The sequence below is a fragment of the Pseudomonas sp. PA-1-3F genome (genome assembly GCF_021609665.1).
GTDB lineage: Bacteria > Pseudomonadota > Gammaproteobacteria > Pseudomonadales > Pseudomonadaceae > Aquipseudomonas > Aquipseudomonas paracarnis.
Genome location: NZ_WJZD01000014.1, coordinates 1 through 56,416, shown reverse-complemented (window position 1 = coordinate 56,416; position 56,416 = coordinate 1). Strand labels below are relative to the sequence as shown.

51 protein-coding genes and 8 tRNA genes (1 of these 59 cut by a window edge) are annotated in these 56,416 nt (G+C 60.6%); 45 read left to right on the top strand and 14 right to left on the bottom strand.

Features of this window, described 5'->3' with window-relative positions; translation table 11 throughout:
- Nucleotides 1-347, top strand: partial view of a M4 family metallopeptidase gene (locus GIV26_RS12030; protein WP_236280659.1) — the end only. Its footprint begins 715 nt before the window's first position; the window shows 347 of its 1,062 coding nt (coding positions 716-1,062); its start codon lies off the left edge, out of view; its stop codon occupies nt 345-347.
- 29 nt (nt 348-376) lie between these two features.
- Entirely contained in the window at nt 377-682 is a 306-nt protein-coding gene (locus tag GIV26_RS12025) for a protealysin inhibitor emfourin (RefSeq protein WP_102666994.1), read from the top strand.
- Between the two features lie 18 nt (nt 683-700).
- Here the strand turns inward: GIV26_RS12025 and GIV26_RS12020 are convergent, their stop codons facing one another.
- On the bottom strand, nt 701-2,095 hold the full coding sequence (locus tag GIV26_RS12020) for an aldehyde dehydrogenase family protein (protein ID WP_236280657.1): 1,395 nt from the start codon (nt 2,093-2,095) through the stop codon (nt 701-703).
- A gap of 237 nt (nt 2,096-2,332) precedes the next feature.
- On the opposite strand from GIV26_RS12020, the gene ptrR reads away from it, so the two are divergent.
- Nucleotides 2,333-3,226, top strand: a complete 894-nt coding sequence (gene ptrR, locus GIV26_RS12015) for a putrescine utilization regulator PtrR (RefSeq protein WP_236280648.1) — start codon at nt 2,333-2,335, stop codon at nt 3,224-3,226.
- A 77-nt stretch (nt 3,227-3,303) separates the two neighbouring features.
- Here ptrR and GIV26_RS12010 read toward each other — a convergent pair whose 3' ends face one another.
- Together GIV26_RS12010 and GIV26_RS12005 are read right to left on the bottom strand one after the other, a co-directional pair.
- Nucleotides 3,304-3,513, bottom strand: coding sequence for a hypothetical protein (locus GIV26_RS12010; RefSeq protein WP_005789784.1), 210 nt, complete (start codon nt 3,511-3,513; stop codon nt 3,304-3,306).
- A 101-nt stretch (nt 3,514-3,614) separates the two neighbouring features.
- On the bottom strand, nt 3,615-4,811 hold the full coding sequence (locus tag GIV26_RS12005) for an amino acid aminotransferase (RefSeq protein ID WP_034116881.1): 1,197 nt from the start codon (nt 4,809-4,811) through the stop codon (nt 3,615-3,617).
- 343 nt (nt 4,812-5,154) lie between these two features.
- On the opposite strand from GIV26_RS12005, the gene uvrB reads away from it, so the two are divergent.
- The 12 genes from uvrB to GIV26_RS11945 all read left to right on the top strand — a co-directional run bounded on the left by uvrB (nt 5,155) and on the right by GIV26_RS11945 (nt 15,571).
- Nucleotides 5,155-7,170, top strand: a complete 2,016-nt coding sequence (gene uvrB, locus GIV26_RS12000; RefSeq protein ID WP_003192575.1) for an excinuclease ABC subunit UvrB — start codon at nt 5,155-5,157, stop codon at nt 7,168-7,170.
- A gap of 186 nt (nt 7,171-7,356) precedes the next feature.
- On the top strand, nt 7,357-8,838 hold the full coding sequence (gene gltX, locus GIV26_RS11995; protein ID WP_032896132.1) for a glutamate--tRNA ligase: 1,482 nt from the start codon (nt 7,357-7,359) through the stop codon (nt 8,836-8,838).
- A gap of 147 nt (nt 8,839-8,985) precedes the next feature.
- Nucleotides 8,986-9,061: transfer RNA gene (locus GIV26_RS11990), tRNA-Ala, on the top strand.
- Between the two features lie 79 nt (nt 9,062-9,140).
- A tRNA-Glu gene (locus tag GIV26_RS11985) sits at nt 9,141-9,216 on the top strand.
- A 50-nt stretch (nt 9,217-9,266) separates the two neighbouring features.
- A tRNA-Ala gene (locus tag GIV26_RS11980) sits at nt 9,267-9,342 on the top strand.
- A gap of 81 nt (nt 9,343-9,423) precedes the next feature.
- Nucleotides 9,424-9,499: transfer RNA gene (locus GIV26_RS11975), tRNA-Glu, on the top strand.
- A gap of 184 nt (nt 9,500-9,683) precedes the next feature.
- Nucleotides 9,684-10,223, top strand: a complete 540-nt coding sequence (locus GIV26_RS11970) for a TetR/AcrR family transcriptional regulator (RefSeq protein ID WP_054898574.1) — start codon at nt 9,684-9,686, stop codon at nt 10,221-10,223.
- Between the two features lie 15 nt (nt 10,224-10,238).
- On the top strand, nt 10,239-11,072 hold the full coding sequence (locus GIV26_RS11965) for an alpha/beta hydrolase (protein ID WP_054921654.1): 834 nt from the start codon (nt 10,239-10,241) through the stop codon (nt 11,070-11,072).
- A 38-nt stretch (nt 11,073-11,110) separates the two neighbouring features.
- Nucleotides 11,111-11,545: an acyl-CoA thioesterase gene (locus tag GIV26_RS11960; protein WP_054921656.1), complete on the top strand. Its 435-nt coding sequence runs from the start codon at nt 11,111-11,113 to the stop codon at nt 11,543-11,545.
- A gap of 55 nt (nt 11,546-11,600) precedes the next feature.
- Nucleotides 11,601-12,566, top strand: a complete 966-nt coding sequence (locus GIV26_RS11955; protein ID WP_054898571.1) for a tRNA dihydrouridine synthase — start codon at nt 11,601-11,603, stop codon at nt 12,564-12,566.
- A 613-nt stretch (nt 12,567-13,179) separates the two neighbouring features.
- A complete protein-coding gene (locus tag GIV26_RS11950) occupies nt 13,180-14,550 on the top strand; it encodes a hypothetical protein (RefSeq protein ID WP_236280645.1) in 1,371 nt (456 codons plus the stop codon).
- An 88-nt stretch (nt 14,551-14,638) separates the two neighbouring features.
- Nucleotides 14,639-15,571 carry a hypothetical protein gene (locus tag GIV26_RS11945; protein ID WP_236280643.1) on the top strand — a complete coding sequence of 311 codons (933 nt, stop codon included), beginning with the start codon at nt 14,639-14,641 and terminating at the stop codon, nt 15,569-15,571.
- 85 nt (nt 15,572-15,656) lie between these two features.
- On the opposite strand, the gene GIV26_RS11940 is transcribed toward GIV26_RS11945, so the two are convergent.
- Entirely contained in the window at nt 15,657-18,935 is a 3,279-nt protein-coding gene (locus tag GIV26_RS11940) for an EAL domain-containing protein (protein ID WP_236280641.1), read from the bottom strand.
- A 66-nt stretch (nt 18,936-19,001) separates the two neighbouring features.
- A complete protein-coding gene (locus GIV26_RS11935; RefSeq protein ID WP_054899001.1) occupies nt 19,002-19,892 on the bottom strand; it encodes a LysR family transcriptional regulator in 891 nt (296 codons plus the stop codon).
- Between the two features lie 140 nt (nt 19,893-20,032).
- On the opposite strand from GIV26_RS11935, the gene leuC reads away from it, so the two are divergent.
- From leuC to GIV26_RS11820, 23 genes are all read left to right on the top strand, one after another.
- Nucleotides 20,033-21,451 carry a 3-isopropylmalate dehydratase large subunit gene (gene leuC, locus GIV26_RS11930; RefSeq protein WP_054922598.1) on the top strand — a complete coding sequence of 473 codons (1,419 nt, stop codon included), beginning with the start codon at nt 20,033-20,035 and terminating at the stop codon, nt 21,449-21,451.
- A gap of 10 nt (nt 21,452-21,461) precedes the next feature.
- Complete coding sequence (gene leuD, locus GIV26_RS11925) at nt 21,462-22,106, top strand: 3-isopropylmalate dehydratase small subunit (RefSeq protein ID WP_014719160.1); 645 nt, start codon at nt 21,462-21,464, stop codon at nt 22,104-22,106.
- A 144-nt stretch (nt 22,107-22,250) separates the two neighbouring features.
- Complete coding sequence (locus GIV26_RS11920; RefSeq protein ID WP_236280639.1) at nt 22,251-23,015, top strand: class I SAM-dependent methyltransferase; 765 nt, start codon at nt 22,251-22,253, stop codon at nt 23,013-23,015.
- Nucleotides 23,016-23,068: 53 nt separating this feature from the next.
- Nucleotides 23,069-24,151, top strand: a complete 1,083-nt coding sequence (gene leuB / locus GIV26_RS11915) for a 3-isopropylmalate dehydrogenase (RefSeq protein ID WP_003192555.1) — start codon at nt 23,069-23,071, stop codon at nt 24,149-24,151.
- Nucleotides 24,152-24,215: 64 nt separating this feature from the next.
- Nucleotides 24,216-25,328 carry an aspartate-semialdehyde dehydrogenase gene (gene asd / locus GIV26_RS11910; protein ID WP_003192554.1) on the top strand — a complete coding sequence of 371 codons (1,113 nt, stop codon included), beginning with the start codon at nt 24,216-24,218 and terminating at the stop codon, nt 25,326-25,328.
- A 249-nt stretch (nt 25,329-25,577) separates the two neighbouring features.
- Nucleotides 25,578-26,588 carry an aspartate-semialdehyde dehydrogenase gene (locus GIV26_RS11905; protein ID WP_054922592.1) on the top strand — a complete coding sequence of 337 codons (1,011 nt, stop codon included), beginning with the start codon at nt 25,578-25,580 and terminating at the stop codon, nt 26,586-26,588.
- 161 nt (nt 26,589-26,749) lie between these two features.
- The gene (locus tag GIV26_RS11900) at nt 26,750-29,269 is read left to right on the top strand and encodes a FimV/HubP family polar landmark protein (RefSeq protein ID WP_054899005.1); all 2,520 of its coding nucleotides are present in this window, start codon (nt 26,750-26,752) and stop codon (nt 29,267-29,269) included.
- 243 nt (nt 29,270-29,512) lie between these two features.
- Nucleotides 29,513-30,337, top strand: coding sequence for a tRNA pseudouridine(38-40) synthase TruA (gene truA / locus GIV26_RS11895; protein ID WP_054898765.1), 825 nt, complete (start codon nt 29,513-29,515; stop codon nt 30,335-30,337).
- Between the two features lie 63 nt (nt 30,338-30,400).
- Nucleotides 30,401-31,033 carry a phosphoribosylanthranilate isomerase gene (locus GIV26_RS11890; RefSeq protein ID WP_034126238.1) on the top strand — a complete coding sequence of 211 codons (633 nt, stop codon included), beginning with the start codon at nt 30,401-30,403 and terminating at the stop codon, nt 31,031-31,033.
- Between the two features lie 245 nt (nt 31,034-31,278).
- The gene (gene accD, locus GIV26_RS11885) at nt 31,279-32,199 is read left to right on the top strand and encodes an acetyl-CoA carboxylase, carboxyltransferase subunit beta (RefSeq protein WP_003192545.1); all 921 of its coding nucleotides are present in this window, start codon (nt 31,279-31,281) and stop codon (nt 32,197-32,199) included.
- Nucleotides 32,196-33,503, top strand: a complete 1,308-nt coding sequence (folC, locus tag GIV26_RS11880) for a bifunctional tetrahydrofolate synthase/dihydrofolate synthase (RefSeq protein ID WP_236280638.1) — start codon at nt 32,196-32,198, stop codon at nt 33,501-33,503. Before accD ends, folC begins: the two co-directional genes overlap by 4 nt.
- Complete coding sequence (locus GIV26_RS11875) at nt 33,487-34,155, top strand: SPOR domain-containing protein (RefSeq protein ID WP_054898767.1); 669 nt, start codon at nt 33,487-33,489, stop codon at nt 34,153-34,155. The genes folC and GIV26_RS11875 overlap by 17 nt, the downstream gene beginning before the upstream one ends.
- Before the next feature lie 242 nt (nt 34,156-34,397).
- On the top strand, nt 34,398-34,955 hold the full coding sequence (locus GIV26_RS11870; RefSeq protein ID WP_003192538.1) for a CvpA family protein: 558 nt from the start codon (nt 34,398-34,400) through the stop codon (nt 34,953-34,955).
- A 41-nt stretch (nt 34,956-34,996) separates the two neighbouring features.
- Nucleotides 34,997-36,502, top strand: a complete 1,506-nt coding sequence (gene purF / locus GIV26_RS11865) for an amidophosphoribosyltransferase (protein ID WP_003192537.1) — start codon at nt 34,997-34,999, stop codon at nt 36,500-36,502.
- 65 nt (nt 36,503-36,567) lie between these two features.
- A complete protein-coding gene (locus tag GIV26_RS11860; protein WP_014719150.1) occupies nt 36,568-37,779 on the top strand; it encodes an O-succinylhomoserine sulfhydrylase in 1,212 nt (403 codons plus the stop codon).
- 11 nt (nt 37,780-37,790) lie between these two features.
- Complete coding sequence (locus GIV26_RS11855; protein WP_003192533.1) at nt 37,791-38,555, top strand: SDR family oxidoreductase; 765 nt, start codon at nt 37,791-37,793, stop codon at nt 38,553-38,555.
- A 107-nt stretch (nt 38,556-38,662) separates the two neighbouring features.
- A tRNA-Val gene (locus GIV26_RS11850) sits at nt 38,663-38,738 on the top strand.
- Between the two features lie 55 nt (nt 38,739-38,793).
- Nucleotides 38,794-38,870 (top strand) — tRNA-Asp (locus tag GIV26_RS11845).
- Nucleotides 38,871-38,975: 105 nt separating this feature from the next.
- Nucleotides 38,976-39,052 (top strand) — tRNA-Asp (locus tag GIV26_RS11840).
- A gap of 387 nt (nt 39,053-39,439) precedes the next feature.
- On the top strand, nt 39,440-42,271 hold the full coding sequence (locus GIV26_RS11835) for a xanthine dehydrogenase family protein molybdopterin-binding subunit (RefSeq protein ID WP_236280635.1): 2,832 nt from the start codon (nt 39,440-39,442) through the stop codon (nt 42,269-42,271).
- The gene (locus tag GIV26_RS11830; RefSeq protein WP_034128255.1) at nt 42,264-42,803 is read left to right on the top strand and encodes a (2Fe-2S)-binding protein; all 540 of its coding nucleotides are present in this window, start codon (nt 42,264-42,266) and stop codon (nt 42,801-42,803) included. The genes GIV26_RS11835 and GIV26_RS11830 overlap by 8 nt, the downstream gene beginning before the upstream one ends.
- A 2-nt stretch (nt 42,804-42,805) precedes the next feature.
- Nucleotides 42,806-44,041 (top strand): c-type cytochrome, encoded by a 1,236-nt coding sequence (locus tag GIV26_RS11825; protein WP_236280632.1) that lies wholly within the window; start codon nt 42,806-42,808, stop codon nt 44,039-44,041.
- Nucleotide 44,042: 1 nt separating this feature from the next.
- The gene (locus tag GIV26_RS11820) at nt 44,043-45,014 is read left to right on the top strand and encodes an XdhC family protein (RefSeq protein WP_236280617.1); all 972 of its coding nucleotides are present in this window, start codon (nt 44,043-44,045) and stop codon (nt 45,012-45,014) included.
- Between the two features lie 136 nt (nt 45,015-45,150).
- Here the strand turns inward: GIV26_RS11820 and GIV26_RS11815 are convergent, their stop codons facing one another.
- On the bottom strand, nt 45,151-46,434 hold the full coding sequence (locus GIV26_RS11815; RefSeq protein ID WP_236280615.1) for an NAD(P)/FAD-dependent oxidoreductase: 1,284 nt from the start codon (nt 46,432-46,434) through the stop codon (nt 45,151-45,153).
- Between the two features lie 184 nt (nt 46,435-46,618).
- On the opposite strand from GIV26_RS11815, the gene GIV26_RS11810 reads away from it, so the two are divergent.
- From GIV26_RS11810 to GIV26_RS11790, 5 genes are all read left to right on the top strand, one after another.
- Nucleotides 46,619-46,695: transfer RNA gene (locus GIV26_RS11810), tRNA-Val, on the top strand.
- Nucleotides 46,696-47,318: 623 nt separating this feature from the next.
- Nucleotides 47,319-48,035, top strand: coding sequence for a DUF969 domain-containing protein (locus GIV26_RS11805; RefSeq protein WP_014719143.1), 717 nt, complete (start codon nt 47,319-47,321; stop codon nt 48,033-48,035).
- On the top strand, nt 48,032-48,982 hold the full coding sequence (locus tag GIV26_RS11800) for a DUF979 domain-containing protein (protein ID WP_236280612.1): 951 nt from the start codon (nt 48,032-48,034) through the stop codon (nt 48,980-48,982). The genes GIV26_RS11805 and GIV26_RS11800 overlap by 4 nt, the downstream gene beginning before the upstream one ends.
- 7 nt (nt 48,983-48,989) lie before the next feature.
- The gene (pcp, locus tag GIV26_RS11795; protein WP_236280610.1) at nt 48,990-49,619 is read left to right on the top strand and encodes a pyroglutamyl-peptidase I; all 630 of its coding nucleotides are present in this window, start codon (nt 48,990-48,992) and stop codon (nt 49,617-49,619) included.
- Between the two features lie 79 nt (nt 49,620-49,698).
- The gene (locus GIV26_RS11790) at nt 49,699-50,190 is read left to right on the top strand and encodes an anti-virulence regulator CigR family protein (RefSeq protein WP_236280608.1); all 492 of its coding nucleotides are present in this window, start codon (nt 49,699-49,701) and stop codon (nt 50,188-50,190) included.
- Nucleotides 50,191-50,202: 12 nt separating this feature from the next.
- On the opposite strand, the gene GIV26_RS11785 is transcribed toward GIV26_RS11790, so the two are convergent.
- From GIV26_RS11785 to GIV26_RS11775, 3 genes are read right to left on the bottom strand one after another with little or no spacing between them, the layout of a single operon-like run.
- Complete coding sequence (locus GIV26_RS11785; protein ID WP_236280605.1) at nt 50,203-51,603, bottom strand: heavy metal sensor histidine kinase; 1,401 nt, start codon at nt 51,601-51,603, stop codon at nt 50,203-50,205.
- Nucleotides 51,600-52,271, bottom strand: coding sequence for a heavy metal response regulator transcription factor (locus GIV26_RS11780; protein WP_003192516.1), 672 nt, complete (start codon nt 52,269-52,271; stop codon nt 51,600-51,602). Before GIV26_RS11780 ends, GIV26_RS11785 begins: the two co-directional genes overlap by 4 nt.
- A gap of 42 nt (nt 52,272-52,313) precedes the next feature.
- Complete coding sequence (locus GIV26_RS11775; protein ID WP_054898328.1) at nt 52,314-52,574, bottom strand: DUF2790 domain-containing protein; 261 nt, start codon at nt 52,572-52,574, stop codon at nt 52,314-52,316.
- Between the two features lie 183 nt (nt 52,575-52,757).
- Here GIV26_RS11775 and GIV26_RS11770 point away from each other — a divergent pair, with 183 nt between their 5' ends.
- Nucleotides 52,758-53,435, top strand: a complete 678-nt coding sequence (locus GIV26_RS11770) for an HAD family hydrolase (RefSeq protein WP_236280601.1) — start codon at nt 52,758-52,760, stop codon at nt 53,433-53,435.
- Nucleotides 53,436-53,455: 20 nt separating this feature from the next.
- Here GIV26_RS11770 and GIV26_RS11765 read toward each other — a convergent pair whose 3' ends face one another.
- The 3 genes from GIV26_RS11765 to csrA form a co-directional block, all read right to left on the bottom strand.
- On the bottom strand, nt 53,456-53,752 hold the full coding sequence (locus tag GIV26_RS11765) for a hypothetical protein (RefSeq protein WP_054898326.1): 297 nt from the start codon (nt 53,750-53,752) through the stop codon (nt 53,456-53,458).
- A 93-nt stretch (nt 53,753-53,845) separates the two neighbouring features.
- The gene (locus tag GIV26_RS11760) at nt 53,846-54,106 is read right to left on the bottom strand and encodes a hypothetical protein (protein ID WP_057978631.1); all 261 of its coding nucleotides are present in this window, start codon (nt 54,104-54,106) and stop codon (nt 53,846-53,848) included.
- A gap of 209 nt (nt 54,107-54,315) precedes the next feature.
- Nucleotides 54,316-54,510 (bottom strand): carbon storage regulator CsrA, encoded by a 195-nt coding sequence (csrA, locus tag GIV26_RS11755; protein WP_003192511.1) that lies wholly within the window; start codon nt 54,508-54,510, stop codon nt 54,316-54,318.
- Nucleotides 54,511-54,774: 264 nt separating this feature from the next.
- Between csrA and GIV26_RS11750 the strand changes: the two genes are divergently transcribed.
- Nucleotides 54,775-55,140, top strand: coding sequence for an SPOR domain-containing protein (locus tag GIV26_RS11750; protein ID WP_034128243.1), 366 nt, complete (start codon nt 54,775-54,777; stop codon nt 55,138-55,140).
- Between the two features lie 30 nt (nt 55,141-55,170).
- Here GIV26_RS11750 and GIV26_RS11745 read toward each other — a convergent pair whose 3' ends face one another.
- Together GIV26_RS11745 and GIV26_RS11740 are read right to left on the bottom strand one after the other, a co-directional pair.
- Nucleotides 55,171-55,860: an endonuclease gene (locus tag GIV26_RS11745; protein WP_052199994.1), complete on the bottom strand. Its 690-nt coding sequence runs from the start codon at nt 55,858-55,860 to the stop codon at nt 55,171-55,173.
- 2 nt (nt 55,861-55,862) lie between these two features.
- Entirely contained in the window at nt 55,863-56,114 is a 252-nt protein-coding gene (locus GIV26_RS11740) for a DUF1654 domain-containing protein (protein ID WP_034128242.1), read from the bottom strand.
- Nucleotides 56,115-56,416 lie beyond the last annotated feature (302 nt).

Genomic DNA, 56,416 nt, shown 5'->3' with positions numbered 1-56,416 from the left:
AGGCGCCAGGCACTGCGTTTGATGACAAGCTGCTGGGCAAAGACCCACAGCCTGGGCACATGGATGATTTTGTGCAAACTTACGAGGACAATGGCGGGGTGCATATCAATTCCGGCATTCCCAACCACGCGTTCTATCAGGTGGCCACCCGGATTGGCGGGTTCGCCTGGGAGCGTGCCGGGCGTATCTGGTATGACGCACTGCGCGATTCGCGGCTGCGGCCCAATTCCGGGTTTTTGCGTTTTGCGCGCATTACCCACGATATTGCCGGTCAGCTTTATGGTGTGAACAAAGCTGAGCACAAGGCAGTCAAGGAAGGCTGGAAAGCGGTAGGTATAAACGTTTGACGAAGCCGCCTGCGCGGCGAGGAACAGCCATGCGAATTTCAATCAAGGAAAGCGGCGGACCGGCGTTTTTCCCCGGGTTGGCCAAGGCGCGCACGGTAGAGCTGGACGCGCTGCCCGAGCCTGATCAGCAGGAGTTGCGGCAACTGATTGAAGCGTCGGGTTTTTTCCAGTTGCCGCAAAGCACCGATCCCGAGCCTGGCAACCCAGGCCGGGTGCATTACACCCTGACAGTTGCGGAAGGCAAGCGCGAGCACACGGTCTGTGTGCTCGCCCCGGTGAATCCCCCGGCACTGGACGGGTTGGTGCAGTGCGTGCGGCGGCATATTAATTGTTGAAGCGCCAATGCTGACAGGCTACTTACGATCCAGCCACACCGTCTGCGCATTGCAGAACTCGCGTACACCGAAGTGCGACAGCTCGCGGCCGAACCCGCTCTTCTTCACGCCGCCAAACGCCACCCGCGGGTCTGACACGCTGAACGCGTTGACAAAGACCCCGCCGGTTTCCAACTGATCGGCAATCGCCCGCGCCTTTGCCGCCTCGCGGGTGAAGATGCTCGCGGTCAGGCCAAACTCGCTGTCATTGGCCAGGGCCACGGCGTGCTCGGCGTCGCGGGCGGTGATGATCGAGGCCACGGGGCCGAACAGTTCCTGTTTGAACGACGTCATGTGGTCGGTGACGTCGGCCAGGATGGTCGGTTCATAGTAATTGCCGGCGCCCGCGACTTTATGGCCGCCCAGCAGCAGCGTGGCACCTTCTTCCAGGGTCGCCTGGACCTGGCCGTGCAGTTCGTCACGCAGATCAAAGCGCGCCATGGGGCCGATATAGGTGGCGTCCGCGGTGGGCTCGCCTATCACCAGAGCGCGGCTGGCTTCAAGGAATTTGGCGGTGAAGGCTTCAACCACGCCCGCTTCGATGATCAAGCGCTTGGCGGCGGCGCAGACTTGGCCGCTGTTCTGGAAACGGCCGATGACGGCGGCTTGCACGGCGGCGTCGAGGTCGGCGTCGTTGAGCACGATAAACGGGTCGGAGCCACCCAGTTCCAGCACGCATTTCTTCAACGCGCCCCCTGCCTGTGCGCCGATAGCGATACCGGCGCGAACGCTGCCGGTGAGCGTCACGGCGGCGATGCGTGGGTCGGCGATGGCGGTGGACACGCCATCTTGGGTCACGTTGATGACTTCAAACACGCCTTCGGCAAAACCGGCTTTGCGCAATGCTTGCTGGATCAGGTAGGCGCTGCCCATCACGTTGGGCGCATGTTTGAGCACGTAGGTGTTGCCGGCGAGCAGGGTCGGCACTGCACCACGCAGCACTTGCCACACCGGGAAATTCCACGGCATTACCGCGAGGATCGGGCCCAGTGGGCGGTATTCGATCCGGGCGCTGCCGTTGTCCACCAGGGTGGGCTCCGGGGCGAGCATGGCCGGCCCGTGGGCGGCGTACCATTCGCTCAGTTGCGCGCATTTTTCGATTTCGGCGCGGGCCTGGGCGATGGGTTTGCCCATTTCCAGGGTGATCATTTGCGCCATCTCTTCAGCTTGCTCACGCAGGGCGGCAGCCAGGGCCAGCAGGTATTCGGCGCGCTGGCTCACAGGCGTGCGGCGCCAGGTGCGGAAGGCAGTGGTCGAGCGGGCGAGGGCGGCGTTCAGTTGTTCTGCGCTTTCGTAGGGGTAGCTGCCGACTGTTTCGCCGTTGGCGGGGTTGATCGACAGGGCGTGGGTCTGGTGGGAGATAACATTGTTCATGGCACCGTCCGGCTGAATGAGTGGAATAGGGCCAGCGTACGGTGTTGTATGTTTTCTGGAAACTGAATAATAATAAGTAATATGTTCTCAATTCGAGAACGTTAGATCGTCCCCACGCTCTGCGTGGGAATGCATCCCATGACGCTCCGCGTCGCGCCAACGATCGGACGCGGAGCATCCGAGGCAGCGTTCCCACGCAGAGCGTGGGAACGATCATGTACATGATTGGAGAATGATTTGGATCTGGTGCAGCTGGAAATCTTCAAGGCCGTTGCCGAGCAAGGCAGCATCAGCGCTGCCGCCCAGTTGATTCATCGGGTGCCGTCGAACCTCACCACGCGCATCAAGCAACTGGAGCAGGATTTGGGCGTGGAGTTGTTTATCCGCGAGAAGAGCCGCTTGCGGTTGTCCCCGGCCGGGTGGAATTTCCTCGGCTATACGCGGCGTATTCTCGATCTGGTGCAGGAAGCTCGCGCCACGGTGGCGGGGGAGGAGCCCCAGGGCGCGTTTGCCTTGGGTTCGCTGGAAAGCACGGCGGCGGTGCGTATCCCGGCATTATTGGCGGCGTATAACCAGCAATACACCAAGGTCGAGCTGGACCTGAGCACGGGCCCCTCGGGCACCATGATCGAAGGCGTGCTGTCGGGTCGGTTGACGGCGGCCTTTGTCGACGGGCCGGTGCTGCATTCCACGCTGGAGGGTGTGGCGGTGTTCGAGGAAGAGATGGTGGTGATTGCGCCGCTGCATCACGCGCCGATCACCCGCGGCCAGGATGTGAATGGCGAGAACATCTATACGTTTCGTTCCAACTGTTCGTACCGGCATCACTTCGAACGCTGGTTCTCACAGGATGGCGCGGTGCCCGGCAGGATCTTCGAGATCGAGTCGTACCACGGCATGTTGGCCTGTGTCAGCGCCGGGGCCGGGCTGGCGCTGATGCCGCGCAGTATGCTGGAGAGTATGCCGGGGTGTGCGGCGGTGAGCGTGTGGCCGCTGCCCGACACGTTCCGTATCTTGAATACCTGGCTGATCTGGCGGCGGGGCACGGTGTCGCAGAGTTTAAACAGCTTTGTAAAACTGCTGGAAGAACGGGGGTTTTGTAGGAGCGAGCTTGCTCGCGCAGACCGTTAACGATAACGCGGGCATTCTGGATGAACGCGGTGTCTTTGGGTTTTTCGCGAGCAAGCTCGCTCCTACAGGAGAGCGGGTCAGCCACCAAATTGCAGAGTGCCCATGGCCAGTTTGGCCATGATTGCCGTGGCGCCCAGTTGTACCAGCCATAACGCCAACCCACCGAGGAATACTCCCAGCGCTACCTGCAGCACCAAGCTCTTCTGCCGCTTGGCTTGCGGTGCGCGTGGGGCGTAGTCGTGCAGTTCGTCGCGGTCGGCGCGCAGATCCAGGTCGTCGTTTCTCATAAAGCTCTCACAGCAAGGGGGCAGTCGGTGTTCAGTCTAGTGCGTTCGCCAATAAAAAGGGGGAAGCCATTGGCTTCCCCCTTCGTATAACGTGTGTCCGCTTACAGCACTTGGACAATCGCCTTGGTCACTGCACCAATGTTCGACTGGTTCAGCGCCGCCACGCAGATGCGACCGGTATCCAGCGCATAGATGCCGAATTCGGTGCGCAGGCGGGTGACTTGCTCAACGGTCAGGCCGGAGTAGGAGAACATCCCACGCTGGCGGCCGACGAAGCTGAAGTCATGGCCTGGAGCAGCCTTGGCCAGTTCGGCCACCATCTGCTCGCGCATGCCACGGATGCGCAGGCGCATCTCGGCCAGTTCGGCTTCCCACTGGGCGCGCAGTTCCGGGTTGTTGAGTACGGCGGCGACGATGGCTGCGCCGTGGGTCGGCGGGTTGGAGTAGTTGGTGCGGATCACACGCTTGACCTGAGACAGGATGCGCGCGCTTTCTTCCTTGGACTCGCTGACGATCGACAGCGCGCCTACGCGTTCGCCATACAGCGAGAACGACTTGGAGAACGAGCTGGATACAAAGAAGGTCAGGCCCGACTCAGCGAACAGGCGCACCGCGGCGGCGTCTTCGTGGATGCCATCGCCGAAGCCCTGGTAGGCCATGTCGAGGAACGGCACCAGGTTCTTGGCCTTGACCACGTCCAGCACGTTTTGCCAGTCGGCCGGGCTGAGGTCGACGCCGGTCGGGTTATGGCAGCAAGCGTGCAGCACCACGATGGACTGTGGCGGCAGGGCGTTGAGGTCTTCGAGCAGGCCGGCACGGTTCACATCATGGGTGGCGGCGTCGTAGTAGCGGTAGGTCTGCACCGGGAAACCGGCTTTTTCAAACAGCGCCTGGTGGTTTTCCCAGCTTGGGTCGCTGATGGCGACGACGGCGTTGGGCAGCAGTTGCTTGAGGAAGTCGGCGCCGATTTTCAGCGCGCCAGTGCCGCCCACGGCTTGGGCGGTAATCACACGGCCTGCGCTCAACAGTGGCGACTCAGCGCCAAACAGCAGCTTTTGCACAGCCTGGTCGTACGCCACGATGCCGTCGATTGGCAAGTAGCCACGGGCGGCATGTTGCGCCACACGAATGGCTTCCGCTTCGGCAACGGCACGCAAGAGTGGAATCTTCCCCTCCTCGTTGCAGTAAACGCCCACGCCAAGGTTCACCTTGGTGGTTCGTGTGTCGGCGTTGAATGCTTCGTTGAGGCCCAGGATTGGATCGCGTGGTGCCATTTCGACAGCGGAGAACAGGCTCATTTTTGCGGCAGCTCTATGGGGGGTAGGAGGGACGTGTCGCGCTCCAGCCGAATGCACTAGAGCGGTGCACAAACGGGGAGCTAGTATAGAGGCCATCACGGCTGAGAGCGACAACGGAAACGGCTTTTCGGCCAAGTTTTTCGGTTTATTTGCTGACCGTTAGTCTTATTGCAACATTGACGATAAAGGTCGTGTAGGAAGACGGCCTTGAAACCCGTCACATTCGACACCACTTCTACAGCTATCATGGTTTTTTCCTGCAACCTGCGATGACTAATCGCGGGTTGCTGAGCTATTTCGTCCCTGGCGGTGTCGAGTCTGGGGTGACTTCACGAGGTACGTTATGTCGGATTTCCAGCTCGTTACCCGTTTTGAACCCGCCGGCGATCAACCGGAAGCCATTCGTCAGATGGTCGAAGGCATTGAGGCCGGCCTGGCGCACCAGACGCTGCTTGGGGTGACCGGTTCCGGCAAGACCTTCAGCATCGCCAATGTGATCGCCCAGACCAACCGCCCGACCCTGGTGCTGGCGCCAAACAAAACCCTGGCGGCGCAGCTCTACGGCGAGTTCAAGGCGTTCTTCCCCAACAACGCGGTGGAGTACTTCGTTTCCTACTACGACTACTACCAGCCCGAAGCCTATGTGCCATCCTCCGATACCTTCATCGAGAAGGATGCGTCGATCAACGACCACATCGAGCAGATGCGGCTGTCGGCCACCAAGGCACTGCTGGAGCGCAAAGACGCGATCATCGTCACCACGGTGTCGTGCATCTACGGCTTGGGCAGCCCGGAAACCTATTTGAAGATGGTGCTGCACGTCGACCGTGGCGACAAACTCGACCAGCGCGAACTGTTGCGCCGCCTGGCGAGCCTGCAGTACACCCGTAACGACATGGATTTTGCCCGCGCCACCTTCCGGGTGCGCGGCGATGTGATCGACATCTACCCGGCCGAATCCGACCTGGAAGCGATCCGCATCGAACTGTTCGATGATGAGGTCGAAAGCCTGTCAGCCTTCGACCCATTGACCGGCGAGGTGATCCGCAAGCTGCCGCGCTTCACCTTCTACCCGAAAAGCCACTACGTGACCCCACGCGAAACCTTGATGGGCGCCATCGAGGGCATCAAGGTCGAGCTGGCCGAGCGTCTGGAATACCTGCGTTCCAACAATAAGCTGGTGGAAGCCCAGCGCCTGGAGCAGCGCACCCGCTTCGACCTGGAGATGATCCTGGAGCTGGGCTACTGCAACGGCATCGAAAACTACTCGCGCTACCTGTCGGGCCGTGACTCCGGGGCGCCGCCACCGACCCTCTATGACTACCTGCCGCCAGACGCCTTGCTGGTGATCGACGAATCCCACGTCAGCGTGCCGCAGGTGGGGGCCATGTATAAGGGCGACCGTTCGCGCAAGGAAACCCTGGTGGAATACGGTTTCCGCCTGCCATCGGCGCTGGACAACCGACCAATGCGCTTTGACGAGTGGGAAGCCATCAGCCCGCAGACCATCTTCGTCTCCGCTACGCCCGGCAACTATGAAGCCGAGCACGCGGGCCGCGTCATCGAGCAACTGGTACGTCCCACTGGCCTGGTGGACCCGGAAATCGAAATTCGCCCGGCGCTGACCCAGGTCGACGACTTGCTCTCGGAAATCAACAAGCGCGTGGCCCTGGAAGAGCGGGTGCTGGTCACCACCCTGACCAAGCGCATGTCCGAAGATTTGACTGATTACCTGGCCGACCACGGCGTGCGTGTGCGTTACCTGCACTCGGACATCGACACCGTAGAACGCGTGGAAATCATCCGCGACCTGCGCCTGGGCACCTTCGATGTGCTGGTGGGGATCAACCTGCTGCGTGAAGGCCTGGACATGCCGGAAGTGTCGCTGGTGGCGATCCTAGATGCGGACAAGGAGGGCTTCCTGCGCTCCGAACGCTCGCTGATCCAGACCATCGGCCGAGCGGCGCGTAACCTCAATGGGCGGGCGATCTTGTATGCGGACCGCATCACCGGTTCCATGGAGCGTGCGATTGGCGAGACCCAGCGTCGTCGCGACAAGCAGATCGCGTTCAACCTGGAACACGGCATTACCCCCAAAGGTGTGTTCAAGGACGTTGCCGACATCATGGAAGGCGCCACCGTGCCGGGCTCGCGCAGCAAGAAGCGCAAGGGCATGGCCAAGGCCGCCGAGGAGAGTGCCAAGTACGAGAACGAACTGCGCTCACCGAGTGAGATCACCAAGCGGATTCGACAGCTGGAAGAGAAGATGTACCAGTTGGCGCGGGATCTGGAGTTTGAAGCGGCGGCGCAGACGCGTGATGAGATTGGCAAGTTGCGTGAGCGCCTGCTGGCTGTTTGATTTGCGTTGATTGGGCTGGCCCCATCGCGTGCAAGCCCGGCTCCCACATTGATCTGTGAATGCGGTCAAAATGTGGGAGCTGGCTTGCCTGCGATGGCCGCGCCTCGGTTTTCCAGATATCCCCCAGGCTGTTACCATTCGCCCCTTGTTTCAATTTTCAGTTTTATCGCCCATTCGAGACCTGCCATGACCACCGTCCGCACGCGCATTGCGCCATCGCCTACTGGGGATCCCCACGTCGGTACTGCTTACATCGCCCTGTTCAACTACTGCTTTGCCAAGCAGCATGGTGGTGAATTCATCCTGCGGATCGAAGATACCGATCAACTGCGTTCCACCCGTGAGTCGGAACAGCAGATTTTCGATGCCTTGCGCTGGTTGGGCATTACCTGGGCTGAAGGCCCGGATGTCGGCGGCCCGCATGGCCCGTATCGCCAGAGCGAGCGCAGCGACATCTACAAGCAATACACCCAGCAGCTGGTCGATATGGGCCATGCCTTCCCGTGCTTCTGCACCGCCGAAGAACTGGACCAGATGCGCGCCGAGCAACAGGCCCGTGGCGAAACCCCGCGCTACGATGGCCGCGCGCTGCTGCTGTCCAAGGAAGAAGTAGCCGCGCGCCTGGCCGCCGGTGAGCCTCACGTTATCCGTATGAAGGTGCCAAGCGAAGGCGTGTGCGTGGTGCCGGACATGCTGCGCGGTGACGTCGAGATCCCGTGGGACCGCATGGACATGCAGGTGCTGATGAAGACCGACGGCTTGCCGACGTACTTCCTGGCGAACGTGGTCGATGACCACCTGATGGGCATCACCCATGTGCTGCGCGGCGAAGAGTGGCTGCCATCGGCGCCGAAACTGATCCTGCTGTACGAATACTTCGGCTGGGAGCAACCGCAGCTGTGCTACATGCCGCTGCTGCGTAACCCGGACAAGAGCAAGCTGTCCAAGCGCAAGAACCCCACGTCGGTGACCTTCTACGAGCGCATGGGCTTCATGCCCGAGGCGATGCTCAACTACCTGGGCCGCATGGGCTGGTCGATGCCGGACGAGCGCGAGAAGTTCTCGTTGCAGGAAATGGTCGACAACTTCGACCTGTCCCGCGTCTCCCTCGGCGGCCCGATCTTCGATATCGAGAAGCTTTCGTGGCTCAACGGCCAGTGGCTGCGTGACCTGCCGGTGCAAGAGTTCGCCAGCCGTGTGCAGCAGTGGGCGTTGAACCCCGAGTACATGATGAAGATAGCGCCACTGGTGCAGGGCAGGGTAGAGACGTTCAGCCAGGTCGCGCCCTTGGCCAGTTTCTTCTTTGCTGGCGGCGTGAATCCCGATCCCAAGCTGTTCGAGTCGAAGAAGCTCTCCGGTGACCAGGTTCGCCAGCTGATGCAGTTGATCCTGTGGAAGCTTGAAAGCCTGCGTCAGTGGGAGAAGGATGCGATCACCGCGACCATCCAGGCGGTGGTGGAATCCCTTGAGCTGAAACTGCGCGATGCCATGCCGCTGATGTTTGCCGCCATCACCGGGCAGGCCAGTTCGGTGTCGGTGCTTGATGCGATGGAAATTCTCGGCCCGGACCTGACCCGTTTCCGTCTGCGCCAAGCCCTTGATTTGCTTGGTGGTGTGTCGAAGAAAGAAAACAAGGAATGGGAAAAGCTGCTGGGCGCTATCGCCTAAGCAGGCCGCTTAAGGCACGAAACCCCGGTTTTCCGGGGTTTCGTCGGTAAGTGATTGTTATCCCGGCAAAAAATTTTGGAAATTGTTGAAAATAAATTTGACACGTTTCCAAACCACCATTAAGATTCGCCCCGTCCTCACCGATGAGGGGCTATAGCTCAGCTGGGAGAGCGCTTGCATGGCATGCAAGAGGTCAACGGTTCGATCCCGTTTAGCTCCACCAATTTACAGGTTCAAGGTTCCGGCCACACCGTCCTTGAATTGATCAGGTCTCAGCTCTGATCAGATGTACAGAAGGTTTTGTCCCCTTCGTCTAGTGGCCTAGGACACCGCCCTTTCACGGCGGTAACAGGGGTTCGAGTCCCCTAGGGGACGCCAGTTTCAACAAGCAGCTCGAAAGGTCTGCTGCGTCGCGAGACGAAAAATCCGGGGCTATAGCTCAGCTGGGAGAGCGCTTGCATGGCATGCAAGAGGTCAACGGTTCGATCCCGTTTAGCTCCACCAATTTTACAGGTTCAAGGTTCCGGCCACACCGTCCTTGAATCGATCAGTTCTCAGCGCTGATCTGTTGTATAGAAGGTTTGTGTCCCCTTCGTCTAGTGGCCTAGGACACCGCCCTTTCACGGCGGTAACAGGGGTTCGAGTCCCCTAGGGGACGCCACGATTACCCGCTCTGCGGGATTTTTAAGGGTCATTCAATTATTGAATGGCCCTTTTGTTTGTCTGGCGTTTGGCCAATTCCCTCCTTTATTACCCATTTTTCTGTTCTGACCGGCGGTCGTGCTTATCGCTTGCCAAATATTATTATGGTAATAATATTCAACCCATGAAAGACGGAGGCTTCGATGAGCGATAAAAAAGCGCAAACCCGCGAACGTATTTTGCAGGCTGCCAGCGCGGCGTTGATCCAGCGTGGCCCGGCTGAGCCCAGTGTGGGCGAAGTGATGGGGGCGGCGGGGCTGACGGTCGGCGGCTTCTATGCGCACTTTGAAAGCAAGGATGCGCTGATGCTGGAAGCGTTCAGCCAGTTGCTGGCGCAGCGTCGCGCCTCCATCGATGACTTGGACGAACAACTGACCGGCGAAGAGCGCCGCACGTTGGTCGCCGCGTTTTATCTGTCGCGCAAGCACCGCGACTCCACGACCCAAGCCTGCCCGTTGCCCGCGACGGTGGGGGAGATGGGCCGCTTGCCGGACGCTTTTCGCGAGGTTTTGAACGAGCACGTCGAGTTGATGGCCGCGCAATTGGCCGGCAGCCCCGAAGACATCGACAAGGCCCTGGCGGACATGGCCTTGATGGTAGGGGGGCTGACCCTGGCGCGGGCACTCGGGCCCGGCGAGTTATCAGATCGGGTGATACGTGCGGCCAAGTCGGCGGTACGCTGAAAAAGGGGATGCAAGATGGGCGCATTGACCTGGGTTCGTGGTTTCAATGGCACGGTGGGGCGCCTTGCGCCGCATGCGGTCGCCAGCAAGATGCGTCGCACCTTCATGACCCCGCGCGATCTGCCGCCGCGTGACTGGGAGTTGCCGCTGTTGGCCCAGTCGGAGCGCATCACTCTGCGTTTCGGCCTGTCGGCATTGCGTTGGGGGCATGGCCCGGCGGTGCTGCTGATGCATGGCTGGGAAGGCCGCCCGACTCAATTCGCCAGTTTGATCACGGCGTTGGTCGACAACGGCTATTCGGTGATAGCTCTGGACGGTCCCGCCCACGGTCGTTCGCCAGGGCGTGAAGCTCATGTACTGCTGTTTGCCCGCGCCATGCTTGAGGCGGCGGCCGAGCTGCCGCCGCTGTATGCGGTGGTCGGCCATTCCATGGGCGGCGCCAGTGCGATGTTGGCGGTGCAGTTGGGGTTGCGTACGCAGGCGTTGGTCAGCATTGCCGCACCGTCGCGCTTTCTGGATGTGCTACGCGGGTTCACCCGCATGGTCGGCTTGCCGCCACGGGCGCGCTCAGCCTTTATCCAAGAGGTGGAGTTGAGCATGGGCATGCCGCTCAAGCATCTGGACGTGGCCCACTACCAGCTGAACATTCCCGGCCTGATCGTGCACGCCGAAGACGACACCTTCGTTCCGGTCAGGGCGGCTCAAGCCATTCACGAAGCCTGGTTCGACAGCCGCCTGCTGCGCCTGGAGCAGGGTGGCCACCAGAAAGTGCTCGCCGACCCGCAGGTCATCGACGCTGTACTCGCCCTATTGGCCGGCTGCCGTCTACAGGAGCGCCAAAGCGCCTGATACACTGCCCCGCCGACATCAATCGACTGGAGCAAGGCATGGGCTGGGATTTGGCAACGCCGTTCATCATCGATCTGCAGGTTACGGCTGAGGACATCGACGGCCTGGGGCACGCCAATAATGCGGTGTACGTCTCATGGCTGGAGCGTTGCGCCTGGCGCCATTCGCAGCGCCTGGGGCTGGACCTCACCGAATACCGCCGCCTGGACCGCGCCATGGCCGTGGTGCGCCATGAGATCGACTACCTGGCGGCAGGCTATGAGGGCGATGAGTTACAACTGGCCACCTGGATCGTCGATTGGGACCAACGCCTGAAAATGACCCGTCGTTTCCAGCTTGTGCGCCCCCGTGACGGCGCGACCCTGCTGCGTGCGCAAACAACCTTCGTATGTATTGAGTTGTCGAGCGGCAAGCCCAAGCGTATGCCCGCCGAGTTTATTGAAGGTTACGGCCCCGCCCTGACAGGGGGTTAACGGTTGCCGCAGGAAACCCAGTAAACTGCGCCACGATTTTTGTTGAGTGTTTTCCATGCAAATTGCTTTGGCGCCCATGGAGGGGTTGGTCGACAACATCCTGCGGGACGTGTTGACCCACGTGGGCGGTATCGACTGGTGCGTGACCGAGTTCATCCGGGTCAACGACCGCTTGCTCACACCTGCCTATTTCCACAAGCTCGCCCCGGAACTGCTGCACGGTGCGCACACCGCTGCGGGCGTGCCGTTGCGTGTGCAATTGCTGGGCTCCGACCCGGTTTGCCTGGCGGAGAACGCCGCCTTGGCCTGCGAGCTGGGTTCGCAAGTCATCGACCTGAACTTCGGCTGCCCAGCCAAGACCGTCAACAAGTCCCGCGGCGGTGCGGTGCTGCTCAAGGAGCCGGAGCTGCTCAACCAGATCGTCGAACATGTGCGTCGTGCCGTGCCTGCCCATATCCCGGTGACCGCCAAGATGCGCCTGGGCTTCGACAGCCCGGATGGCGCGTTGGTGTGTGCAACGGCGCTGGCAGAAGGTGGTGCGGCGCATATCGTGGTACATGCGCGTACCAAAACCGATGGCTATAAGCCCCCCGCCCATTGGGAGTGGATCCCGCGTGTGCAAGACGTGGTGAAGGTGCCAGTGTTTGCCAATGGTGATATATGGAGTGTTGAAGATTGGCGGCGGTGCCGGGAAATCAGCGGCGTAGAAGACATCATGTTGGGGCGCGGCTTGGTCGCGCGGCCTGACCTGGCCCGGCAAATCGCTGCTGCGCGCGCTGGCGAAGAAGTAGTGGAGATGACCTGGGCGCAGATGCAACCCATGCTCCACGAGTTCTGGCGTCAATCGGTAGCCCAGTTGACTGAAAAGCAGGCGCCGGGCCGTTTGAAGCAATGGCTGGCGATGTTGACGCGTAATTACCCGGAGGCGGTCGAACTGTTTACGGCCCTGCGTCGTGAAACCGCATTGGAACAGGTTAGCCGCTTGCTTGGCATGCCTCACCCACAACCGGCAACGTTATGAGTTGTAACGCTTCAATGTCCGTTGATGGTGGGTGCAACATTATTTGAGTCCGCGTCCTGTTTCAAAAAATGCCCCATATTGAGAGATATGGGGCATTTTTTTGTTTGTTGGGATTATCTATGGCTGAACTTGACGCCCTTTATAGAGCGCTCGCAGTTTGTTCTCACATAGGTTGAATGTTGCTCGGTAATAAACAGGCACGTTATAGGTTTTTTAAATTCAAAAGTTTCTCTGTGTAAGTTTATTTATAAATATATGTCTTCGGTTGCGTGGTTCTGGTTGTGTCTTATATGTTCGCGCGAAATATCAAAGTGGGCGGTTACGCGGCGTTTTGAATTGTATCGACAAGTTGCGTTTCAGGTGAGTTATTAATCTGTATTTCTGCCACGCACACATTCGGGGGCGGCAAATCGAGGTGTTCTTTAAAAAGCACGAGGCAAAGTCTGAAAATTTGGTTTGGTTTCTTTATATGACGCGCGATTTTAGGAACTGGTCAGCGTTAACTCCCACAAATTAGCAGCTGTCAGGCAGTGCTGTTGCTTGCAGTTCATTAAGGCTATTGCTTCCCTGGCCATTTAACGGAGTCAGGTGGCGCCGATTAAGGAGTTTATGAATGTCTCTATCTGTCAATAATTCGCCCTTTGTCAAAGTTGATACATCACCTCTGAGCGGGCAGTTGCCGACCCCGTTGAAAGTCGACATGCAACCTAAACCTCCGACGAGCCATTTCAACCTCAACCCCGCATCTGCACGCAATGAAAACAGTGAGGTCATGGTGAGTGCGACGGCGCTCACCAGAGTATTTGACATGCTCGAGCAGTTCTTCAAATCCATGCGGGAGATGCTTTTGGGGAAAAGTGTTACGCCTGATCTGGAGGCAAAAGACCAGCCAGTGAAGCCAGCTACAACTGATCAAGCGGTGAAGCTGAATGCAAAAGACCAGCCGGTGAAACCAGGTACGACTGATCAGTCGGTGAAGCCGGATGCAAAAGACCAGCCGGTGAAGCCAGGTACGACTGATCAGTCGGTGAAGCCGGATGCAAAAGACCAGCCGGTGAAGCCAGGTACAACTGATCAAGCGGTGAAGCCGGATGCAAAAGACCAGCCCGTGAAGCCAGGTACGACTGATCAGTCGGTGAAGCCGAATGCAAAAGACCAGCCGGTGAAGCCAGGTACGACGGATCAAGCGGTGAAGCCGGATGCAAAAGACCAGCTCGTGAAGCCAGGTACGACTGATCAAGCGGTGAAGCCGAATGCAAAAGACCAGCCGGTGAAGCCAGGTACGACTGATCAACCGGTGAGGCCGGATGCAAAAGGTCCGGGGGTGTTAATAGATCACGGCGGATTGACGCCGAAACCGGGTAGAAACGATCATCCAGTGAAGCCGTCAGTGCCGATGCCTTCAGTGAGTGTCACTAATGATGCTGAAGCAAATGTGCATGTGAACATCAATGTCGCTCACTGTCACTGCCCTGATACAAAGGACGGGCCAACCCCGGACTTAAATCCCAGGCAAGGTCCGAAGCCGGAATCGAACCCCGTGCCACAGCCGGGTCCGAAGCCGGAATCGAACCCCGTGCCACAGCCGGGTCCGAAGCCGGAATCGAACCCCGTGCCACAGCCGGGTCCGAAGCCGGAATCGAACCCCGTGCCCCAGCCGGGTCCGAAGCCGGAATCGAACCCCGTGCCACAGCCGGGTCCGAAGCCTGAATCGAACCCCGTGCCTCAGCCGGGTCCGAAGCCTGAATCGAACCCCGTGCCTCAGCCGGGTCCGAAGCCTGAATCGAACCCCGTGCCACAGCCGGGGCCGAAGCCGGAATCGAACCCGATGCCACAGCCAGGCCCGAATCCGGATACCAACCCGATACCTACACCCGCGCCACAGCCCGATAAGTTTGTTCCTGATTTGACCAGCCCAGGTCCTGCTGAGAATAAATTCGACAAAAACTGGCGCTTCAATGCTCGACTTTCATCCAGATCTTGAAACCCGCTGGCTCATAAGAACGCTTGAATAAAACAGGGGGCTTCTCCGAGGCATACCACTCGGAGAAGCACTGTTTAAGGAGAAACTTGTGTCGTGCTATTCGATTAATAATATTGCGCGCGTGATAGATGTCCGTCAGGTGGCACCTGCAGATACGTTAAAGCCCGTTAGTGGTGCTCTTCAGTGCACTCCAATTAATTGCCGGACTGTCGAGACAGGTAAAAATAGCATTGGTACTAATACGGAATTAGTCACTACATTGTCGGGGCTATTTGCGTCTTTTTTTTCACAGCTGATTTCTCTGTTGTCCGGTAAAAAAGATACGACAGTTCCTGATATTCCTCCTCAGCCCAGGGTTCTGCCTGAGGTTCCGCCTCGGGTCATACCTGAACCGCTACCACCAAAGCCTGAGGTCGCCGCAAACATTCCGGGTCTTTCGATAAAGCGTAATGGGGCTAAGCCGGACAACATCTGGAGTGGCTTTCGCCAAGGGCCAGATGGCAACTGCGTTACCGTATCGGCCATCAAGGCAGCCATGTACCGATTTGGTCAAAGCCCTACGGACATTTTTCGCTCAGTGAGAAAAGAGCTTGGCGGTTATCACGTGGTCATGCGCGACGATTTTCAGCTGAGATTGACCGACTCGGAGTTGGCACAAGCAGCACAAGGTTCGCGGTTTATAGGTCCCGATAAAGAGATGCTCAAGGATGCGCAGTTTCTTTTTGCCGTCAGCGCCAAGCGCGCGCAGATGGAAGACAACGATGGTACGGCGAGCAGGAGTTTTCATGCTGCCATTCGCAGCCTGAACAATGGGGAGGATGAGTGGGGGCCGGGGGAAGGGTTTCTGCGCCTGGGGTTGAGGAAACACATGAGAAGGGTACCCGTCAGTGCGCTCGCCGGTGGGCAAGTGGGTATGTGCAACCGGGATAAGCATTCGGTAGCGGTTATCAATGGTCGTGAAGAGTTGTGGGGGCGCCGAGGCTCGGCCCCTACCTACGGCGATGCTGTAGCGCTTATGTAATTGAACAGGCAGCCAGGCGGGCGGCTCCGTTGACGGCAGTGGCGCTTGGCTGCATCTTTTGCACCTCGCGTGATCAGGCGCGGCCCTATTCCAGCAACCGCCTGAAACCCTCGATCGGCAATGGCCGGCTGTGTAAATACCCCTGGAACAAATGGCAGCCCAGCTTTTGCAGGAACGCCAGCTGTTCCAGGGTTTCCACCCCCTCGGCGATGACTTCCAGGTTCAGGCTGCGCGCCATCGCCACAATGGCGCGGATGATTTCTGCATCATTGGGGTCGTGGGTCGCATCGCGCACGAACGACTGATCGATCTTCAGTGCGTCCACCGGCAAGCGCTTGAGATAGGTCAGGGATGAGTAGCCGGTGCCGAAATCATCCATCGCAAAGCTCACGCCGAGTTTTTTAAGGCGGCGCATCTTCATCACGGTGTCGTCCAGGTTCTGGATCACGATGCCTTCGGTGATTTCCAGTTTCAGCAGGCTGAACGGCAGGCCGTGTTGCTTGAGGCTGTGCTCCACCCGTTCCACAAAGTCGTTCTGGCGGAACTGCCGCGGGCTGATATTCACGCACAGGCTGAAATTGAGCGGGTCCACCAGGCCGTCGGCAATCAACTGGGCAAAGGCGCCGCAGGCTTCATCGAGAATCCAGGTGCCGACCTCCAGGATCAGGCCGCTGTCTTCCAATACCTTGATAAATTCCGCCGGCGACTGCGCGCCCAATTGTGGATGCTGCCAGCGCACCAAGGCCTCGGCGCCGATTATCCTGTTGCCTCGCGCATCCACCTGGGGCTGGTAATGCACGCTGAATTCGCCGCGTGACAAGGCCAGGCGCAAGTCGGTTTCCATGCGCAGGCGCTCGCTGGCGGTTTTTTGCATGCTGTTGTGGAACATTTGCGTGGTGTTGCGCCCGGAGTCCTTGGCGCGGTACAGGGCGATGTCGGCACGCTTGAGCAGATCGGCGGGTGTGGTGCCGTGGTCGGGGATCAGCGCCACGCCGATGCTGGGCGTGACCTGCAACCGGTGACCGTCAAGGAACATGGGTTCCGAGAGCAATTCGCGCAGGGTATCGGCCAGCGCTTGCACCTGGCTGCTGACCGTCTGGCGGGTGCCCTCCAGGCCGCTGAGCAATACCACAAACTCGTCGCCGCCCAGGCGCGCCACGGTGTCCTCTGTGCGCACGCTGGCTTCCAGGCGCGCGGTGACGATTTTCAGCACAGTGTCGCCAACGGGGTGGCCGAGGGAGTCGTTGATGTGCTTGAAGTGATCCAGGTCCAGAAACAGCAGGGCGCCGCGCAGGTTGTGGCGCTTGAGCAGGGCGATCTGCTGGCTCAGGCGGTCCATCAGCAGTGCCCGGTTCGGCAGGTTGGTCAGCGGGTCGTGATAGGCCAGGTGCCGGATCTGCGCCTGGGCGTTCTTCAATAGGCTCACATCCCGCGCTGTCAGCAGCAGGCAGGGGGTTTCATTCAAGGTGATCGGCTCCACCGAAACCTCCACCGCCAGCACCTCGCCACGCTTGTTGCGCCAGAGCATTTCCAGGTGGTGAATGCGCCCCTTGATGTGCAACTCGGCCAACAGTGCGGCGCGTTGGTTTTCATCGGCCCAGATGCCGATCTGGTACAGCGTCAGGCCGATGGCTTCTTCGGTGCGGTAACCGGTCAGGCGGCAAAAACCGTCGTTGACCTCCACATAACGGCCGGTGTCGCGTTCGGTGATGGATATCGCATCGGGGCTGGAATGGAACGCCTTGGCAAACTTCTCTTCACTGGCCTTGAGTGCGGCTTCCGAGCGTTGCTGTTGGGTAATATCGCGCAGCGTGGTGACGATGCACGGCTGGTCGCTGACCTTGATCAAGCGGCTGGAAATCATGCAGGTCAGGCTTTGGCCGTCCTTGTGATGCACCACTATGGCCACATTGCTCAGGGCCTGTTCGCGTATCACCTGCTCGATGCGCTGCAGGCGCTTGCTGGAGTCGTCCCACAAGCCGATTTGTTCGGCGCTTTTGTCGAGCACTTCGGCGGCTGTCCAGCCAAACGTCTGGGTAAACGCCGGGTTGATCTCGATAAAGGCGCCGCTGTCCAGGCAGGTCACGCAGATCGGGTCGGGGCTGGCCTGGAACAGGCTGGCGAACTTTTCTTCCGAGGCGGTCAGCCGTTGCTCGCGCTCGACCTGGTCGGTGATATCCAGCAAGGTCCCTGCCATGCGCAGGGGCTTGCCTGACTCATCGCGATACAGGCGTGCGCGGCTCTCCAGGTAGCGCGGGCTGCCGTCTTCCATTTGCACGCGGTAGGTCAGCTGATAGTTGCCGTCCGGGCCTTCGCGCAAACTGCGGTACGCATGGCGCATGCCCTCGCGGTCCTCATCGGACATGCCCTCAAAAAACGCATCGAAGGATTCATGGAACGGCGCGGGTTCCAGCCCGTGCAACTGGGCGGCACGCGCCGAGCCGTAGAGCATGCCGCTGGGGATGTGCCAATCCCAGGTACCCAGTTGCGCGGAATCCAGGGCCAGGTCCAGGCGTTCCTGGCTTTCCTTGAGCGCTTGCTCGGCGTTTTTGCGTTCGGTGGTGTCCAGAAAGGTGCTGATCAGGTACGCCTCGCCGTCCAGTTCCACTTTTTGTGCGCTGAGGGTGCCGTCATGAATCTGGCCGTTGCTGGCGCAGAACTGCACTTCCATGGTGATCGGTTCACCCTTGCGCTGCGTGGCCTTGACCAGCAGCGCCCGCTGTTCCGGGTGGCGCCACAGGCCCAGCTCCAATGTGGTGCGGCCGATGGCATCGGCCACCGGCCAGCCGAACAGTATCTCGAAGTACTGGTTGGCTTCGCTGATCAAGCCGTCGGCCTGGCGCGTCAGCAGTACCATGTTCGGGCACAGGTGGAACAGGGTGGCGAAGCGCTTTTCCGAATGGCTGAGGGCGTGTTCACGGTCGCGTTGGTGGGTGATTTCGCGGATGACCCCGATCATGCGGCGCCGTCCGGCTTTATCGGGAACCAGGCTGCCGCTGATTTCCAGCCAGTGCACGCTGCCATCGGGCCATTGGATGCGGTGGTGCATGGCGCGGTCGAACGGCTCTCCGGCGAGCACCGCATGAAAGCCGCGCACCACCCGCGCACTGTCTTGCGGGGCCAGCAGGTCTAGGTAATCGAGGTCCTTGGGCAGAGGCTGGCGCGGGTCAAAGCCGAATAGCGCCTGGGTGCCCCGTGACCAACTGATTCTTCCTGTGTCGATTTCCCAGCACCAGGCACCCAGCCGCGCGGCATTGAGGGCCGTCAGCAGTTGCGGGGCACTGTCCCAGCTTTGTTCCGCCGCTTGAGGGTCCAGGGCGTAGATGCGGGGCAGGGGTGGAATCGGGTCAAGGGGGTTGCGCATTATCAAAGGGCCTTGGCTCATGGAGAAAACCGCGCGGTTTGACCTAAACCCCTGGCCCGCACGGTGTCATGCCGGTAACCCTGGCAGATCGACCTGTGCATCCAACAGACTCATGAAAGCCCGCGCAGCGTTCGACAGCGTCCTTTCGGTGTGCACGATATAGCCTAGCTGGCGACTGAGCTGTATGCCCGGCAAAGCGATACTTGCCACCTGATCGTCAAGCATGGTGCGCGGCAACACGCTCCAGGCCAGGCCGATGGAGACCATCATCTTGATGGTTTCCAGGTAGTTAGTGCTCATCGCGATATTGGGCGTCAGGCCCTGGGCCTCGAACAGGCGGCTGACAATATGGTGGGTAAAGGTGTTGCCACCGGGAAACACGGCCGGATGCCCGGCGATATCAGCCAGGCTGACGGAACCGTTGCTGATCAGGCTGTGTTCCGGCGCCACCACAAAATCCAGTGGGTCGTCCCACACCCGGCTTGCACGTACCAGGTTGTGGGGCTCAGGCGCCAGGGTGATTACCGCGACTTCCGCACGGCCATGGAGGATTTCTTCGTAGGCCACTTCTGAATCCAGAAACTGAATATCCAACGCCACCTTCGGATATTGCCGGGTGAAGGTGCGCAGGATCGGCGGCAGGCGATGCAGGCCGATATGGTGGCTAGTGGCCAGAGTGAGGCGCCCGCTGACTTCGCCGGTGAGGTTGGTCAGGGCCCGGCGGGTGTCGTCCAGCACGTTGAGGATTTGATAGGCGCGGGGCAGCAAGGCCCGCCCGGCCTCGGTCAAGCCGACTTCGCGGCCCAGGCGGTCGAACAGCCGTACCTTCAATTGTTGTTCCAAACCGGCGATGCGCTTGCTGATGGCCGGCTGGGTCAGGTGCAGGCGTTCGCCGGCGCCGGAGAAGCTGCCGGTCTCGGCGATGGCGATAAAGGCGTTGAGGTTGGCCAGGTCCATGGTGCTATTCCAGTTGGTAATCCAAAGCATAAAAAATATGAATTTGAGTTATTTAATGTAGCGCCATACCATCAGCCTCACAAGCCAAAGGGTTATTGAAAAGCCCGGCGTATAGAAGCACCGCTGATGAGGACCGACTGATGGCCGGCAAAACGCTTTACGACAAGCTTTGGGATTCCCACGAAGTGAAACGTCGCGATGATGGATCGTCGCTGATCTACATCGACCGTCACATCATCCATGAAGTGACCTCGCCCCAAGCGTTCGAAGGCCTGCGACTGGCCGGGCGCAAGCCTTGGCGCGTCGACTCCATCATCGCCACGCCGGACCACAACGTGCCGACCACTCCTGAGCGCAAGGGCGGCATCGAAGCCATTGCCGACCAGGTTTCGCGGTTGCAGGTGCAGACCCTCGACGACTATTGCGACGAATACGGCATCACCGAATTCAAGATGAACGACGTGCGCCAAGGCATCGTCCACGTGATCGGCCCGGAGCAGGGTGCGACCTTGCCGGGCATGACCGTGGTCTGCGGTGACTCTCATACCTCCACCCATGGTGCGTTCGGCGCCCTGGCCCACGGCATCGGTACTTCCGAGGTGGAGCATGTGTTTGCCACCCAGTGCCTGGTGGCCAAGAAAATGAAGAACATGCTGGTACGCGTCGAAGGCCAATTGCCGTTTGGCGTGACCGCCAAGGACATCGTACTCGCCGTGATCGGCAAGATCGGCACCGCGGGCGGTAACGGCCATGCCATCGAGTTCGCCGGCAGTGCTATCCGCGAGCTGTCCATTGAAGGCCGCATGACCATTTGCAACATGTCCATCGAAGCCGGTGCCCGTGTGGGCATGGTGGCGGCGGACGAAAAAACCGTCGAATACGTCAAGGGCCGCCCGTTCGCGCCGCAAGGCGCCGATTGGGATGCCGCCGTCGAAGCGTGGAAAGACCTGGTGTCCGACGCCGATGCGGTGTTCGACACTGTGGTCGAACTTGACGCCGCGCAGATCAAGCCGCAAGTCAGCTGGGGCACTTCGCCCGAAATGGTTTTGGCCGTCGACCAGAACGTGCCGGACCCGGCCAAAGAGGCCGACCTGGTCAAGCGTGGCTCCATCGAGCGCGCCTTGAAATACATGGGGTTGACTGCCAACCAGGCGATCACCGACATCCAGTTGGACCGTGTGTTTATCGGTTCCTGCACCAACTCGCGTATCGAAGACCTGCGCGCCGCGGCGGTGATCGCCAAAGGCCGCAAGGTGGCCTCTACCATCAAACAAGCCATTGTGGTGCCAGGTTCCGGGCTGGTTAAAGCCCAGGCGGAAGCCGAAGGGCTGGACAAGATCTTCCTCGAAGCCGGTTTTGAATGGCGTGAGCCGGGCTGCTCGATGTGCCTGGCGATGAACCCGGATCGCCTGGAGTCGGGCGAGCATTGCGCGTCGACCTCCAACCGTAACTTCGAAGGGCGCCAAGGCGCGGGTGGGCGTACTCACCTGGTGAGCCCGGCCATGGCCGCCGCTGCTGCCGTCAACGGTCGTTTCATCGACGTTCGCGAATTGATCTGAGGAAAACCCGATGAGAGCTTTTACCCAACACACAGGCCTTGTAGCGCCGTTGGACCGTGCCAATGTGGACACCGACCAGATCATCCCAAAGCAATTCCTGAAGTCGATCAAGCGCACCGGTTTCGGCCCCAACCTGTTCGATGAGTGGCGCTACCTGGACGTGGGCTACGCCTACCAGGACAACTCCAAGCGCCCTCTGAACAAGGACTTTGTGCTCAACGCCGAGCGTTACCAAGGCGCCAGCGTGTTGCTGGCCCGGGAAAACTTCGGCTGCGGCTCCAGCCGCGAGCACGCGCCTTGGGCCCTGGAAGAGTACGGCTTTCGCAGCATCATCGCGCCGAGCTACGCCGATATCTTCTTCAACAACAGCTTCAAGAACGGCCTGTTGCCGATCATCTTGAGCGACGCTGAAGTGGACGAGTTGTTCCAGCAAGTGGAGGCCAATGTCGGCTACCAGTTGACGGTGGACCTGGCCGCGCAAACCGTGACCCGCCCGGATGGCAAAGTGTACCACTTTGAAGTGGATGCCTTCCGTAAGCACTGCCTGATCAACGGCCTGGACGACATTGGCCTGACCTTGCAGGACGGCGATGCGATTGCTGCGTTTGAAACCAGGCACCGGGCGAGCCAGCCCTGGCTGTTTCGCGATGCCTGATTTGCGGTAACCGTGCGGGCCCCATCGCGGGCAAGCCCGCTCCCACAGGGATCGAGGTTCGCCTGAGCACCTCGGTCAACGGTGGGAGCTGGCTTGCCTGCGATAGCGCCAGTGCAACCACCACAAACCCCAAGGAAAGCCACCATGACCACCACCGCCCACACCCAAGTCGTGCAAAAACAATTCGGCGAGCAAGCCTCGGCCTACCTGAGCAGCGCCGTACACGCCCAGGGCACCGAATTCGCACTGCTACAGGCCGAACTGGCCGGGCAGGGCGCTGCACGCCTGCTGGACCTGGGCTGCGGTGCCGGTCATGTCAGCTTTCATGTGGCGCCTCTGGTCAAAGAAGTGGTGGCCTACGACTTGTCCCAGCCTATGCTCGACGTGGTGGCCGCCGCCGCCAAAGACCGCAACCTGGACAACATCCGCACCGTGCACGGCGCCGCCGAGCGCCTGCCGTTCGCCGATGGCGAATTCGACTTCGTGTTCAGCCGTTATTCGGCCCATCACTGGAGCGACCTCGGCCTGGCCCTGCGTGAAGTGCGCCGTGTGCTCAAGCCGGGTGGCGTGGCGGCGTTTGTGGATGTCTTGTCACCGGGCAGCCCGCTGTTGGACACTTACCTGCAAACCGTCGAAGTGCTGCGCGACACCAGCCATGTACGTGACTATTCCGGCGCCGAGTGGATGCGCCAGTTGAGTGAGGCTGGCCTGCACGTGCGCAGCAGCAGTCGCCAGCGCTTGCGCCTGGAGTACACCTCGTGGGTTGAACGCATGCGCACGCCAGAGGTACTGCGTGCAGCAATCCTTGAGCTGCAAAAGGCGATGGGCCAGGAAGTACGTGATTATTACGAAGTTCAAGCCGACGGCACCTTCAGCACCGATGTGCTGGTGGTCTTCGCCGAACGCTGATTGATTTTTCCCGACCTGCCCACGGGCGGGTCGCTTGATGAAATGAGGAACCCATGAGCAAGCAGATTCTGATTCTCCCTGGCGACGGTATTGGGCCGGAAATCATGGCCGAAGCGGTCAAGGTCCTTGAGCTTGCCAACAGCAAGTACAGCCTGGGCTTCGAGCTGAGCCACGACGTGATCGGCGGCGCTGCCATCGACAAGCACGGCGTGCCGCTGGCTGACGAGACCCTCGACCGCGCCCGGGCTGCCGATGCGGTACTGCTCGGCGCCGTGGGTGGGCCGAAATGGGACAAGATCGAGCGTGACATCCGCCCTGAGCGCGGCTTGCTGAAGATTCGTGCGCAACTGGGCCTATTCGGTAACCTGCGCCCGGCCATCCTCTACCCGCAACTGGCTGACGCGTCGAGCCTCAAGCCGGAAGTGGTGGCGGGCCTGGATATCCTCATCGTGCGTGAGCTGACCGGCGGTATCTACTTCGGCTCGCCACGGGGCGTGCGCGAGTTGGAAAATGGTGAGCGTCAGGCCTATGACACGCTGCCATACAGCGAGAGCGAAATCCGCCGTATCGCCCGTGTCGGTTTCGACATGGCGCGCGTGCGCGGCAAAAAAGTCTGCTCGGTGGACAAGGCCAATGTGCTGGCTTCCAGCCAACTGTGGCGTGAAATCGTCGAAGAAGTCGCCAAGGATTATCCGGACGTCGAACTGAGCCACATGTACGTCGACAACGCCGCCATGCAACTGGTGCGCGCACCCAAGCAGTTCGACGTGATTGTCACCGACAACCTGTTCGGCGACATCCTGTCCGACCAGGCGTCGATGCTCACCGGTTCCATCGGCATGCTGCCGTCGGCGTCCCTGGACACCAATAACAAAGGCATGTACGAGCCGTGCCACGGTTCGGCGCCAGACATCGCGGGGCAGGGCATTGCCAACCCGCTGGCGACGATTTTGTCGGTGTCGATGATGCTGCGCTACAGCTTCAACCTGGGCGATGCGGCGGACGCAATCGAGAAGGCCGTCAGCCTGGTGCTGGATCAGGGCTTGCGCACCGGCGATATCTGGTCCCAGGGTTGCACCAAGGTCGGGACGCAAGAAATGGGCGACGCAGTAGTCGCCGCGCTGCGGAATCTGTAATCTCTCGGGCCCGCTTGCAGTTGTTGCTGCAAGGCGGCCCACTTTTTAACAAGGTGTAGTTGCGATGAAACGTGTAGGTCTGATCGGTTGGCGCGGTATGGTCGGTTCCGTGCTCATGCAGCGGATGCTGGAAGAGCAGGATTTCGATCTTATTGAGCCGGTGTTTTTCACCACTTCGAACGTAGGTGGCCAAGGGCCGTCCGTGGGCAAGGATATTGCCCCGCTCAAGGATGCCTACAGCATTGAAGAGTTGAAGAGCCTCGACGTGATCCTGACCTGCCAGGGTGGCGACTACACCAGCGAAGTCTTCCCCAAGCTGCGCGAAGCCGGCTGGCAGGGTTACTGGATCGACGCCGCTTCGAGCCTGCGCATGCAGGACGACGCGGTGATCATCCTCGACCCGGTCAACCGCAAGGTCATCGACCAGCAACTGGACGCCGGTACCAAGAACTATGTGGGCGGCAACTGCACCGTCAGCCTGATGCTGATGGGCCTGGGCGGCCTGTTCGAAGCGGGCCTGGTGGAGTGGATGAGCGCGATGACCTATCAGGCGGCCTCCGGTGCCGGCGCGCAGAACATGCGTGAACTGATCAAGCAGATGGGCGCGACCCACGCCGCTGTCGCCGATCAACTGGCTGACCCGGCCAGCGCGATCCTCGATATCGACCGCCGTGTGGCCGAGGCCATGCGCAGCGATGCTTACCCGACCGAGAACTTCGGCGTGCCATTGGCCGGTAGCCTGATCCCGTGGATCGACAAGGAACTGCCTAACGGTCAGAGTCGCGAAGAGTGGAAGGCCCAGGCCGAAACCAACAAGATCCTGGGGCGTTTCAAGAACCCGATCCCGGTGGATGGCATCTGCGTGCGCATTGGCGCCATGCGTTGCCACAGCCAGGCGCTGACCATCAAGCTGAACAAAGACGTGCCGATCGCCGATATCGAAGGGCTGATCAGCCAGCACAACCCCTGGGTCAAGCTGGTGCCGAACAACCGCGATATCAGCATGCAGGAGCTGAGCCCGACCAAGGTCACCGGCACCCTGAATGTGCCGGTGGGCCGCCTGCGCAAGCTGAACATGGGCAGCCAGTTCCTTGGCGCGTTCACCGTTGGCGACCAACTGCTGTGGGGCGCGGCTGAGCCGTTGCGTCGCATGTTGCGGATTTTGCTGGAGCGTTGATCGCTTGAGGCAATAACAGAAACCCGCGTTCTGGTGACAGGCGCGGGTTTTTTGTTGCCCTTGTGATCGTTCCCACGCTCTGCGTGGGAATGCAGCTCTGGACGCTCTGCGTCTGCTTTAGAGGCGTGACGCGGAGCGTCACAGGAGGCGTTCCCACGCAGAGCGCGGGAACGATCAGGGGGGCTGTAATTGCCTCACCCTCTACCACCCGGTAAAGTGCCGCTCCCCCGTAATGCCCGAGGCAATCCCATGACCCAGACCTTTGAAATCGCCGTGATCGGCGCTACCGGTACCGTTGGCGAAACCCTGGTGCAGATTCTCGAAGAGCTGGAGTTCCCGGTGGGCACCTTGTACCTGCTGGCGGGTAGCAACTCGGCGGGGGCTTCGGTGCCGTTTCGGGGCAAGAACGTGCGGGTCAAAGAGGTCGACACGTTTGATTTCAGCAAGGTGCAGTTGGCGTTCTTCGCTGCAGGCCCCGCGGTGACCCTGAGCTTCGCCCCGCGTGCCACCGCCGCTGGCTGCGCGGTGATCGACTTGTCTGGCGCATTGCCCGCCGAGCAGGCGCCGCAAGTGGTGCCGCAGGCCAACGCCCATGTGCTGGGCGCGTTGAAAAAGCCTTTCCAGCTCGGCAGCCCGAGCCCTTGTGCCACCTACCTCGCGGTGGTGCTGGCACCGTTGCGCAATGTAGTGGACATCCAGCGCGTGAGCGTCACCGCCAACCTGGCCATCTCTGCCCAGGGCCGCGAGGCCGTCAGCGAGTTGGCGCGCCAGACTGCCGAACTGCTGAACGTGCGTCCCTTGGAGCCAGCGTTCTTCGATCGGCAAGTGGCGTTCAACCTGCTCGCGCAAGTCGGCACGCCAGACGTCCAAGGTCATACCGCCCTGGAGAAGCGCCTCGTACACGAACTGCGTGCGGTGCTGGAAACACCTTTACTAAAGATTTCCGCCACCTGCGTTCAAGCCCCGGTGTTTTTCGGCGATAGCCTGACTGTGTCGCTGCAACTGGCCGCGCCGGTCGACCTGGCCGCGGTGAACCGCGCCCTCGACGCGGCGCCGGGAATCGAGCTGGTCGAGGAGGGCGATTACCCCACAGCCGTAGGCGATGCCGTCGGCCAGGACGTGGTGTACGTCGGGCGAGTTCGCGCAGGTATCGACGACCCGGCGGAACTAAATCTTTGGTTGACGTCAGATAACGTACGCAAAGGCTCGGCCCTGAACGCCGTGGAACTGGCGCAGTTGTTGATAAAAGACCTTGTGTAAAAGATACTTGGCGGCAATTTGTAGATTGATTCTAGCCAGGCGCTATGCTTGGTCCCAAGTGAAACACAAGCGCGTCGGTGACCTATCGGCTCGCCATGCCTTATGGCAGCGGTTACCAACCTTCTCGCAGAGCGGGAAGTGTTCAAACAAAGGATGAGGCTATGGTTCAAGTTCGCAAACTGGTGTTAGCAATAGCGGCCGCCTCGGCGCTGTCCTCCGGTATGGCGCAGGCGCTGCAACTTGGGGAGATGACCCTCAAGTCGAAGTTGAACCAGCCGCTGTCGGTGGAAATCGAATTGCGCGATGTGGGCGGCCTCACGGCGTCCGAGATCACCCCCAGCCTGGCTTCGGCCCAGGCCTTCGTGGATGCGGGTGTCGACCGCCAGGCGTTTCTCGATGACCTGACGTTCACGCCGGTGATCAACCCCGAAGGTCGCAGCGTGGTACGTGTGACCTCCAGCAAGCCGCTGCCCGATTCCTACGTGCGTTTCCTCATGCAGGTGCAATGGCCCAATGGCCGCTTGATGCGTGACTACAGTGTGCTGCTCGACCCGGCCAAGTTTGACCAGCCGGCACCGACTGCCAGCGCGCCGGCCAGCTCTGCGCCTGCCACTGGCACGCTTGCCCGGCACACCACCACGCCCCACGATACCTTGTGGGAGATTGCCGCGAAGAACCGTCACGGCGCCTCGGTCCAGCAAACGATGTTGGCTATCCAGGCGCTTAACCCGGATGCCTTTGTCGACGGCAACATCAACCGCCTGAAAACCGGCCAGGTGCTACGCCTGCCGGATATCACCCAAAGTACAGCCCTGGCCCAGCCGCAAGCGATTGCCGAAGTGAGTGCGCAGAACGCAGCCTGGCGCCAGCGCCAGCGTAGTCCTCAGGGGCAAGTGGCTGGTAAGCCGCAGTTGGATGCAACCCGGCGCACCCAGGCCGGCAATGCGCCGTCGAGCACCCAGGCCAAGGACAATTTGAGTCTGGTATCGGCGCAAGCCGCCAAGAAAGGTGGCAAAGGCGCAGCTGGGGACAGCCGCGCCCTGAGCGACAAGCTGGCGATGACCCAGGAAGAGCTCGACACCACGCGGCGCGACAACGAAGAACTGAAAAGCCGTGCCGCCGACCTGCAAAGCCAGCTGGACAAGCTGCAGAAGCTGATCCAGCTGAAGAATGACCAATTGGCTCGTTTGCAGGCGCAAACCGGTGAGCCCGCCGCGATCCCCGCACAGTTGCCCGGTGAGCCTGCAGCCGAGCCTGCGGCCCCTGTTGCAACGCCAGCGCCAGCGCCTGAACCTGTCAAGCCGGCTGCCGCGCCGGCCAGTACCGAAGGCAAGTTCAATGATCTGCTGACCAACCCGATTGTGCTCGGCATCCTTGGCGGTGCGGCCCTGCTGGTGGTGCTGCTGCTTCTGCTGCTATGGGCTCGCCATCGCAATGCTCGCCGTGAAGAAGAGAAGCATCTGCGCATGGCTCGGGCGTTGGCCGAAGAGCCTGAGTTCGTTTCCAATATCGATCAAGACCTGCCGCCTGACAGCTTCGAGGGCCTTGAAGTGCCGCCGCCGAGCGTCAAGCTCGCCACCGCAGTGGCGCCAGCAGCCGCACCCGCGCCAGCCCCGGTGGTCGAGACGGTTGTGGCGCCGACGGTCGCCTCCGTGCTGGCGCCGTTGGCGGTTGCCGTGGCTCAGGAAAATTCCAGCGACGCCCTGGCCCAGGCCCAATCCCATATTGACCGTGGCCACCTGAACCAGGCGGCGGATGTGCTTGAACAAGCCATCAAGCACGAGCCCAAGCGCAGTGACCTGCGTTTGAAGCTGATGGAAGTCTATGGCCTGCAGAACAACAAGGACGGGTTCGTCACCCAGGAGCGCCAGTTGGTGGCCAACGGTGAGAACCATGCCCAGGTCGAGCAGCTCAAGGCGCGCTTCCCGGCCATGGCCGTGTTGGCGGCGGGTGTCAGTGCCGCAGTGGCCGCCGCAGCCCTGGATGCGCAATACGTCAAGGACCTGCTCGACGACAAGCCGGCCTCGGCTGCGCAGGCAGACACCTTCGACACCGATTTCGACTTGAGCCTGGATGACCTGGAAGCCGCCTCGCCGGCCGAGATCGCGCAAGACCAGCAAACCTTTGAAACATTGCTCAAACAACAGACCGAGTCTAAGGCCGACGCACAGGACCTGTCGGACTTTGACCTGGACCTGCAGCTGGACCCGCCCGCGTCGCAAACCGATGACGACTTCCTGTCGGGCCTTGAAGAGCAGATCAAGGATGTACCGCCGGTGGAGCCGCCGACCCTGACGCCGGCTGCGCTGGACGAATTCGACCTGCCGGAAGACTTTGACCTGTCGCTGGCGGACGAGCCGAGCAAGCCTGCGGCCAAGCCCGATGCCTTCGCGTCGGAGCTGGACGACGTCAACGCTGAACTGGATCGATTGTCCCAGAGCCTGGAACATCCGCCGATCGAGCCTTCCTTCACGGCTGAAGATGCCGCGCTGGGTGCTGAGGATGAGCCGGATTTCGACTTCCTCTCGGGCACCGATGAAGTGGCTACCAAGCTCGACCTGGCCCAGGCCTATATCGACATGGGCGATGCTGACGGCGCGCGAGACATCCTGTCCGAGGTGCTGACCGAAGGCAACGAAGGTCAGCGTGGCGAAGCCAAGGAAATGCTCGGCCGAATCTAACGGCCGAGGCAGAAAAATGTGGGAGCGGGCTTGTTGTGGCGAGGGAGCTTGCTCCCGCTGGGGTGCGTAGCGCCCCTGAAAAGCGGGCTCCAGCTGCGCTGTCGAACGGGAGCAAGCTCCCTCGCCACAAAAACCCCAGATTAAAAGCCCCCTCTCATGCACCCTGACGCCCTATAATGCCCGCCTTTGCGCAACTCATCAGGCTCACAGTTCTTGGCAAATATAGATAACGCGGCTGCCGAAATGGCGGCCGCAGGCTTTTACCGCATCGCCCTGGGCGTGGAATACAAAGGCTCGCGCTATCGCGGCTGGCAGCGTCAGGCCTCCGGGGTGCTGACGGTGCAGGAAACCCTGGAAAACGCCCTGTCCAAAGTCGCCAACTCGCCGGTGTCGCTGATGTGTGCCGGGCGTACCGATGCCGGCGTACACGCGTGTGGCCAAGTGGTGCACTTCGACACCCAGGCCGAGCGGTCGATGAAGGCGTGGGTGATGGGGGCTAATATCAATTTGCCCCATGATGTCAGTGTCAGCTGGGCCAAGGTCATGCCGGCGCATTTTCACGCCCGTTTCAAGGCCATCGCCCGCCGTTACCGCTACGTGATCTACAACGATCAGATCCGCCCGGCGCACCTCAATGAAGAAATCACCTGGAACCACCGCCCGCTGGATGCCGAGCGCATGGCCGAGGCCGCGCAGCATTTGGTCGGGGTGCATGACTTCAGCGCGTTCCGTGCCGGGCAGTGCCAGGCCAAGTCGCCGATCAAGGAAGTCCACCACCTGCGGGTGACGCGCCACGGCAAGATGATTGTGCTGGATATCCGTGCAGGTGCCTTCCTGCATCACATGGTGCGCAACATCGCTGGCGTGCTGATGACCATCGGCACCGGTGAGCGCCCGGTGGAGTGGGCCAAGGAAGTGCTGGATAGCCGCATTCGCCGCACGGGCGGGGTCACGGCGCATCCGTTCGGCCTTTACCTGGTGGATGTGGAGTACCGCGACGAGTTCGAATTGCCGGAACGCTTTATCGGGCCGCACTTCCTCACCGGTTTCAGCGAACTTGGCGGCTGACGCCCGGAAAAGCTTTTGTTACCATCCGGGACTTTCTCGGTCCAACCCTGAGGTTCCTACGACATGTCAGCCGTTCGCAGCAAGATTTGCGGGATTACCCGCATAGAAGACGCGCTGGCGGCAGTCGAAGCGGGGGCGGATGCCATTGGCCTGGTGTTTTATGCCAAGAGCCCACGGGCGGTGAATGTGCTGCAGGCGCGGGCGATCATCGCTGCATTGCCGCCCTTCGTGACCACCGTGGGGTTGTTCGTCAACGCCAGCCGCTGCGAGCTCAACGAAACCCTGGATGCGGTGCCGCTGGATATGTTGCAGTTCCATGGCGACGAATCGCCAGAGGAATGCGAAAGCTATCAGCGCCCGTACATCAAGGCGTTGCGAGTCAAGGCTGGGGATGATATCGCCGCAGCCTGCGCCGCTTATACCGGCGCTCGCGGGATTCTGTTGGACACCTACGTCGAAGGCGTACCTGGTGGCACGGGCGAGGCGTTCGACTGGACGCTGATTCCCGAGGGGTTGAGCAAGCCGGTCATTCTCGCGGGTGGGCTCACTCCAGCGAATGTCCAGGCGGCCATCGAACAGGTCCGGCCGTATGCCGTGGACGTCAGCGGTGGGGTGGAGCAGGGCAAGGGGATCAAGGACCCGAGCAAGATTCGCGCGTTCATGCAGGCCGTGCGCAACAGCAGGGGTGGGATGTGACGGCTGGCAGTCTGCCGCCGTCCATAACTACCACTGTGTAAAACAGCCCGGCGCTGCCTGTGGGTGGCCCGGAAACGAAGTGGCAACCCTGCGCTGGCAGGTTGTCTGGAAGGCTGAGGATACGGGCGGGAAATGGCAGGTCCAACGTCTGACCCCGTCCCGCCTGTGTCATCGCCACATATGAATTTAGCTCAAGGGCATACGCGGGGCTGTGTTCAAGCCACCGGTACTGGAGAAAAGAAAGCATGAGCAACTGGTTAGTAGACAAACTGATCCCTTCGATCATGCGTTCCGAGGTGAAGAAAAGCTCGGTTCCTGAAGGTCTGTGGCACAAATGCCCATCCTGCGACGCGGTGCTGTATCGCCCGGAGCTGGAAAAGACCCTGGACGTTTGCCCCAAGTGCAACCACCACATGCGTATTGGCGCACGCGCTCGTATCGACATCTTCCTGGATGCCGATGGCCGTAATGAGCTGGGTGCCGACCTGGAGCCGGTTGACCGTCTCAAGTTCCGCGACAGCAAGAAGTACAAGGACCGCCTGGTCGGCGCACAGAAGCAGACTGGCGAGAAAGACGCGCTGATTTCGGTCAGCGGCAAGCTGCTGGGCATGCCGGTAGTAGTCTCGGCCTTCGAATTCTCCTTCATGGGCGGTTCCATGGGTGCCATCGTCGGTGAGCGCTTTGTTCGCGCTGCCAACTATGCCCTGGAAAATCGTTGCCCAATGATCTGCTTCGCCGCCTCCGGTGGTGCGCGTATGCAGGAAGCCCTGATTTCCCTGATGCAAATGGCCAAGACCTCGGCGGTACTGGCGCGTCTGCGTGAAGAAGGCATTCCGTTCATCTCTGTACTGACCGACCCGGTCTACGGCGGCGTCTCCGCCAGCCTGGCGATGTTGGGCGATGTGATCGTTGGCGAGCCTAAAGCCCTGATCGGTTTTGCCGGCCCGCGCGTAATCGAGCAGACCGTGCGGGAAAAACTGCCGGAAGGCTTCCAGCGCAGCGAGTTCCTGCTGGAGCACGGTGCGATCGACCTGATCATTCCGCGTGGCGAACTGCGCCCGCGCCTGGGCAGCCTGCTCGCGCAAATGATGGGCTTGCCGACGCCTGTGTACATCGCGCCTAAGGTCGAGCCGATCGTCGTGCCGCCGGTGCCAGCAAACCTATGACCCAACGTACCCTGGGCGAATGGCTCGCCTACCTTGAGCAGTTGCATCCGTCCGCCATCGACATGGGCCTGGAGCGCTCGCAACAGGTAGCGGCCCGCCTCGGGTTGGGCCAGCCGGCACCGCGTGTGATCACGGTGACCGGCACCAACGGCAAAGGCTCCACCTGTGCCTTTGTCGCCGCGCTGTTGCAGGCCCAGGGCCTCAAAGTCGGCGTGTACAGTTCGCCGCACCTGCTGCGCTACAACGAGCGGGTGCAGCTCAATGGCGTCGAAGCCACTGATGCCCAGCTGTGCGAAGCCTTCGCAGCCCTGGAAGCCGGGCGTGGCGACATTTCCCTGACCTATTTCGAGATGGGCACCCTGGCGGCGTTCTGGCTGTTCGAGCGTGCGCAACTGGATGTGGTCGTGCTGGAAGTCGGCCTCGGCGGGCGCCTGGATACTGTCAACGTGGTGGATGCCGACCTGGCCCTGGTAACCAGCATTGGTGTCGATCATGCCGATTACCTGGGCAATACCCGCGAATCGGTGTCTTTTGAAAAGGCCGGGATCTTCCGCCAGGGCCGTCCGGCGCTGTGTGGTGACCTGGACCCGCCGCAACCCTTGCTCGACAGGGCGCGCGAACTGGATTGCCTGTTCTACCTGCGGGGTCGCGAGTTCACCCTGGACATCGGCCACACCCATTGGCAATGGCGTGGGCAGGATGCACGTGGCCAACGGGTAGAGCTGCTTGATTTGCCGTTGCTGAACCTGCCGATGGAAAACGCCGCGCTCGCGCTGCAAGCCTATTTGCTGCTGGACCTGCCGTGGGACGCCGCGCAGATCGCGGCGACCTTGCTGGCAACGAAAGTGGTGGGGCGCCTCGATCGCCGAACCTTCGACTGGCAAGGCAAGCGCCTGAGCCTGATGTTGGATGTAGGCCATAACCCCCATGCTGCGCAGTACCTGGCTGAGCGTCTGGCGCGTACGCCGCCGGTGGGGCGTCGCCTGGCGGTGTTCGGGTTGTTGGTCGACAAGGACCTGGACGGCGTGGTTGCGCCACTGCTGGGCAGCGTCCAGTCTTGGGCCGTTGCGCCGCTGGACACGCCACGCAGCCGTCCTGCGGTTGAGTTGGAAACTGCCTTGCAGAACCTTGGCGCGCCGGTGACGTCGTATGCAAGCGTCACTGCAGCCCTGGAGGCGCAGTGTGCGGTAGCGACGGCCGAGGACGAAATCCTGTTGTTCGGATCATTTTATTGTGTTGCCGAGGCGCTTGAATGGCTGGCCCGGCGCTCCACGGAGGAAGCTGCACATGGCATTACTGGATAGCGCATACAAGCAGCGAATGGTCGGGGCCCTGGTGCTGGTGGCGTTGGCGGTAATCTTTTTGCCGATGCTGTTTTCCCGCCAGGACGAACAGCGCCAGGTGGTGGTTGAAGCTCCCGCTGCGCCCCAGGCGCCGGTGGTGCCGCAGGTTCAGGTCGAACCGGTGGTCGTGCCTGAGCCTCAGGTGTTGCCGCAAGAGCCTGTGCCCGTCGAGGAGGAGGTCGTCACACAGCAGGCGCCTTCACAGGCCCCTTCGATGCCGGTGCAGCCAAGTGTGCCGGTGGTCAAGCCAACGCCAGCCCCGGCTGTCGCCGCCAAACCGGCTGCACCGGCGCCAGCGCCCAAGCCGGTAGCGCCGCAGCCTGCAGCGCCTGGCAAGCCGGATGTGGGGCAGAGTCGCATCGACCCTAATGGCCTGCCGGTCAGTTGGTCGATCCAGCTGGCCAGCCTGGCCAATCGCGAAAGTGCCGACGCCTTGCAGAAAAAGCTGCGTGCCCAGGGGTATAACGCTTATATCCGCAGCGCTGACGGCAAGAATCGTGTGTTTGTCGGGCCGCTGATCGAGCGTGCGGAGGCAGATCGCCTGCGCGACTTGCTGGGTCGTCAGCAGAACCTCAACGGGTTTGTGGTGCGTTTCCAGCCCGAGCGCGGCTGAACGGGCAATAGGCTCTAAATGTGGGAGCTGGCTTGCCTGCGATGGCGGTGGTTCAATCGACAACGATGTCGAATGTGCCGCCCTCATCGCAGGCAAGCCAGCTCCCACATTGATTTATGGTGGGCTTGAAATGGCGTTCACACCGCCCAATCTATTGATTTGCAAAGCAGCCGCAATCACCGCTTACCGATAGCCCGGCGCTCTGCTAAAATGCGCCGCCTTATCCGTACGTAGGCTGCACTGTGCCATTTACCTGGGTTGATTGGGCGATCGTTGCAATCGTCGCCATCTCCGCTTTGATCAGTCTGAGCCGCGGCTTCGTAAAAGAAGCACTGTCGTTGCTGACCTGGATCATCGCAGGAGTCGTAGCCTGGATGTTCGGTGGTTCACTGTCGGTCTACTTGGCCGGGTACATAGAGACACCTTCGGCTCGCGTCATCGCGGGCTGCGCCATCATGTTCATCGCCACGCTGTTGGTGGGGGCAATGGTCAATTATCTTATTGGCGAGTTGATACGTGTCACCGGCCTCTCCGGGACCGATCGATTTCTCGGCATGGCCTTCGGGGCTGCGCGTGGCGCGTTGCTGGTGGTCGTGGCGGTCGGGCTGTTGAGCCTGGGGCCGGTACAGCAGGATTCGTGGTGGCAGGAGTCGGTACTCGTGCCAAAATTTCTATTGGTTGCAGACTGGTCCAAGAACCTCATCCTGGGGTGGAGCAGTCAGTGGCTGGCCAGCGGAATCAGCGTACCCGCTGATCTTCCGTTCAAGGAGCACCTCTTACCGGCCAAAACGCCTCAGTAAGCTGTGTTCAGTCAAGATTCATTAAGTAGGGGTTGCGTCGCATGTGTGGCATCGTCGGTATCGTCGGTAAGTCGAACGTCAATCAGGCGCTGTATGACGCGCTAACCGTCCTCCAGCACCGCGGCCAGGACGCTGCCGGTATTGTGACCAGCCACGACGGCCGGTTATTCCTGCGCAAGGACAATGGCCTGGTGCGTGACGTGTTCCATCAGCGTCACATGCAGCGCCTCGTCGGGCACATGGGAATTGGCCATGTGCGCTACCCGACTGCCGGTAGCTCGACCTCGGCCGAAGCTCAACCGTTCTACGTCAACTCGCCTTACGGCATCACCTTGGCGCACAACGGTAACCTGACCAACGTTGAACAACTGGCCAAGGAGATCTACGAATCTGACCTGCGCCACGTCAACACCAGCTCCGATTCGGAAGTGCTGCTCAACGTGTTCGCCCACGAGCTGGCCCAGCGCGGCAAGCTGCAGCCGACCGAAGAAGACGTGTTCGCCGCCGTGATCGACGTGCACAACCGTTGCGTCGGTGGTTATGCGGTGGTGGCGATGATCACCGGTTACGGCATCGTTGGTTTCCGCGACCCCCACGGCATTCGCCCGATCGTGTTCGGCCAGCGTCACACCGACGAAGGCGTCGAGTACATGATCGCTTCCGAAAGCGTGTCCCTGGACGTGCTGGGCTTCACCCTGATCCGCGACCTGGCGCCGGGCGAGGCTGTCTACATTACTGAAGACGGCAAGCTGCACACCCGTCAGTGCGCCGTAGCGCCGAAACTCACCCCGTGCATCTTCGAACACGTCTACCTGGCGCGTCCGGATTCGATCATCGACGGCGTCTCGGTCTACAAGGCGCGCCTGCGCATGGGCGAGAAGCTGGCCGAGAAGATCCTGCGCGAGCGTCCCGAGCACGATATCGATGTGGTCATCCCGATCCCGGATACCAGCCGTACCGCTGCGCTGGAACTGGCCAACCACCTGGGCGTCAAGTTCCGCGAAGGCTTCGTGAAGAACCGCTACATCGGCCGTACCTTCATCATGCCCGGCCAGGCTGCACGCAAGAAATCGGTACGCCAGAAGCTCAACGCCATCGAGCTTGAGTTCCGCGGCAAGAACGTAATGCTGGTAGATGACTCCATCGTGCGGGGCACCACCTGCAAGCAGATCATCCAGATGGCCCGCGAAGCCGGGGCGAAGAACGTGTACTTCTGTTCCGCTGCGCCTGCGGTGCGTTACCCGAACGTGTACGGTATCGACATGCCGAGCGCCCATGAGCTGATCGCGCATAATCGTTCGACCCAGGACGTGGCCGACCTGATCGGCGCCGACTGGCTGATCTACCAGGACCTGCCGGACCTGATCGAAGCGGTTGGCGGTGGCAAGATCAAGATCGAGCAGTTCGACTGCGCCGTGTTCGACGGCAAGTACGTGACCGGCGATGTCGACGAGGCCTACCTGAACAAGATCGAGCAGGCGCGCAACGACTCGTCGAAGATCAAGACACAGGCGGTCAGCGCGATCATCGACCTGTATAACAACTGAGTAAACACCGGCCCTGAGGGGCCGGTTTTGTATCTTAAACAAAGAATTGAATAAGGAGTCGCAGCATGAGTCAGGAATGGGATGCCGGTCGGTTGGACAGCGACCTCGATGGCGTAGCTTTCGATACCCTGGCTGTGCGCGCCGGCCAGCACCGTACCCCGGAAGGTGAGCACGGCGACCCGATGTTCTTCACCTCCAGCTACGTGTTTCGTACTGCCGCCGACGCCGCTGCGCGGTTTGCTGGCGAAGTGCCGGGCAACGTGTATTCGCGCTACACCAACCCGACCGTGCGTGCGTTCGAAGAGCGCATTGCGGCCCTGGAAGGTGCCGAGCAGGCCGTGGCGACTGCCACCGGCATGGCGGCCATCCTGGCCGTGGTGATGAGCCTGTGCAGCGCCGGCGACCATGTGCTGGTATCGCGCAGCGTGTTCGGCTCGACCATCAGCCTGTTCGAGAAGTACTTCAAGCGTTTCGGTATTGAAGTCGATTACGTGCCCCTGGCGGACCTGTCCGGTTGGGAGGCGGCCATCAAGGCCAATACCAAGCTGTTGTTCGTCGAATCGCCGTCCAACCCGCTCGCTGAGCTGGTAGACATCGCCGCGCTGTCCGAAGTCGCGCATGCCAAGGGCGCCATGCTGGTGGTGGACAACTGCTTCTGCACCCCGGCCTTGCAGCAACCGCTGAAGCTGGGTGCGGACATTGTGGTTCACTCGGCAACCAAGTTCATCGACGGCCAGGGCCGTTGCATGGGCGGCGTGGTGGCCGGTCGCAGCGAGCAGATGAAGGAAGTGGTGGGCTTCCTGCGCACCGCCGGCCCGACCCTCAGCCCGTTCAACGCCTGGATCTTCCTCAAAGGCCTGGAAACCCTCAGCCTGCGCATGAAAGCCCATTGCGCCAACGCCCAGGCCCTGGCCGAGTGGCTGGAGCAGCAGGACGGTATCGAGAAGGTGCATTACGCCGGCCTCAAGAGTCACCCGCAACACGCCTTGGCCCAGCGCCAGCAGCGCGGTTTCGGTGCAGTGGTGAGTTTTGAAGTGAAGGGCGGCAAAGACGGCGCCTGGCGCTTCATCGACGCGACGCGCTTGATCTCCATTACCGCCAACCTGGGTGACAGCAAGACCACCATCACCCACCCGAGCACCACCTCCCACGGGCGCCTGGCGCCGCAGGAGCGTGAAGCGGCCGGCATCCGTGACAGCCTGATCCGCATTGCGGTGGGCCTGGAAGATGTCGCTGACTTGCAGGCAGACCTGGCCCGTGGGCTGGCGGCCTTGTGATCGAGTGGTCCATGGAGGCCGCAGCGGCCAGTAACGGGCGCGTGGCGCTGGTGACGGGTGCGGCGCGGGGCATTGGCCTCGGGATTGCCGCGTGGCTGATCAGCGAAGGCTGGCAGGTGGTGCTGACCGACCTGGACCGCGAGCGCGGTGCCAAGGTGTCCAAGGTGCTGGGCGACAATGCCTGGTTTATCACCATGGACGTGGCCGACGAGAAGCAAGTGGCCCAGGGTGTCGCCGAGGTGCTGGGGCAGTTCGGGCGCCTGGATGCGTTGGTGTGCAACGCGGCGGTGGCCGACCCACGCAATATCACCCTGGAAAGCCTGGACCTGGCGTACTGGAATCGGGTGCTGGCGGTCAACCTCAGTGGGCCGATGCTGCTGGCCAAGCACTGCGCGCCTTACCTGCGTGCCCATGGCGGTGCCATCGTCAACCTGGCCTCGACCCGGGCGCGTCAATCCGAGCCTGACACCGAAGCCTATGCGGCCAGCAAAGGTGGGCTGTTGGCCCTGACCCACGCCCTGGCCATGAGCCTTGGGCCGGAAGTGCGGGTCAATGCGGTCAGCCCTGGCTGGATCGACGCACGTGATCCGGCTGCGCGGCGTGCAGAGCCGCTCACCGACGCCGATCATGCCCAGCATCCGGCGGGCAGGGTGGGGACGGTGGAGGACGTGGCGGCGATGGTGGCCTGGTTGCTGTCACGCCAGGCCGGGTTCGTCACCGGGCAAGAGTTCGTGGTGGACGGTGGCATGAGCAAGAAGATGATTTACAGCGAGTAGGGCGGGTAGCCGTCTTGAAGTCATTTCGTCTTTTTCAGAAAAACTTCAAGCAGGCTATTGACTTAGGTCCGCTACCTGCGTAAATTTCGCGGCCTCAACGAAGCAAAGGGTGATTAGCTCAGCTGGGAGAGCATCTGCCTTACAAGCAGAGGGTCGGCGGTTCGATCCCGTCATCACCCACCACTTCTTGAGAGTTTTGCCCTAGGGCAAGACGCAACGTTAAAGGTTGCACCGACGCGCAGCGGTAGTTCAGTCGGTTAGAATACCGGCCTGTCACGCCGGGGGTCGCGGGTTCGAGTCCCGTCCGCTGCGCCATATTTTCCAGGTTCGATCTGTCGGGCTTGAGATTGAACAGCCAAGGCTGATCGATCAGATGTTTAAAGGTGGTTGAGGGTTCATGCTCAATCAGCCAAGCGATACGCAGCGGTAGTTCAGTCGGTTAGAATACCGGCCTGTCACGCCGGGGGTCGCGGGTTCGAGTCCCGTCCGCTGCGCCATATCTGCATCAAGGCCCACTGAACGCCTTGAAGCACAAGGAAAGCCACTGGCTCACCTTGATCCGATAGCAAAGACCCTGGTCGAAAGACCGGGGTTTTTTGTGTCTGGGGTTTGAAAAAAAACCCATCTTCTTCGCTGCCATCAGCGCTCATTATCGGCAAACGGCCGACAGATCATTTCGATTCTGTCGGCCGTTTTGCGTTCTTGTGTCAAAAAATTTCAATGTGGTTATTTGCCGCAGGCGCAGAAACCTTTAAAGTTAACCCTTCGGTCAACTTTGCACTGTCATCATGGCCTTTTGATTCGTCGAGAAAGGTTTCTGCAAGTCTCCAGATTTGGTGTACTTAACCATAAGGGCGGATTTATAACCGCTCAGAGGATGATCCATGTCCAACCGTGAAATAACCCGGCGCTCGTTCCTCCAGGGCGGGCTGGTGGCGGGGGTGAGTGTCACGCTCACGCCGCTCAGCACCCAGGCGCTGGCTGCCTTGATGGAAAACAGCGTGACCGTGCCGTCTGAAAAGTGGCTTGGCCATAACGGCAAGGCGCGCCAGCGTAACGATGCCTTGTCGAAAGTCTGCGGCAGCAAGGTGTTTGCCCGCGACATCCGTTCCAAGGACATGCCTGGCTGGCCCCAGCAGCAAGGTCACGCCATGTTGCTCAAAACCATCAAGGCCGACCACATCTACGCGGGCTACGACCTGTCGTGGCTTGGCGCCGAGTTGCAGCCGGACCGCATTGTCACCGCTGCCGACCTGGACAAGGACGGTATCGTCTTCCCGGAAGAACATGCGCCGGACCCGTTGCTACCCGAGGGCAAAGTGCCGATGTTCATCGGTCACCCGGTGGCGATCCTGATCTGGAACGACTTCGAGCGTTTCCGTCAGGCCAAGAACAAACTCAAGTTCAATGACAAGGCGATTCGTTACGGCGCCAAAGTGCCGTATTACGAAGGTGACCCCTACGGTAGCTTCCGCTACGTGCGCGTGGGTGGCCCGACCTCGGCCGATGAAGACGAATTCGCCAGCCTCAAGGATTCGATCCTGTTCCCGATGCTGAAAAACCGTCGCCCAGTGTGGAATTCCCAGCCGAACCTGCACGGCAACCTGACCGAGCGCGGGCTGTTCTACGCCGAGCGCATGAAGAGCCAGATCAACACGCCACCGGACAACTGGCTAGTGTTTGACGAGCGCTACAAAACCCCATCGATCGAACCGGCCGCCATGGAGCCGGACAACGGCAACGGTTGGTACGATCCAGCGACCAAAACCCTGCACTTTGTGGTGGCCACCCAGTGCCCATTGGAAGTTGCGACCGAGACCGCCAAGATGATCTCGCCGTCGCGCTTCGGCCTGGCTCATCTGAACATGCACCCGGGTTACACCGTGGGTTACGGTTCCAAAGACCACAACATTTTCGTCTACTACGCCGCCCTCGCTGCGTTGTATGGCGCTGGTGTGCCGGTGCGCCTGGCCAACGACCGTTACGAGCAATTCCAGAGCGGCATCAAGCGTCACCCATTCGATATCCGCTATCAGTTGGCGGTCGACAAGAACGACCACAGCTTCAAAATCTTCCTCGCCGACATGAGCGTCGACGGCGGTGGCCGGATCAACTACAGCCCATCGGTGGCTGCGGTCGGCGCCACGGCGGCGCAGTCGATCTACTACATGCCGCAGAACGACCTGCAAGTCACCGCGTACCATTCCCGTGGCGTTGAAGCCGGTTCGATGCGGGGCTACGGCACCCTGCAAAGCATGGCGGCGACCGAAATGATGGTGGACGAAATCGCCGGTCGTCTCGGTGTGGATGCCATTGAGCTGCGGCGCAAGAACGCACTGCGTTCGGGCATGAAGAACACCCAGGGCGCGATCCCTGCCGGTGCGTTGCGGCTGCACGAAATTCTCGACAAGGCCGCTGTGCACGACGTGTGGAAAAACCGCGACGCGATCAAGCAACAGCGCGAAGCCGCAGACCCGGATAACTGGTATGGCGTCGGTTTTGCCATCTGCCAGAAAGACTTCGGCACCGGTTCCGAAGCGCCGATGGCTAGTGTTGAATTCAGCGCTGACGGCCGCATCAGCCTGCGCCACATCGGGATCGAAATCGGCACCGGCATGTCCACTTCGCAGTCGCTGGTGGTTGCCGACTTCCTCGGCAGCCCGGCTCATGAAGTAAAAACCGGCGAAACAGAGTGGCAGGAAATGCAGCTGGTCACCGGCGGCAACCCTTACACCATGAGCCAGGCCGAGCAGGACAACCTGCTGCGTAACCCGCGTTGGGTGGGCAAGCTCGCTTCGGCGTCGTCCGCGACCAACTCGGCGTACTACTTCAGCCACGCCACCCGTGAAGCGGCGCGTGTGCTGTTCAACCACGGCTTGTGGCCGGCAGCGCTGGAGATCTGGCGCCAGGGCCCGTTCGGCGGCCAGGCCAACCCCTATGTGGTGCGCCGCGAAGACGCACATTGGGTGGACGGCAAGCTCACCGCCAACGGCATGCAGCCATTGAGCTTTGAAGAACTGGCCAAGCGCGCTCATGAGCGCGGCCTGGTCACCGCTGCCACGGTCCACGGGTTCAACCGCTGGAGCTGGGCCGAGGCTGAGTACAGCATCGACGGCGTGCGCGAGCGCCTGCCGCTCGACGGTCTGGCGGTGAAATACGGCGACGGCGCGCCGAAAGCCAAGCAGGCGCTGATGAGCACTGCCGGTTTCCACCTGCTCGATCGCCAGAACGTCAGCTATCCCGCCACGCAGTTGAATAACGCTGCGGTGACGTACTACAGCCCCGTCGCCACGTTGGTCGAGTTGAAGGTCAACAAGGGTTCGGCGCAGGTCGAAGTGCTCAATCACCATTCATGGGTCGAGTGCGGGCGTGTGCTGGTTGAAGAGTTGGTCAAGGGCCAACTCGAAGGTGGAGTGGCCATGGGCATCGGTCACGCCTTGATGGAAGAAATGCCGTTGTACGAAGGCGGGCCGGGGGAGGGTGACTGGAACTTCAACCGCTACCGTCTGCCGATGGCGCGTCACGTTGCCGTGTGGGAACAGACCTCGGAGATTCTGCCGGCGCTGTCGCCAAGCGACCCGTCCAAAGGTATCGCTGAAGTGGTGATGATCCCGATTGTCGGGGCCATCGGTAATGCGGTGGCACACGCCATCGGTAAACGTGTTCGCGACCTGCCAATCACGGCTGCACGCATCAAGGAGGCCCTCAATGGCTAACCGTCCGCTTCAACTGACCCTCAATGGTCAACCCGTCGGCCCGGTGGACATCCCTGATGACCTGCCGATGATCGACTACCTGCACGAATACAAAAACCTCACGGGCTCGCGGCTGGGCTGCGGCCAAGGCATTTGCCACGCCTGTGTGGTGATCGTCGACAACCCGGACGGCACCAGCGAAGAAGTGCGCACCTGCATCACCGGCGCGCATTACTTCGAAGGCAAGCAAGTGCGCACTATCGAAGGCCACGCCAAGCGCGATGAGTCGGGCCAGGTCACTGAGCTCAACCCGATCCAGCAGCGCTTCGTGGATGAGTTCGCCTTTCAGTGCAGCTATTGCGCGCCGGGCTTCGTTAACGCGGCGACCGTGTTGGTGGAGAAACTGCAACGCCAGCCGACCGTGCACAGCAAGCTGGAACAAGTCATCGAGGACAGCCTCGGTCATCACGTCTGCCGTTGTACCGGGTACGTGCGTTATTACAACGCCACCCGCAACGTGCTGACCGATCTCGGCCTGGTCAAGGAGGGTTAAGCATGAAGCTTTTTCTGACCCGCCTGGCCTTGGCGGTCGGCCTGGCCGCGCCGGTATTGTTTGCCCACGCTGATGATCAAGCCAAGCGCGGCGAATACCTCGCCCGCGCCGCTGACTGCATGGCCTGCCACACTGCACCGGGCGGCGCGCCGTTTGCCGGCGGCCTGCCGATTGTCTCGCCGTTTGGCACCATCTATGGCACCAATATCACGCCAAGCAAAGAACACGGCATCGGCTTGTACAGCGATGACGAGTTCTTCGCTGCGTTGACCGAAGGCAAGCGTCGCGACGGTGCGTACTTGTACCCGGCGATGCCCTACACCTCGTACCACCTGATGCCGCGTGAAGACTCGGACGCCATTCATGCGTACCTCAAAACCATCGAGCCGATCGAGCGCGCAGCGCCGGTCACGAGCCTGAGCTTTCCCTTCAACGTGCGCCTGGGCCTGATGGGCTGGAACGTGTTGTACGGCAAAGCGCTGAAACTGGAACCGGCCGAAGGCAAGAGCGATGCCTGGAAGCGCGGCCAGTACATGGTCGAAGTGCTCGGCCACTGCGGCGAATGCCACACGCCACGTGGCCTTCCCGGCGCGATGGAACTGGACAAACGCCTGACCGGCGGCATCCTCAATGGCTATCTGGCGCCCAGCCTGCTCGCCACGGACCTGGCCGCGCGCGGCTGGAATGAGCAGGACTTGGCCACGTTCCTCAAGCACGGCATGAGCGCACAAGGGACGATGTTCAACGAGATGTTCCCGGTGTTCCACAACAGCACCCAGGGCCTGAGCAATACGGACTTGGCCGCGATGGCGACCTTCCTGCTCGGCGATAAACCGCCGGCAGCCAAGGCGTTGGTCGAAGTGCCGGTGGACAAGCTCGGCCCGAGCGCTCAGCGCGGCCGCCAGGAATACCTGAACGTCTGTGCCGGTTGCCATGCCGCCGATGGTGAAGGCAAGCCACACATCGCGGTGGCGATGCGCGGCAACACCACGCTGCGGCTGGAAGACCCGCGTAACCTTGTGCGGGTGATCGAGGACGGGATTGGCGAGCAGAAGTTCTCCGGGTTCGAGCATATGCAACCGATGCCGGGCTTCGCTGGAAAACTTAGCTCGGAACAACTCACCGATCTGATCAATTACCTGCGCCAAGGTTGGGGTGGGCAATCGGCGGAGCTGGCGGTGAGCGATGTGCAGAAGCTGCAGGCTGAGGCGCCGTCCATCGAGCACAAGGCGCACTGACATGCAGCATCTGGATCTGCAGGTGATACGGCGGGCGCTGGCGTGGTCGGTGGCGGGGCAGCGCATTTGGCTCTGTACGGTGCTGGCCACCTACGGCTCGGCGCCGCGGGCGCCGGGTTCGCTGCTGGCGGTGAACGCCGCTGGGCAGTGGATTGGGTCGTTGTCGGGTGGTTGCGTCGAGGAAGACTTTCTCGAACGCGTCGCCGAAGGTGCGTTTTTCGCTGCGGTCAACGTGGTGCGCTACGGCGCAGGGGACGATCCGCGCTCGCGGGTCAGCCTGCCCTGCGGCGGCATTCTCGATGTATTGGTTGAGAAGTTCGAGCCTGACTGCGAGGTGCAGGCTCACCTGCGTGAAGTGGAGTCGGCGCTGCTCGGGCAGCGCCGCTTGATTCGCCAGGTCGACCTGGCCAGCGGGGAGCGCAGCCTGGTCGCTGATTGTGAGCAGGGCGTGCGCATCGAGCGTGACAGTGAGCGGGTGCGCATCCGCGTCGGTGCGGCTCAGCGTTTATTACTGGCCGGGTACTCCAGCGTGGCGCAGGCGTGTGCCGAGTTTGCAGTCGGCCTTGGGTTCGAAGTGATTCTCTGCGACCCACGCGAGGAGGTGCTGGAAGGCGTGGTGCTCAATGGCGTGGAGATTCGTCGCCAGTTGCCGTCGGTGTTTATTGCCGACGGCGGCTGTCACCGTGATACGGCGGTGGTTGCGCTGACGCATGACCCGCGTATCGACGATCTGGCGATGATGGAAGCGGTGCGTACCGACGCGTTCTACATTGGCGTGATGGGGTCGTTGCAGACCTCGCAGAAGCGCTTTGAGCGACTGCGCCGGATCGGTGGGTTGGGGGAGCCTGAACTGGCGCGGATACACGCGCCCATCGGGCTTCACCTGGGCAGCAGGACGCCGTCGGAAATTGCGTTGGCGGTATTGGCGGATATCGTACGGATTCGTAGCGGGGTTGCTCGCGACCAGCTCTGAAGTGCATCTTTGCTTGAAGGCTGATGTAAATGTGGCGAGGGAGCTTGCTCCCGCTGGAGTGCGTAGCGCTCCCAGGCTTTTGGGGCCGCTTCGCAGCCCAGCGGGAGCAAGCTCCCTCGCCACAGGTTGCCTGTGTTTACATGCCGAATTTATCGCGCAATCCGTAGTACCAAGCTCCCAGCGCCGCAAACGGCGTGCGCAACATTTGCCCACCCGGGAACGGGTAATGCGGCAAGCCCGCAAACGCATCAAAACGCTCAGCCTGACCTCGCAAGGCCTCCGCCAGTACTTTGCCTGCCAAGTGCGTGTACGTCACGCCATGACCGCTACAGCCCTGGGAGTAATAGATGTTGTCACCCAGGCGGCCGACCTGCGGCAAACGCGACAGGGTGAGGAGGAAATTGCCGGTCCAGGCGTAGTCGATCTTCACGTTCTTCAGTTGCGGAAAGGCCTTGAGCATTTTCGGTCGGATGATCGCTTCGATATTCGCCGGGTCCCGCGCGCCATAGACCACGCCGCCGCCGAAGATCAGGCGCTTGTCGCTGGTGAGGCGGTAGTAGTCGAGCAGGTAGTTGCAGTCCTCGACACAGTAATCCTGTGGCAATAAAGTCTTGGCTACTTCATCGCCCAGTGGCGCCGTGGTGATCACTTGGGTGCCGCACGGCATCGACTTGGCCGCTAGCTCCGGCACCAGATTGCCCAGGTAAGCGTTCCCCGCGACGATAATGAATTTGGCCCTGACCCTGCCTTCGGCGGTGTGTACCACCGGATTGGCACCGCGCTCAATGCGCACCGCTGCCGATTGCTCATAGATCGTGCCGCCCAGGGATTCCACAGCCGCGGCTTCACCGAGCGCCAGGTTGAGCGGGTGGATATGGCCACCGCTCATGTCCAGCAAACCCCCCACATAGTTGTCACAGGCCACCACCTCGCGGATGCGGCGCTCGTCCAGCAACTCCAGTTGCGTATGGCCGTAGCGCTCCCACAGGCGCTTTTGCGACTCCAGGTGGCCCATGTGCTTGCTGTTGAGGGCGGCGAACACACCGCCGTCCTTCAAGTCGCACTGGATCTGGTACTTGGACACGCGTTCACGGATGATCCTGCCACCTTCAAACGCCATCTGCCCCAACAACTGCGCATGCTGGGGCCCGACGCTGCGCTCGATCACGTCGATATCGCGGCTGTAGCTGTTGACGATCTGCCCACCGTTGCGACCCGAAGCACCAAAACCCACCTTGGCGGCTTCCAGCACCGTGACGCGAAAGCCGTTCTCCAGCAAAAACAGCGCACTGGAAAGCCCGGTATAGCCGGCCCCGATCACGCACACATCGGTCTCGACTTCACCTTGCAACACAGGACGGGGCGGAACTGCATTCGCGGAAGCGGCGTAATACGACTGGGGGTAGGGGGTGTTCGCCATCCTGGAACCTCTGTTTTATATTTTTTACGAGTGCGCCGATCCTACCTGAGTTGAAAATTGCCTGCCAGCCACCCGAAAATCACGGGTGTACCCGGCGCAAATAAAAAATTCGCATATTCATAGGGTTAGCTGCAAAAAAGATGTTGACACCCCTTCGGAATTCCGTAGAATGCCGCCTCACAGCAGGCACGTAGCTCAGTTGGTTAGAGCACCACCTTGACATGGTGGGGGTCGTTGGTTCGAGTCCAATCGCGCCTACCAAACAAAATCCGCTCTGCTGGGCGGTCTAGAAGGGCTCACCGAAAGGTGGGCCCTTTTTTGTTGCCTGAAATTTGGGCAAAGGAAAGTCAAGACGCCGGGCGGCGTCTTTCAGGGCTTGTATGTCCAATCAGGCGAACAGCGTCGCCACCGCCAGCAGGCAAATTACCTGGGCGAACAGCTGGCAGCGTATTTCGCCAAGCGTGGTCGCCATACTACTCATTTGTCCGGCATACATAGCGGGAACCCCTCATTGTCGGCACGACGCCGTGAATGAACTCCAAGTACACACAGCTGCACCGTGGAGTATAGGCGCTGATCAGGAATTTTCCCTGCCGACGCCATAGCGAGTTCATCCTCGCGATTTTTCCAAAAAAACTGCGCTGAATCTCTGCATGGCACCGTACCGCCCGAAGCCATCCCCCCACAAAAATTATTGGTTTGCAGCAACAATTTTTCTTGTTGGACACCCCCGGCCCCAGGCAGCAAAGTTGCGCCACTGACGCTCGACCTTCCAGGTCAACAATAAAAAACCGAGCCGACTGCACGCCACTTTCACGCTGTGAGCCCTTTGCCCACATCCTGCTGTAATGGCGCCGCAGCGCGCACTAAAGGACCTCCCAGCCATGCAAACTGTTGTGAACTTATGGCCGTTGATCGGCGTACTTGTCATCGTGGTCGGCTTTGTATTGCGCTTCAATCCGCTGTTGGTGGTCACCGCGGCCGCCATCGCCACCGGGCTTGCCGCCCAGTTCCCGCTGGAAAAAATTCTCGCCACCATGGGCGATGGCTTCCTTCAGACCCGTGCGCTGCAACTGATTCTGTTATTGCCGCTGGCGGTGATTGGCCTGCTGGAGCGCCATGGCCTGCGCCTGCATGCGCAGAACTGGATTGCACGCTTCGAACGCGCCACGGTCGGGCGTTTGTTGATCATCTATCTGTTTGTGCGTGAGTCCACGGCGGCCATGGGGTTGACCAGCCTGGGTGGGCATCCGCAGATGGTGCGGCCGCTGCTGGCGCCGATGGCCGAGGGCGCAGCGGAAAAACGCTATGGCAAGTTGCCGGATAAGCTGCGCCACAAGGTACTGGCCATGTGCGCTGCCACCGACAACGTCGGGTTGTTCTTTGGTGAGGACATCTTCGTGGCCTTTGGTGCGATTGCGTTGATGCACACCTTCCTGCTTGGCTCGGGGATTGATGTGGAGCCGCTGCACATTGCGGTGTGGGGCATCCCGACGGCGATCTGCGCCTTCATCATTCACGCTATCCGGTTGCATCGTTTTGACCGGCGCTTGACCCGCGAAATGAGCTCGGCCACCGCTCCGGTGGAGGCTGCTCAATGATTATTTCCATTCAATACCTGTACTGGCTGGCGGGCGTGCTGTTGCTGATCACCGCCGGCATGACCCTGCTCGACCGTTCCCACCCCAAGCGCTGGTCCAGTGCGCTGTTCTGGTTGTTGTTCGCCGTACCGTTCCTTATAGGCGAGCGCCTGCCTTCGGTGGTCATCGGAGTGGGTGTGGTGATGATGGCATTGATTGCGGGCTTGGGCGGCGTTGGTCGTGGCCGCCATGCCGAATTGCGCGACAAGGCGTCCCGCGCCAGTGCCGGGCGCCTGGGCCACAAATTGTTCATTCCGGCGTTGGCGATTCCGCTAACCACGGTGATTGGCTCAGTGTTGCTCAAACACATCGAAATCGGTGGTGTACCGCTGCTGGACCCGAAGAACACCACCTTTGTCTCCCTCGGCATCGGTTGCCTGATCGCCCTTGGCCTGGCCTGCTGGCTGACCCGGGATACGCCGGTACAAGCGTTACGCGAATCCCGTCGCCTGACCGAAGCCCTGGGCTGGGCCATGGTGCTTCCGCAAATGCTGGCGATGCTCGGGCTGTTGTTCAATGAGGCCGGGGTGGGCACGGCGGTCGCTCATGTCACCACCACCTACATCAACCTGGACTACAAGTTGGTGGCGGTGATGGTCTATGTGTTGGGCATGGCCTTGTTTACCGTGATCATGGGCAATGGTTTTGCGGCCTTTCCGGTGATGACCGGTGGCGTCGGCGTGCCGGTGCTGGTGGGGATTTACGGCGGCAATCCGGCGGTGATGGCGGCGATTGGTATGTTCTCTGGCTATTGCGGTACGTTGATGACGCCGATGGCGGCCAACTTCAATATCGTACCGGCGGCGCTACTGGAGCTGCCGGATAAAAATGCGGTGATCAAAGCCCAACTACCCACGGCGCTGATGATGCTGGTGGTCAATATCGTGCTGCTCTATCTGTTGATGTGAGGCCATTGTGCAAAACGTATTGCTGACGGGCTTCGAGCCCTTTGATAAGGCGGCGGTAAACCCTTCTTGGGAGGCCGTGCGCCAGTTGGACGGTGTGCAGTTGTGCGAGGGGGTGCAGATGGTTGCGCGTTGCTTGCCCTGCGTATTTGCCAGCGCTGCCGAAACCTTGCTCCAGTTGATCAGCGAACTGCGGCCGGCAATGGTCATCGCCACGGGCCTGGGGCCTGGGCGCAGTGATATTTCCATCGAGCGCGTTGCGATCAACGTAAACGATGCGCGTATTCCCGACAATCTGGGGGCGCAGCCGATTGATATTGCGGTAGTGGATGGCGGCCCGGCTGCGTACTTCTCGACGTTGCCGATCAAGGGCATGGTCAAGGCGGTGCATGAGGCGGGTATCGCGGCTTCGGTATCGCAGACGGCGGGAACGTTTGTGTGCAACCAGGTGTTTTATCATTTGCAGCACGCCTTGGTGGGGACTGGGGTACGCAGTGGGTTTATTCACGTACCTGGTTTGCCTGACGCGGGCGAGCCTTCGATGGCGCTATCGACAATAGTCGAGGGGTTGCGTGTGGCGGCGTTGGCAGCCTGGCAAACCCAGGTAGATATCGCCTTGAGTGGTGGTCAGGTGAGCTGACGGCAGGCGCTGTTGTTTGGGTACGCTGTGTTGCGATTTCAACTACAGTTCAAGCACATATTTGCCTTGGGAAGTCGCCATGTTTAAGCGTACGAAGTTCGTGTCGGTTGCGTTGTCCCTTGCGCTGTCCGTGACCAGTGGCCTTGCCTATGCAGATCCAGGTAATGGCAAAGGCCAAGGCAATAACAAGGGTGATGCCTATGGTGGGCAGGACAACGGCAAAGGTCACGGTAATAACAAAGGTAATGCCCAGGGTGGGCACGGTAAGGGCAAGGACAATGGCGGGCCCTCCAGGAATGACTTCAGCGTTGATCGCGGTCTTGTACTGAACGTGCTGGGCGGTCACCGCGATTATTGGCGCCCTGGCCCGGCCTTGCCGCCTGGCATTCAGAAAAACCTGGCACGCGGCAAGCCCCTGCCGCCCGGTATTGCCAAGAAGCTGGACGGCCGCTTGCTGGGGCAGTTGCCTCGCTACGACGGTTACGAGTGGCAGCAAGCGGGGACCGACTTGATATTGGTGGCCATCGCGACCGGTATCATCTACGAAGTTCTGAACGGCGCGTTTGATTGAGTCGCAGCGCCCTCAGGCTTCACGGCCGGGGAAAAACAACTCAAAACAGGTCACGCCATCTTCACTGTTTACACGGTACCGCCCGTTATGCAGCTGCATGATGGTCGCCACGATCGAGAGTCCCAGGCCGTTGGACTGGGCTGACCGCTCGCGGGATTCATCCACCCGGTAGAACCGTTCGAACAGCCGCGGCAGGTGCTCGGCCGGGATCGTCTGGCCGTGGTTACTGACCCTCAGGTTGATGCCCGCGCCATCCGGCACTGCCTGGATACTCAGTTCCGAGCCCGGCGCGCCATATTTGATGGCGTTGGCGCACAGGTTTGCCAAGGCACGGCGCAGCAACATCGGTTCAGCCCAGATCACCCCTTCGCCCAAGGCGGTGATGTGCATGTCCACATCACCGGCCAGCCCCTCGAAGTAATCCGCGATGCGTTCCACTTCATCCGCTGCGTCCAGCGCCTGGCGTTGGCGCAGTGCGCTGGCGGGGTCGGTGCGGGCCAGGAACAGCATGTTGTCGAGCATTCGCGCCAGGCGTTCCAGCTCTTCGACATTGGAGGCCAGCAGTTGCTGGTAGCTCTCGATGCTGCGCTGCTGCTGCAGGGCAACCTGGGTTTCGCCGAGCAGGTTGTTGATCGGGGTACGCAGTTCGTGGGCCATATCGGTGGATACTTGGCCCAGTTGTACAAAGCCTTTGGCCAGGCGCTCAAGCATGGTGTTGAACGAGTCGATCATGGGCAGCAATTCTTTCGGCGCGCCTTGGCTGTCGAGGCGTTCGGCCAGGTTGCTGACGCCGATCCCTTGGGCATGCCGGGCCAGGCGGCGCAACGGCAGCAAGCCGCGATGAACCAGCAGGTAACCCACCAGCGCCAGGATGATCGCGGCGATACTCGCCAGGATGTAGACGCTGAGTCGATAACTGGCGAGCACCGCGGTGCGCTCGGTCATCAGGCGGCCGCTGGTGATTTGCAAGCTGCCCAGGTCGCCGGAGTCGATGGCCACGGCCACCAGCGAGAAGGGAATGCCGTTCAGGCCTGGTAAATGTTGCACGTCGCTCAATATGAGCCGGTGATCCTTGGGCAGCGGCTGGATCGACGGCAACTCAATATTCCCCGGGTTTACCAGCAGCAGTGCCTGTTTGCCGGGGGCGGTAATGCTCAGCACCGATTCGCGGTTGCCCAACATGTTCTGGAACAGCTCTGGCTTGGTCTTGATCAGGTCCAGGGTATTGCTGTCGTTGAGCAGGTTGCGTAACTGGTCCACCCGGGATATCAGCGCGGCGTCATCGCGGCGGATCAGTTCGCGCTCCAGTTCCCGGTACAGCGCCACGCCCAGGGTGGCCAGCAAGGCGAAGGCGAGCAGGGCGAAGATCAACGCCAGGCGCAGGGTCAGGGAGTAAGGGTGTTGACGGTTCATGGCTGGGTATCGAAGCGGTAGCCAATGCCCCGCACGCTGTGGATCAGCTTGAGCTGGAACGGGTCGTCGATTTTCAGGCGCAGGCGGCGCACGGCGACATCCACTACATTGGTGTCGCTGTCGAAGTTCATGTCCCACACCCGCGAAGCAATCAGCGAGCGGGACAGCACCTGGTCCTGGTGCGTCGCGAACAGATGCAGCAGGGCGAACTCTTTGTTGGTCAGGGTAATGCGCGTGCCAGCGCGGGTCACCCGACGTTTGAGTACGTCAATGTGCAGGTCGGCGATGTGCAGTTGTTCTTCATCCCGGCTCGGGCCACGACGGTTGAGGGTACGCAGGCGCGCCACCAGTTCGGCGAACGAAAAGGGCTTGATCAGGTAGTCATCGGCACCCAGCTCAAGGCCTTTGATGCGGTCGGCGATGTCATCGCGGGCGGTGAGGAACAGCACCGGAGTATCGGCTTCTTTGCGCAGGCGGCGCAGCACTTCCCAGCCATCCATTTTCGGCATCATCACGTCCAGTACGATCACGTCGAACGGCGTTTCAAGGGCCTGGTGCAAGCCGTCCACTCCATCGCGGGCCAGGCTTACGCAATGCCCCAGCTCCTGCAGCCCATTGAGCAGATAATTACCGGCCTTGGGTTCGTCTTCGACTACGAGGATGTTCATGGAAGGTGCTCTGCTTCAATAAGTTGCGCCAGTGTAGCCCGATCAATTGTCATTGGCGCAACCGGTGCCCTGGACTTGGTAATCCAGCACATGTTCGCGGTCTTGGTGGTCCAGATAGCGCAGTTGCGCCGGCACAACCCCGCATTGGCCGTAGGTGTCGGTGCTCGACAGCACCCTGGCGACATCCAGGTGCACGAAGAAGCCGGTTTTGTCGTGGATCACGTTGGTAGCGGGGGCGGTGTCGGCAGCGAATGCCGAGCCAGTGGCGAGCAAAGCGGCGAAGCCCAGGGCAATCAGTTTCATGGTGGTGTCTCACGTTCCGCGTGGGTAGTGAGCTCACGGTAACCAGGCGACCCCAACAGACAACCAACAGGATCATGACAAGTTCGTCATTTTTTACTTGGAGGTGACGGGCCAGGACTCGGCGTTTACAAGCGTCGAAGTGATCCGTAGATTGCAGGGCCCAGCCCATGAGGAAGCCGCGCAGTGTCCAGCCCAACTCCAAATGTATTTACCCGGCGTTACCGCGCCTTTCTGTTCGATATGGACGGGACCCTGCTCAACTCCATTGCCGCTGCGGAGCGCGTCTGGGGCATCTGGGCTGCACGGCATGGCTTGGATGTGGAAGCGTTTCTGCACACCATTCATGGCGCCCGCGCGATTGATACGATCACCCGCCAGGCATTGCCGGGCGTCGATCCACAGGTAGAAACCCAATGGATCACCGAGGCTGAGCTGGACGATGTCGAAGGCATCGTGGCGATTCCCGGCGCGGTGGCGTTTTTGGCGAGCCTGCCCGTCGATCAATGGGCGTTGGTCACCTCAGCGCCAAAGGCATTGGCCGTGCGCCGACTGCAAGCAGCGGGCATTCCCGTGCCGGCGGTACTGGTGACAGCCGAAGATGTGAAGACAGGCAAGCCCGATCCGGCCTGTTATGTGCTGGGTGCTCGGCGCCTGGGCGTGCCGGTGCAGGACTGCCTGGTGTTCGAGGACGCCACAGTGGGTATTCAGGCTGGGGAAGCGGCGGGGGCGGATATCATGGTGGTGACCTCGACACACGTGGCGCCGATGGTGACCGCCCATGCTTGCATCGAGCAATACGGTGCGTTGAAAGCCGAGCGTGGGGCTGATGGCTTGCTGTCCTTAAGTTCGTTGGCGCCATGATACGTGGAAGGCCGAGCCCGTTACCGGTCTCGGCCTTCCATGCAGTCGATGGGATCGGACAGTGCCTGCAGTCGGCTGTTTTTCATCCCCTGGCGCGACACCACCATTTCCCTGAGTATCTCGGTGGCGAGCCGGTTGATGGCTTCTGTACCGTGATAATGCGCGCGCACGATGCCGGTAATCGCGAAGTGATCGGTTCCCGGGCCGCTGAGAACGGCTGAGAGAGTACCGTCGGCATGCAGCGTGCACTCAACGGTATAGCTGGGCAGGCGCGCTGCCAGTGCTGACTCGATCTGGGCTTTACTGAGGGTATCCATCTGTATCTGCACCTTTGACTGACTGCGCAAGCCCAATGATAGGTGGTGCGGCGGCGCTGTAAATACCGGCGATCCGATAACAGGTAAACGCCCTCAGCGTGCGGTTTTTCCATGGGTGCGATGAGCGGCGCGCTGACGCAGCTTGCGCAAGATCACCTTCTGGATGGGCTTGAGGCAGAACGCAAGCAGGTAGCCACAGAGCAGAAGCGCAAGATCCAACCAGGAATGGGTGTCGGGATCGGCCCCTTCCACTTCCATTCTCAAGCAGCACCCGAGTGCCACGAAGACCAGCCCTATCAGCAGGGCGATCATCCAGGATCTTGAAACAAGCGGTTGCGACGCGGCTGGCCTCATCGACGTGTTCCCGAAATGCACTCGGACGGCAGGATAAAGTGTCAGAAGTTGGGCTGCCAATAGCGCGACAAGTTCCGGATGCCCTGACAGTTTCATCTTGCAGCGAAGGAAGGGTTCAACGTGCGCTGGTCACCCGGGAAGCGCGAACAGGCCAATTGGGTTTTCGCCAGCCGTTACAGTGAACGAAAAGGCTGGCTACTGGAGGCGTTTCAAGGCGTCTGGTTTTTGTCAGGTGCAGTCAGGCCGGCCTGGATACGCTGGTAAATCTCCTCGCGATGCACGGCAACATCCTTAGGTGCGTTGATGCCGATTCGTACTTGCTGGCCGCTAACGCCCAGGATGGTGATCGTAATGTCATCACCGATGTTTATGCTTTCACCGACTTTGCGGGTGAGTATAAGCATGGACTTCTCCTTGAATTACTTTTAAGGACACATGTTTCAGACAGGGTAGGTGTCGGATGTGTGTAGCTTACTGCGAAGCGCTTCCCTGTGACTGCCTCTTTCTAGGACGCATAGAGGCGACATTAATTCCCATGGCGGTATCATACAGGTCGCGATACATGATTCGCATTGTTTAAGCCAACGTTTATGACGGCCAGAATAGACAGTGAATGGTAAAGTTGCCTCTTTGATCCTCAAAGGAGCAGGGCAGTGCGTAAAGTAGCGATGGCAATTGTGGTGTTGGCGTTGGCCGGATGCGGTGAAGGTAAGTCGGTCGACGCCCCCAAGGCCAAGCCTGCCGTGACCGAAAGCCTGCCGCAAACCGGTGCGATTGCCGCTCAGGAATGGGATATACGGGTCGGCCCGCCGGACCATAAGCTGCAGGCGATCACCGACCTGACCGCCTGGTTGCTGGAGCACGGGTTCAATTTCTACATCGTGAAAGTCGACGGCAAGGATGAGGTGCTATTGGGGCCGTTCGCGACCAAAGCCGAGGCCGAAGCCAAGCAGGCGCTGCTAAACGAAAAAATGGCGCGGGCCAAGAAAAACGACACCGTGTCGGAGATTATCGAACACCAGGCTGCGCAGTAGCGGGCGAAGTGGGCGGGCCCCCGCCCACAGTCAGCCGCAGGCCTTCAGGTTGACCGGGCCGACGAATTCATTACCACGTCCCATCACGCACGCCACTGTCTGGTTGCGCTGGCGCTCCCAGGTTTGCACCGGATAGGTCTTGTTCCAGGCTTCATACAATTGCCGGTCCTGCTTCGACAGGCGCAGGCCATACTGCTTGCTCATATAAAAATACGTGCGTGCGATCATCCCGCGAATGGACGGGCGCGGCATGACTTTCTTCGCCTTGAAGTCCACCTGGGTCAGGCATGAGCCGTACTGCCCGCTTTGCACCGGCAGCCAGCCAAAACTGAAGTTGTTACGGTCACCATTCACTTCGCCGATGCTCGGCACCAGGTTGTGCAGGTCTGCCTCGGCGCGCTTGAACACCTCATCATGGCGCGTGCAGTTTTTTCGCCCGCCATTTTGCCAGCATTGGCGCTGATGTCCGATTTGCCAGGCCGGCACGATGTGTTCCCACTCAATGCGTGCAGCGCGGTTGGCGTTTTTGCGGGGGATGTAACCGCAGGCTTTCAGGTTCACCCGGTTACCGGTGTATTTGCAGCCGCAATAAAATTCGGTGGATTGCGGCGCGTAGAGCTTCCAGGCGATCTTCTTGGCTTCGCTAAAGGTGCGAGGGGCTTGGGCGTTGGCAGTGAAGGTTAAAAACAGACAGCACACAGCAATAAAACGGGCACTCACAATCAATCTTCCTTCGGTACAACCCAAAAAATCTGCACGCCACCGTCGTCCCGATAGGCGAGGGTGACGTTGTCATTCTCTGCAATCTCTTCCAGTAAACGTTGCCAATCGTTCTCCGGTTCCTCGGGTAAACGGAAGATCAACGCCGCCTTGGCTTTCTGCGCGTTGGTCGAATTGATGATTTTTTGCACGCGGATAGCCAGGCGCTGATAGGCGTCAGGCGCTGCAGGTGCTGCGGAAGAGGGCTTTGCCACAGAGCATTCCTTAATTGGCTGTACGCACATACAGTATTTAACTGTAGGCAATTTCGCAACTGCTTAAATTTCAAGAAGTTCGTCTGACAGCGAATCAGGGAGTTTGTTGAAGTTCGGGGGGAGAGGGGCTGAATGTGGCGAAGGGGGTTGTTTCCGCTCGGGGGGGGGGGGGCCGCCAGTGGTTTTGGGGGGTCTGCGCCCCCCGGGGGGGAGGTCCCCCCCCCCCAAAACACCATTCTTTCACAGAAGCAGCAGGGGTTGGTGTTCTCAGAAGAATCCTTGTCGCGTCTTTTTGTTCTGGG

Excerpts from the sequence above, each read along its gene's own strand:
- GIV26_RS12025 (WP_102666994.1), top strand. The coding sequence starts at position 377 with ATGCGAATTTCAATCAAGGAAAGCGGCGGACCGGCGTTTTTCCCCGGG.
- GIV26_RS12020 (WP_236280657.1), bottom strand. The coding sequence starts at position 2,095 with ATGAACAATGTTATCTCCCACCAGACCCACGCCCTGTCGATCAACCCC.
- GIV26_RS12010 (WP_005789784.1), bottom strand. The coding sequence starts at position 3,513 with ATGAGAAACGACGACCTGGATCTGCGCGCCGACCGCGACGAACTGCAC.
- GIV26_RS12005 (WP_034116881.1), bottom strand. The coding sequence starts at position 4,811 with ATGAGCCTGTTCTCCGCTGTCGAAATGGCACCACGCGATCCAATCCTG.
- uvrB (WP_003192575.1), top strand. The coding sequence starts at position 5,155 with ATGTCGGATTTCCAGCTCGTTACCCGTTTTGAACCCGCCGGCGATCAA.
- gltX (WP_032896132.1), top strand. The coding sequence starts at position 7,357 with ATGACCACCGTCCGCACGCGCATTGCGCCATCGCCTACTGGGGATCCC.
- GIV26_RS11970 (WP_054898574.1), top strand. The coding sequence starts at position 9,684 with ATGAGCGATAAAAAAGCGCAAACCCGCGAACGTATTTTGCAGGCTGCC.
- GIV26_RS11965 (WP_054921654.1), top strand. The coding sequence starts at position 10,239 with ATGGGCGCATTGACCTGGGTTCGTGGTTTCAATGGCACGGTGGGGCGC.
- GIV26_RS11960 (WP_054921656.1), top strand. The coding sequence starts at position 11,111 with ATGGGCTGGGATTTGGCAACGCCGTTCATCATCGATCTGCAGGTTACG.
- GIV26_RS11955 (WP_054898571.1), top strand. The coding sequence starts at position 11,601 with ATGCAAATTGCTTTGGCGCCCATGGAGGGGTTGGTCGACAACATCCTG.
- GIV26_RS11950 (WP_236280645.1), top strand. The coding sequence starts at position 13,180 with ATGTCTCTATCTGTCAATAATTCGCCCTTTGTCAAAGTTGATACATCA.
- GIV26_RS11940 (WP_236280641.1), bottom strand. The coding sequence starts at position 18,935 with ATGCGCAACCCCCTTGACCCGATTCCACCCCTGCCCCGCATCTACGCC.
- GIV26_RS11935 (WP_054899001.1), bottom strand. The coding sequence starts at position 19,892 with ATGGACCTGGCCAACCTCAACGCCTTTATCGCCATCGCCGAGACCGGC.
- leuC (WP_054922598.1), top strand. The coding sequence starts at position 20,033 with ATGGCCGGCAAAACGCTTTACGACAAGCTTTGGGATTCCCACGAAGTG.
- leuD (WP_014719160.1), top strand. The coding sequence starts at position 21,462 with ATGAGAGCTTTTACCCAACACACAGGCCTTGTAGCGCCGTTGGACCGT.
- GIV26_RS11920 (WP_236280639.1), top strand. The coding sequence starts at position 22,251 with ATGACCACCACCGCCCACACCCAAGTCGTGCAAAAACAATTCGGCGAG.
- leuB (WP_003192555.1), top strand. The coding sequence starts at position 23,069 with ATGAGCAAGCAGATTCTGATTCTCCCTGGCGACGGTATTGGGCCGGAA.
- asd (WP_003192554.1), top strand. The coding sequence starts at position 24,216 with ATGAAACGTGTAGGTCTGATCGGTTGGCGCGGTATGGTCGGTTCCGTG.
- GIV26_RS11905 (WP_054922592.1), top strand. The coding sequence starts at position 25,578 with ATGACCCAGACCTTTGAAATCGCCGTGATCGGCGCTACCGGTACCGTT.
- GIV26_RS11900 (WP_054899005.1), top strand. The coding sequence starts at position 26,750 with ATGGTTCAAGTTCGCAAACTGGTGTTAGCAATAGCGGCCGCCTCGGCG.
- truA (WP_054898765.1), top strand. The coding sequence starts at position 29,513 with ATGGCGGCCGCAGGCTTTTACCGCATCGCCCTGGGCGTGGAATACAAA.
- GIV26_RS11890 (WP_034126238.1), top strand. The coding sequence starts at position 30,401 with ATGTCAGCCGTTCGCAGCAAGATTTGCGGGATTACCCGCATAGAAGAC.
- accD (WP_003192545.1), top strand. The coding sequence starts at position 31,279 with ATGAGCAACTGGTTAGTAGACAAACTGATCCCTTCGATCATGCGTTCC.
- folC (WP_236280638.1), top strand. The coding sequence starts at position 32,196 with ATGACCCAACGTACCCTGGGCGAATGGCTCGCCTACCTTGAGCAGTTG.
- GIV26_RS11875 (WP_054898767.1), top strand. The coding sequence starts at position 33,487 with ATGGCATTACTGGATAGCGCATACAAGCAGCGAATGGTCGGGGCCCTG.
- purF (WP_003192537.1), top strand. The coding sequence starts at position 34,997 with ATGTGTGGCATCGTCGGTATCGTCGGTAAGTCGAACGTCAATCAGGCG.
- GIV26_RS11860 (WP_014719150.1), top strand. The coding sequence starts at position 36,568 with ATGAGTCAGGAATGGGATGCCGGTCGGTTGGACAGCGACCTCGATGGC.
- GIV26_RS11855 (WP_003192533.1), top strand. The coding sequence starts at position 37,791 with ATGGAGGCCGCAGCGGCCAGTAACGGGCGCGTGGCGCTGGTGACGGGT.
- GIV26_RS11835 (WP_236280635.1), top strand. The coding sequence starts at position 39,440 with ATGTCCAACCGTGAAATAACCCGGCGCTCGTTCCTCCAGGGCGGGCTG.
- GIV26_RS11830 (WP_034128255.1), top strand. The coding sequence starts at position 42,264 with ATGGCTAACCGTCCGCTTCAACTGACCCTCAATGGTCAACCCGTCGGC.
- GIV26_RS11825 (WP_236280632.1), top strand. The coding sequence starts at position 42,806 with ATGAAGCTTTTTCTGACCCGCCTGGCCTTGGCGGTCGGCCTGGCCGCG.
- GIV26_RS11820 (WP_236280617.1), top strand. The coding sequence starts at position 44,043 with ATGCAGCATCTGGATCTGCAGGTGATACGGCGGGCGCTGGCGTGGTCG.
- GIV26_RS11815 (WP_236280615.1), bottom strand. The coding sequence starts at position 46,434 with ATGGCGAACACCCCCTACCCCCAGTCGTATTACGCCGCTTCCGCGAAT.
- GIV26_RS11805 (WP_014719143.1), top strand. The coding sequence starts at position 47,319 with ATGCAAACTGTTGTGAACTTATGGCCGTTGATCGGCGTACTTGTCATC.
- GIV26_RS11800 (WP_236280612.1), top strand. The coding sequence starts at position 48,032 with ATGATTATTTCCATTCAATACCTGTACTGGCTGGCGGGCGTGCTGTTG.
- GIV26_RS11790 (WP_236280608.1), top strand. The coding sequence starts at position 49,699 with ATGTTTAAGCGTACGAAGTTCGTGTCGGTTGCGTTGTCCCTTGCGCTG.
- GIV26_RS11785 (WP_236280605.1), bottom strand. The coding sequence starts at position 51,603 with ATGAACCGTCAACACCCTTACTCCCTGACCCTGCGCCTGGCGTTGATC.
- GIV26_RS11780 (WP_003192516.1), bottom strand. The coding sequence starts at position 52,271 with ATGAACATCCTCGTAGTCGAAGACGAACCCAAGGCCGGTAATTATCTG.
- GIV26_RS11775 (WP_054898328.1), bottom strand. The coding sequence starts at position 52,574 with ATGAAACTGATTGCCCTGGGCTTCGCCGCTTTGCTCGCCACTGGCTCG.
- GIV26_RS11765 (WP_054898326.1), bottom strand. The coding sequence starts at position 53,752 with ATGGATACCCTCAGTAAAGCCCAGATCGAGTCAGCACTGGCAGCGCGC.
- GIV26_RS11760 (WP_057978631.1), bottom strand. The coding sequence starts at position 54,106 with ATGAGGCCAGCCGCGTCGCAACCGCTTGTTTCAAGATCCTGGATGATC.
- csrA (WP_003192511.1), bottom strand. The coding sequence starts at position 54,510 with ATGCTTATACTCACCCGCAAAGTCGGTGAAAGCATAAACATCGGTGAT.
- GIV26_RS11750 (WP_034128243.1), top strand. The coding sequence starts at position 54,775 with ATGGCAATTGTGGTGTTGGCGTTGGCCGGATGCGGTGAAGGTAAGTCG.